The 57,671-nt window shown below is 51.8% G+C and carries 45 protein-coding genes, 2 tRNA genes and 1 rRNA gene (1 of these 48 running past the window's edge); 14 read left to right on the forward strand and 34 right to left on the reverse strand.

Annotated features, from left to right (window positions below):
• The 11 genes from BN54_RS05795 to BN54_RS05845 form a co-directional block, all read right to left on the reverse strand.
• A 16S ribosomal RNA gene (locus BN54_RS05795) occupies nt 1-293 on the reverse strand; the annotation flags it as partial.
• A 418-nt stretch (nt 294-711) separates the two neighbouring features.
• The gene (gene pyrE, locus BN54_RS05800) at nt 712-1,359 is read right to left on the reverse strand and encodes an orotate phosphoribosyltransferase (RefSeq protein ID WP_019206226.1); all 648 of its coding nucleotides are present in this window, start codon (nt 1,357-1,359) and stop codon (nt 712-714) included.
• 2 nt (nt 1,360-1,361) lie between these two features.
• Nucleotides 1,362-2,084: an orotidine-5'-phosphate decarboxylase gene (gene pyrF / locus BN54_RS05805; protein ID WP_019206227.1), complete on the reverse strand. Its 723-nt coding sequence runs from the start codon at nt 2,082-2,084 to the stop codon at nt 1,362-1,364.
• Between the two features lie 124 nt (nt 2,085-2,208).
• The gene (pyrR, locus tag BN54_RS05810; protein WP_081583829.1) at nt 2,209-2,745 is read right to left on the reverse strand and encodes a bifunctional pyr operon transcriptional regulator/uracil phosphoribosyltransferase PyrR; all 537 of its coding nucleotides are present in this window, start codon (nt 2,743-2,745) and stop codon (nt 2,209-2,211) included.
• A gap of 207 nt (nt 2,746-2,952) precedes the next feature.
• Nucleotides 2,953-4,248, reverse strand: a complete 1,296-nt coding sequence (locus BN54_RS05815; protein WP_019206229.1) for an adenylosuccinate synthase — start codon at nt 4,246-4,248, stop codon at nt 2,953-2,955.
• Nucleotides 4,249-4,479: 231 nt separating this feature from the next.
• Complete coding sequence (locus BN54_RS05820; RefSeq protein ID WP_056954940.1) at nt 4,480-5,172, reverse strand: hypothetical protein; 693 nt, start codon at nt 5,170-5,172, stop codon at nt 4,480-4,482.
• Between the two features lie 87 nt (nt 5,173-5,259).
• Nucleotides 5,260-9,072, reverse strand: coding sequence for a helicase-exonuclease AddAB subunit AddA (gene addA / locus BN54_RS05825; RefSeq protein WP_019206231.1), 3,813 nt, complete (start codon nt 9,070-9,072; stop codon nt 5,260-5,262).
• A gap of 7 nt (nt 9,073-9,079) precedes the next feature.
• Nucleotides 9,080-12,754, reverse strand: coding sequence for a PD-(D/E)XK nuclease family protein (locus tag BN54_RS05830; RefSeq protein WP_019206232.1), 3,675 nt, complete (start codon nt 12,752-12,754; stop codon nt 9,080-9,082).
• 321 nt (nt 12,755-13,075) lie between these two features.
• Nucleotides 13,076-14,542, reverse strand: a complete 1,467-nt coding sequence (gene cls / locus BN54_RS05835) for a cardiolipin synthase (RefSeq protein WP_019206233.1) — start codon at nt 14,540-14,542, stop codon at nt 13,076-13,078.
• A 399-nt stretch (nt 14,543-14,941) separates the two neighbouring features.
• The gene (locus tag BN54_RS05840) at nt 14,942-17,059 is read right to left on the reverse strand and encodes an ATP-dependent Clp protease ATP-binding subunit (RefSeq protein WP_019206235.1); all 2,118 of its coding nucleotides are present in this window, start codon (nt 17,057-17,059) and stop codon (nt 14,942-14,944) included.
• A 161-nt stretch (nt 17,060-17,220) separates the two neighbouring features.
• Nucleotides 17,221-17,454 carry a hypothetical protein gene (locus BN54_RS05845; RefSeq protein WP_019206236.1) on the reverse strand — a complete coding sequence of 78 codons (234 nt, stop codon included), beginning with the start codon at nt 17,452-17,454 and terminating at the stop codon, nt 17,221-17,223.
• A gap of 453 nt (nt 17,455-17,907) precedes the next feature.
• Here BN54_RS05845 and BN54_RS05850 point away from each other — a divergent pair, with 453 nt between their 5' ends.
• Nucleotides 17,908-19,092 carry an aminotransferase class I/II-fold pyridoxal phosphate-dependent enzyme gene (locus BN54_RS05850; protein ID WP_019206237.1) on the forward strand — a complete coding sequence of 395 codons (1,185 nt, stop codon included), beginning with the start codon at nt 17,908-17,910 and terminating at the stop codon, nt 19,090-19,092.
• 24 nt (nt 19,093-19,116) lie between these two features.
• The gene (locus BN54_RS05855; protein ID WP_019206238.1) at nt 19,117-20,115 is read left to right on the forward strand and encodes an NAD(P)-dependent oxidoreductase; all 999 of its coding nucleotides are present in this window, start codon (nt 19,117-19,119) and stop codon (nt 20,113-20,115) included.
• Between the two features lie 49 nt (nt 20,116-20,164).
• Here BN54_RS05855 and BN54_RS05860 read toward each other — a convergent pair whose 3' ends face one another.
• On the reverse strand, nt 20,165-21,136 hold the full coding sequence (locus tag BN54_RS05860; protein WP_019206239.1) for a LacI family DNA-binding transcriptional regulator: 972 nt from the start codon (nt 21,134-21,136) through the stop codon (nt 20,165-20,167).
• Between the two features lie 147 nt (nt 21,137-21,283).
• Between BN54_RS05860 and BN54_RS05865 the strand changes: the two genes are divergently transcribed.
• Both BN54_RS05865 and BN54_RS05870 read left to right on the forward strand, forming a co-directional pair.
• The gene (locus tag BN54_RS05865; RefSeq protein ID WP_019206240.1) at nt 21,284-22,972 is read left to right on the forward strand and encodes a glycoside hydrolase family 13 protein; all 1,689 of its coding nucleotides are present in this window, start codon (nt 21,284-21,286) and stop codon (nt 22,970-22,972) included.
• 14 nt (nt 22,973-22,986) lie between these two features.
• Nucleotides 22,987-24,324, forward strand: coding sequence for an SLC45 family MFS transporter (locus BN54_RS05870; protein ID WP_019206241.1), 1,338 nt, complete (start codon nt 22,987-22,989; stop codon nt 24,322-24,324).
• 238 nt (nt 24,325-24,562) lie between these two features.
• Here the strand turns inward: BN54_RS05870 and BN54_RS05875 are convergent, their stop codons facing one another.
• From BN54_RS05875 to yycF, 8 genes are all read right to left on the reverse strand, one after another.
• Entirely contained in the window at nt 24,563-25,735 is a 1,173-nt protein-coding gene (locus BN54_RS05875; protein ID WP_040470015.1) for an iron-containing alcohol dehydrogenase, read from the reverse strand.
• A 183-nt stretch (nt 25,736-25,918) separates the two neighbouring features.
• Complete coding sequence (rlmH, locus tag BN54_RS05880; protein ID WP_019206243.1) at nt 25,919-26,398, reverse strand: 23S rRNA (pseudouridine(1915)-N(3))-methyltransferase RlmH; 480 nt, start codon at nt 26,396-26,398, stop codon at nt 25,919-25,921.
• A 396-nt stretch (nt 26,399-26,794) separates the two neighbouring features.
• Nucleotides 26,795-27,982 carry a S1C family serine protease gene (locus tag BN54_RS05885; protein WP_019206244.1) on the reverse strand — a complete coding sequence of 396 codons (1,188 nt, stop codon included), beginning with the start codon at nt 27,980-27,982 and terminating at the stop codon, nt 26,795-26,797.
• Between the two features lie 96 nt (nt 27,983-28,078).
• Entirely contained in the window at nt 28,079-28,888 is an 810-nt protein-coding gene (locus tag BN54_RS05890) for an MBL fold metallo-hydrolase (protein ID WP_019206245.1), read from the reverse strand.
• A 32-nt stretch (nt 28,889-28,920) separates the two neighbouring features.
• Nucleotides 28,921-29,724, reverse strand: coding sequence for a two-component system regulatory protein YycI (locus tag BN54_RS05895; protein ID WP_019206246.1), 804 nt, complete (start codon nt 29,722-29,724; stop codon nt 28,921-28,923).
• Complete coding sequence (yycH, locus tag BN54_RS05900; protein WP_019206247.1) at nt 29,721-31,028, reverse strand: two-component system activity regulator YycH; 1,308 nt, start codon at nt 31,026-31,028, stop codon at nt 29,721-29,723. Before yycH ends, BN54_RS05895 begins: the two co-directional genes overlap by 4 nt.
• Nucleotides 31,006-32,880: a cell wall metabolism sensor histidine kinase WalK gene (gene walK, locus BN54_RS05905; RefSeq protein ID WP_019206248.1), complete on the reverse strand. Its 1,875-nt coding sequence runs from the start codon at nt 32,878-32,880 to the stop codon at nt 31,006-31,008. Before walK ends, yycH begins: the two co-directional genes overlap by 23 nt.
• Nucleotides 32,881-32,892: 12 nt before the next feature.
• On the reverse strand, nt 32,893-33,597 hold the full coding sequence (yycF, locus tag BN54_RS05910) for a response regulator YycF (protein WP_019206249.1): 705 nt from the start codon (nt 33,595-33,597) through the stop codon (nt 32,893-32,895).
• A gap of 199 nt (nt 33,598-33,796) precedes the next feature.
• On the opposite strand from yycF, the gene BN54_RS05915 reads away from it, so the two are divergent.
• The 3 genes from BN54_RS05915 (at nt 33,797) to BN54_RS05925 (ending at nt 34,638) form a co-directional block, all read left to right on the forward strand.
• A tRNA-Lys gene (locus BN54_RS05915) sits at nt 33,797-33,869 on the forward strand.
• Nucleotides 33,870-33,982: 113 nt separating this feature from the next.
• Nucleotides 33,983-34,498: an SA1002 family membrane protein gene (locus BN54_RS05920; RefSeq protein ID WP_019206250.1), complete on the forward strand. Its 516-nt coding sequence runs from the start codon at nt 33,983-33,985 to the stop codon at nt 34,496-34,498.
• A 67-nt stretch (nt 34,499-34,565) separates the two neighbouring features.
• Nucleotides 34,566-34,638, forward strand: a tRNA-Lys gene (locus tag BN54_RS05925).
• A gap of 153 nt (nt 34,639-34,791) precedes the next feature.
• Here BN54_RS05925 and BN54_RS05930 read toward each other — a convergent pair.
• The 14 genes from BN54_RS05930 to dnaA form a co-directional block, all read right to left on the reverse strand.
• Complete coding sequence (locus BN54_RS05930; RefSeq protein ID WP_019206251.1) at nt 34,792-35,112, reverse strand: hypothetical protein; 321 nt, start codon at nt 35,110-35,112, stop codon at nt 34,792-34,794.
• A gap of 12 nt (nt 35,113-35,124) precedes the next feature.
• Nucleotides 35,125-36,306, reverse strand: a complete 1,182-nt coding sequence (locus BN54_RS05935; RefSeq protein WP_019206252.1) for an MDR family MFS transporter — start codon at nt 36,304-36,306, stop codon at nt 35,125-35,127.
• A gap of 118 nt (nt 36,307-36,424) precedes the next feature.
• Nucleotides 36,425-37,825 (reverse strand): replicative DNA helicase, encoded by a 1,401-nt coding sequence (dnaB, locus tag BN54_RS05940; RefSeq protein WP_019206253.1) that lies wholly within the window; start codon nt 37,823-37,825, stop codon nt 36,425-36,427.
• Between the two features lie 24 nt (nt 37,826-37,849).
• Nucleotides 37,850-38,302, reverse strand: a complete 453-nt coding sequence (rplI, locus tag BN54_RS05945) for a 50S ribosomal protein L9 (RefSeq protein ID WP_019206254.1) — start codon at nt 38,300-38,302, stop codon at nt 37,850-37,852.
• 7 nt (nt 38,303-38,309) lie between these two features.
• The gene (locus BN54_RS05950; RefSeq protein ID WP_051014614.1) at nt 38,310-40,289 is read right to left on the reverse strand and encodes a DHH family phosphoesterase; all 1,980 of its coding nucleotides are present in this window, start codon (nt 40,287-40,289) and stop codon (nt 38,310-38,312) included.
• Nucleotides 40,290-40,443: 154 nt separating this feature from the next.
• Nucleotides 40,444-40,680 (reverse strand): 30S ribosomal protein S18, encoded by a 237-nt coding sequence (gene rpsR / locus BN54_RS05955; protein ID WP_003682305.1) that lies wholly within the window; start codon nt 40,678-40,680, stop codon nt 40,444-40,446.
• Between the two features lie 52 nt (nt 40,681-40,732).
• Nucleotides 40,733-41,383 (reverse strand): single-stranded DNA-binding protein, encoded by a 651-nt coding sequence (ssb, locus tag BN54_RS05960; RefSeq protein ID WP_019206256.1) that lies wholly within the window; start codon nt 41,381-41,383, stop codon nt 40,733-40,735.
• Nucleotides 41,384-41,423: 40 nt separating this feature from the next.
• On the reverse strand, nt 41,424-41,714 hold the full coding sequence (gene rpsF, locus BN54_RS05965; RefSeq protein WP_019206257.1) for a 30S ribosomal protein S6: 291 nt from the start codon (nt 41,712-41,714) through the stop codon (nt 41,424-41,426).
• Between the two features lie 314 nt (nt 41,715-42,028).
• Complete coding sequence (gene gyrA / locus BN54_RS05970; RefSeq protein ID WP_019206258.1) at nt 42,029-44,518, reverse strand: DNA gyrase subunit A; 2,490 nt, start codon at nt 44,516-44,518, stop codon at nt 42,029-42,031.
• 38 nt (nt 44,519-44,556) lie between these two features.
• Nucleotides 44,557-46,473 carry a DNA topoisomerase (ATP-hydrolyzing) subunit B gene (gene gyrB / locus BN54_RS05975; RefSeq protein ID WP_051014615.1) on the reverse strand — a complete coding sequence of 639 codons (1,917 nt, stop codon included), beginning with the start codon at nt 46,471-46,473 and terminating at the stop codon, nt 44,557-44,559.
• Nucleotides 46,474-46,528: 55 nt separating this feature from the next.
• On the reverse strand, nt 46,529-47,647 hold the full coding sequence (gene recF / locus BN54_RS05980) for a DNA replication/repair protein RecF (protein WP_040469997.1): 1,119 nt from the start codon (nt 47,645-47,647) through the stop codon (nt 46,529-46,531).
• A 2-nt stretch (nt 47,648-47,649) separates the two neighbouring features.
• On the reverse strand, nt 47,650-47,871 hold the full coding sequence (gene yaaA, locus BN54_RS05985) for a S4 domain-containing protein YaaA (protein WP_019206261.1): 222 nt from the start codon (nt 47,869-47,871) through the stop codon (nt 47,650-47,652).
• 232 nt (nt 47,872-48,103) lie between these two features.
• Nucleotides 48,104-49,243, reverse strand: coding sequence for a DNA polymerase III subunit beta (gene dnaN, locus BN54_RS05990; RefSeq protein WP_019206262.1), 1,140 nt, complete (start codon nt 49,241-49,243; stop codon nt 48,104-48,106).
• Nucleotides 49,244-49,415: 172 nt separating this feature from the next.
• Nucleotides 49,416-50,750: a chromosomal replication initiator protein DnaA gene (gene dnaA / locus BN54_RS05995; protein WP_019206263.1), complete on the reverse strand. Its 1,335-nt coding sequence runs from the start codon at nt 50,748-50,750 to the stop codon at nt 49,416-49,418.
• Nucleotides 50,751-51,256: 506 nt separating this feature from the next.
• Here dnaA and rpmH point away from each other — a divergent pair.
• From rpmH to asnB, 7 genes are all read left to right on the forward strand, one after another.
• On the forward strand, nt 51,257-51,391 hold the full coding sequence (rpmH, locus tag BN54_RS10050) for a 50S ribosomal protein L34 (RefSeq protein WP_006917488.1): 135 nt from the start codon (nt 51,257-51,259) through the stop codon (nt 51,389-51,391).
• 126 nt (nt 51,392-51,517) lie between these two features.
• Nucleotides 51,518-51,874 (forward strand): ribonuclease P protein component, encoded by a 357-nt coding sequence (gene rnpA, locus BN54_RS06000; protein ID WP_019206264.1) that lies wholly within the window; start codon nt 51,518-51,520, stop codon nt 51,872-51,874.
• A 32-nt stretch (nt 51,875-51,906) separates the two neighbouring features.
• Nucleotides 51,907-52,740: a YidC/Oxa1 family membrane protein insertase gene (locus tag BN54_RS06005; RefSeq protein ID WP_019206265.1), complete on the forward strand. Its 834-nt coding sequence runs from the start codon at nt 51,907-51,909 to the stop codon at nt 52,738-52,740.
• A gap of 1 nt (nt 52,741) precedes the next feature.
• Entirely contained in the window at nt 52,742-53,518 is a 777-nt protein-coding gene (gene jag / locus BN54_RS06010; RefSeq protein ID WP_019206266.1) for an RNA-binding cell elongation regulator Jag/EloR, read from the forward strand.
• Between the two features lie 161 nt (nt 53,519-53,679).
• Nucleotides 53,680-55,068: a tRNA uridine-5-carboxymethylaminomethyl(34) synthesis GTPase MnmE gene (gene mnmE / locus BN54_RS06015; protein WP_019206267.1), complete on the forward strand. Its 1,389-nt coding sequence runs from the start codon at nt 53,680-53,682 to the stop codon at nt 55,066-55,068.
• 7 nt (nt 55,069-55,075) lie between these two features.
• On the forward strand, nt 55,076-56,974 hold the full coding sequence (gene mnmG, locus BN54_RS06020; RefSeq protein ID WP_019206268.1) for a tRNA uridine-5-carboxymethylaminomethyl(34) synthesis enzyme MnmG: 1,899 nt from the start codon (nt 55,076-55,078) through the stop codon (nt 56,972-56,974).
• A 138-nt stretch (nt 56,975-57,112) separates the two neighbouring features.
• A protein-coding gene (gene asnB / locus BN54_RS06025; RefSeq protein WP_019206269.1) for an asparagine synthase (glutamine-hydrolyzing) crosses the window boundary here: on the forward strand, nt 57,113-57,671 show its start. It continues 1,355 nt past the right edge of the window; 559 of the gene's 1,914 nt are visible here — the first part of the coding sequence; it begins with the start codon at nt 57,113-57,115; the stop codon falls past the right edge of the window.

Consider the following 57,671-nt stretch of genomic DNA (forward strand, 5'->3'; position numbering starts at 1 on the left):
CCTCACCAACAAGCTAATGCGCCGCAGGCCCATCCCGAAGTGATAGCCGAAACCATCTTTTAAACTTTGACCAGGCGGTCAAAGTTGTTATGCGGTATTAGCACTTGTTTCCAAATGTTGTCCCCCGCTTCGGGGCAGGTTGCCTACGTGTTACTCACCCGTCCGCCACTCGTTGGGAAACCAACGTCAATCATGTGCAAGCACAATCAATCAGTTGGGCCAACGCGTTCGACTTGCATGTATTAGGCACACCGCCGGCGTTCATCCTGAGCCAGGATCAAACTCTCATATAAAACAAGAACTTGAGTAGCTCTCAAAAATAAATTAAGCGAATTGACTTCGCAAATGTTATTGCCTTAATCAATGATTAAGGACCCTACACATTTGATTCGTCGAAACTTTATTCAGTTTTCAAAGGTCTACCAGTTTGTTGTTTTAAATCAGCAACTTGATCATTATATCATAACTATCAAGTTGGTGTCAAGAACTTTTTTGAAGAAGTTCTTTCGCTGAAGCTCAGCGACAACTCTTATATATTACCAAGAACTCAAATCTTTGTCAACAACAATTTTGAAGTTCTTGTCGTCGCCACCGCAACGCCGAAGCTTTATCGCGGTGACAACGATATATAACTATACCCGTCTCCTTAGGATCCGTCAAGCCCTTTTTAGCAAAAAAATAAAAAGCCAGCCGCAACCAGCTTTTCTCCTACTAATCTTGCTGCTGCGACCAGCGTTCGGGCGCTTGACGCCACGCGTGCAAGCTTGCTTTTTGATCGTCAGAAACAATCCCCTGCTTGATGGCTTCATCAATGAGGGTCGTGTAATTGGTAACGGTGTAAAACGGGAGCTTGGCCGCCGCAAAGTTAGCCGTGAGCGCCGGCAATTCGTAACTAAAAATTGCTACGACCCCCAACACTTCACCGCCCGCCGCTTGCACTGCTTTGACCGCGTTCAAAACGCTCCCGCCGGTCGATAATAAATCATCGATGACAACAACTTTTTGCCCCGCCTTTAAGACCCCTTCGATTTGCCGGCCTTGCCCGTGATCCTTGGGCTTTGAACGAACATAAATCAAGGGCTTTTGCAGCCGTTCAGCCACTAAAGTTGCGTGCGGAATCCCCGCTGTCGCCGTCCCCGCAATGACATCCACGTTTTCAACCCCAAAGTGAGCCTTAATGTGATCAATCATCCCAATGTAAATATTGCGGCGAACCCACGGATACGAAATCGTCAGCCGGTTATCAGTATAGATCGGGGCCTTCAATCCACTAGCCCAAGTAAAGGGCGCTTCCGGTCGTAACGTAACGGCCCGAATGTCCAATAAGTTCTTCGCTACAATTTCCCGTTGTCCCAACATCTTTATCCCTCCATGAATTCCACTGCAATTTGTTGATAGGCGGCCCGCGGAACCGGCGCCTGCGTAATCGGCCGACCACAAACAATCGCGTTGGCCCCTAATTGATGCGCTTGGCTTGGGGTTACGACCCGCTTTTGATCCCCCTTTGCCGCTCCCACCGGTCGAATTCCCGGGGTGACACACAAGAAGTGCTCACCCGTAACTTCACGAATTGCCTGCACTTCTTGGGCCGAGCAAACTACCCCGGCTAACCCCACTTGTTCAGCCAATCGCGCATAGCGTTGAACAGTGGCCGCAACTGGCCCCGGGATGCCTTGTTCTTCATTCATAATTCGCTGATCAATCGACGTCAACTCCGTGATTGCCAGTAAGTATGGTTGCGGCAGGCCCGCTTCTTTGGCCCCCGTTTGCAGGCCCGTCAAGGCTGCTTGCAGCATTTCACTGCCGCCGGCGGCATGCACGGTCACAAAACTAACCCCCAACTTCCCTAAGGCATGCATTGCCCGGCCGACCGTGTTGGGAATATCGTATAATTTCAAATCCAAGAAGACGGCAAAGCCCCGGCGGCGGCCCTCCTTTACAATCGTCGGTCCCGCGGCATAGTACAATTCCATCCCCAATTTAACGATCGGGGCCGGGGTTAACCCCGCGAACTGATCAAATAAGGCCAAAGCCTCTGCTTGCGTAGCCACATCAATCGCCACCATTGGCGCAAATCGTTGCATCATATTCTCCTTTCCCCGCTCTGGGTAACAAAAAAGACAGTCTCGGATTTGAGACTGCCCCGCCGGTGGACTAAAAAAGCCCCCACCATTGCACCCTCACTGGAGTCCTTAAATAGTGGAAATTCTATTTATTATCAATTGAAATGTCTTCGTGACCATCGTATTCTTCGACTGCCACGTGAACCGTTTCAGCATTGGAAGTCGGGATATTCTTCCCCACAAAGTCCGGCCGAATCGGTAATTCCCGGTGGCCCCGGTCAACCAAGACCGCTAACGAAATCCGCTTTGGTCGGCCCAAATCCATCAAGGCATCCAAGGCCGCCCGCACCGTCCGGCCCGTGTAAAGCACGTCATCAACCAAAATCACGTGCTTATCAGTAATGTCGACGGCAATGTCGGCATTTTCCACCGTCGGTTCAATGTGGTGGTCGGGTTGGTGGCGATCATCCCGATACAGGGTAATGTCCAATGACCCCACGGGCACTTGGACCCCTTCCAATTGTTCCATCCGCTTAGCCAAGCGCTTGGCCAGGTAGATCCCCCGGGTCTTAATCCCAACAAAGACCAGGTCATCCACCCCTTTATTTTGCTCGATGATTTCATAGGTAATCCGCGTCAGCGCCCGCTTCATACTGGAGCCATCAACGATTTCGTGCGCCACCATCCAACACTCCTTCCGCATTTTTCCCGGTTCAAAAAACTGCCGCCCTTTGGGGGCAGCAGCTCATTTTTCCGCGTCCCCTTTTGACCTCACCGGGTCAATTAAAAGGCCTATTTCGATCCAGTTTACCCGTCTAATTAGGCGCTGTCAACTCCTCCGCCGGGAAAGAAAAAATCGCGCCGCCAAAACGCGCGCGATCTGCTTTCATTATTTTGCTGCTTGCCAGACATCACGGACAATAATCGTTTGATCCCGATCCGGTCCCACCGAAACCGTCGCTAGCTTAGCGTTAGTCAGCTCTTCAATCCGGCGTAAGAACGCTTGGGCATTAGCCGGCAAGTCACTTAACGACTTCGCCTGAGTAATATCTTCATCCCACCCTGGTAATTCTTCATACACCGGGGTGGCCGCTTCCAATTCTTTCAAGCTGGCCGGGTAGTAATCAATGGTTTGCCCATTGAGCTCGTAGGCCGTGGCAATCTTGATCGTCTTTTGGCCGGTTAAGACATCCAACAAGTTCAAGGACAGGTAGTTGATCCCGTCCACCCGGACGGCGTGGCGCATCGCCACACTGTCAAACCAACCAATCCGCCGGGGCCGCCCCGTAACCGTCCCATACTCATGACCGGTTTCCCGTAATTGGTCGCCGACTTCATCAAATAACTCCGTTGGGAAGGGGCCTTCCCCGACCCGGGTCGTGTAGGCCTTGCAAATCCCCACCACAGTGGTCAACTTATTGGGCCCGACGCCGGCCCCGGTCGCTGCGCCACCCGCCACGGGCGTGGAAGAAGTTACGTAAGGGTAAGTACCGGCATCAATATCGAGCATCGTCCCTTGCGCTCCTTCAAACAGGACACGTTCTCCCCGGTCCAAGGCTTCATTTACCAAAATTGCCGTATCGGTTACGTACGGTGCTAATTCTTGACCATAGGCATAGAACTCTTCAAACAAGGCCTCAAAATCCAAAGCGGGTTGCCCGTAAACCTTAGTAAAGAGGTCGTTTTTTTCGGCCAGGTTCAGCTTTAATTTCTCCGTAAAGGTGTCCTTTTCCAATAAATCACACATCCGAATGCCGACCCGGGCCACCTTATCAACGTAAGCGGGGCCGATTCCGTTCTTGGTCGTCCCGACTTTGTGATCCCCCTTAGCGGCTTCTTGGTATTCATCCAGCAAAACGTGGTACGGCATCACCACGTGGGCCCGGTTGGAGATCCGCAGATTAGCGGTACTGATTCCTTCGGCATTCAGGTAATGAATTTCTTCTAACAGGGACTTGGGATTTACCACGACCCCGTTGCCAATAATCGCCAGGGTCTTTTCCCCAAAAATCCCCGACGGCATCAGGCGCAGCCCGTACTTTTTACCATGAAAGACAATCGAGTGCCCCGCATTGTTACCGCCTTGCGAACGCACAACCATCGTGGCGGTTTGGCAAAGGTAATCGGTAATCTTCCCCTTGCCTTCGTCTCCCCATTGACTCCCTACCACTACTACTGATGCCATATTTTTCCACCTCATTAGCTTAAATTATAAGCACACACTTACTTAATTATACTAACGAAACGGACCGGGTTTTGCAAGAGTTTTTCCGAACTTTATTTCACTACTTAACCTTGAACATTCAGATTAAATCCTTGGTAAGGCGACAAAGATTAATCATTTGGCTATGGTAAGATCCACAAACGAACAACAAAAAACTGCTTTCCGCCGAAACAAGCGAAAAGCAGTCGCTGATTATTCCGTACTGATACCTGGGGCCCCCGTCCCCCCAGCACTGCCACCTGAATAACTTGGTGCTTGAGTTGGGGCTGGCGCTGGATTGGTCGGTGCTTGATAACCGTTACCGCTCCCAGTATTGCGTACCGGATTGGCATTAGATGGCTGGGTCCCCGTCGCAGCATTGCTCGTGTTCGTATGGCTGTTGGAGCTGGCCGCACTGGACGAAGCGCTGGTTGGGGTACTGGAACTGGCCACACTGGTACTAGGTTCATCGGCACTGGACGACGAACTGGCTGCTCGATGGTCCTGCAGTTTACCTAACACCCGGTCAATCGTGGCCAAATCCCTCTGGTATTGCTTGGCCAGTTCCTTTTTGGTGTACGAAACGTCACTTAAGTCCTGTCCATCGGCATCCTGGAGGGTTACTTTAACCTGGCTGCCCTTGATTTCACACACAAAGGACTGGACATCATTCTTTAAGGTATAGCGATTTCCCTTGTGCTTTAAGGTTAACTGATCAACATTTTTCTTCAAATCGTGGGCCGAAATATCACCGGTCTTCATGTAGGCCATCAGCGCCCACTCACCCTTCGTGTACTGATCAACCACGGCGCTGCTCGTTGCAGAGCCTGCCTTGGTTGCATTGCTTTGTTTGCCACAGCCCACCAAGCCCAAACTTACTAAGGCCACGGCCGACAGCACTACCACTTTTTTTACGTTCTTGCCCCCTCGGATTTTTCATCGCGATCCCGTTACCGATCGCCTATCCAATATTTTTTAACCATCTTTAGCATACTACACTTCCACTAATTCACCAATCCTTACTAAGTAGAGATACTGGTGTAAGACTGGCTGGCCGGTCATCTGGTGCAAAGCGGCCGCGTATAAGTTCAACTGCCCGCGGTAGCGTTCAATCACAGGAGTTGGGTCATCCGCGTTGATTTCGTCGGTCTTATAATCAAACAATTCAATCCCCGCCGGGGTAGTCAAGTAACCGTCGATGATCCCGTGAATCAGCAATTCCCCATCATCAGCTTGTAAATTGGTAAAGAGGTCGCTGCCGTTCAACAACATTGAAAAGGGCTGCTCGCGCCGCACTTGCCGGGGATGCGCCAAAATTTGTTGCCCCAGAGGGGTTTGATAAAAGGCGACGATCCCCGCGACATCAATCGCGGCGCCCAGCTGCGGACTGTCAATCAAGCCGTTGGCCACTAATTCATCGATCTTGGACGTGACCTGCTCAGACGTTACCACCCCTGTGGTCAAAGCCAATTGCGCCAAGACCAGGTGCGTCGCCGTCCCAATCGCGGCTGCCGTTGGTTTTTGCGGCCCCTGCGCCAGGAAACTCGGTTGGCCAAAATCGCCTTGCAGATAGCGGCCTTCCTCTTGCACGGTTTGCTGGTTAAAGCTCAAATGCCCCATCCGGGCTTCATCCGGATCCTGACTAGCAAAAACTTCCCGCAATGCCGAAACCGATTGGTAGGCCGTCGTTTTGGTTGCCGCTAAGTGTGGGTATTGCATTTGTAAGGTTTGGGCCAAAAATTGTTGTTGGGCCCGGGTCAGCGGCGTTTCCGCCGGCGTCGTCACCGCTTGACCCCGGTGATCCTTTAACGCCGCCAACGCTGCTTCCAGCTGGTTGGCCGTATAAACCTGGGCCACACACCGTAACTGCGCAGGCACCGATACGGTTTGCGGCCAGGTCGCCTCGCTGGCAAAGGTAGCCGGCGTTAATAACCCCGTCCGGACCAACGTCATGCCCAGCCAATCCAAAAAGGACTTCGCCTGCAAACGCACGGCAGCTGGCAAGACTTGGGTAGTTGCGGTCGCCGCCGCTTGCCACTTGGCGACCAGTTGGGCCGGCTCATGATCCGTTCCGGCCGTAATAATCAAGCGTTGTTCCGCCCGGGTCAACGCCACGTACAACAGCCGCATTTCTTCGGCCCGTTCTTGGTACAACAACGACCGCAAGACCACGGCGCGCTGGGGTAAGTCATAACGATAGCGCGTCAACGGATCATCGGGCACCGGTACGCTGAAGCGCATCCCCACCCCAACGTGCGGATTTACAACCAGGGGCGCCGTTTGGGTCATGGTATTAAAGTGGTGAGCGCTATTGACTAAAAAGACGACCGGGAATTGCAGCCCCTTACTGCCGTGAATCGTCATCACGTTGACCGCATTGCCCACAACTTCGCCGGGCGCTTGGGCCAGGTCATCATCGCGCCGTTGCATGCGTTCAATGAAATGAATAAACCGGTATAGCCCCCGCATACCGCCTTGCTCATACTCATTGGCCCGTTGGTACAGGGCATGCAGGTTGGCTTGCCGCTGACTGCCCCCGGGCATAGCGGCAACATAGTCCAAGTAATCGGTCGTCTGGTAAATTTGCCAGATCAAAGCCACTAAGGATTGCCGTTCTGCGACCTGCTGGAAGGTGGTCAATTGCTTTTGAAACCGTTGGACTTTCCCCGCAAACTGATCAAAATTGCCCGGGGTTGGCCCTTGATCACTCGGCTGCGAAAGCTCCCAAGCCGCCCATTGCGCCGCCAGTTTTGCCCGCGAATCGGGCTTGGCCAAGGCCGTCTGGGTGGCCACCAAGGCCGAATAGTAATCGGCATCCACGGCTTGCAAGCGAATCAAGGCCAGTTCCCGTTCCGTCAAGCCGACGAGTGGCGAACGCAAAACCGCCACCAGGGGAATATCCTGGGCTGGATTGTCAATCACTTTCAGCAGGGCCAACATCGTCTGCACTTCCGTCGCCTTAAAGTAGTTCTTTACGTCATGGACCACCACCGGAATTTCCAAGCGGGCAAACTGCTCCACCAGTTGGTTATTCAACTGCTTGGTCCGCGCCAAGATGGCAATGTCGCGGGGTTCGATTGGGCGCATTTGGCCGGTGGTCTGATCAAAGATTGTTTCGTGACGGTCCAGCATTTGTCGAATCCGCAGCCCAATCAGCCAGACTTCCCCGGCCGCCGGATCATTCACCTGCCGTTCGACATAGTGCTCGACGGCCGGATCGGGGGTCTCCGTCGCACTGGCATCGTACAAGAGCAGCTCCGGCGCGGGGCGCGGATCATCCGCCGCTTCGTAGCGCGTCGCCGCGTATTTGAGCTGAGCGGCTTGATCATAGGCTAACTCGCCGAGCGTTTCATCCATCAATTGGGTAAAGATCACGTTGACAAAATCGGTCACACTGTTCATGGACCGGAAATTTTCTGCCAAGTCAATCGCCTCATTGCCGGCTGCTGCCCCTGCATAGCGCCGGTAACGCGCTAAAAAGAGGGTCGGATCCGCTTGGCGGAAGCGATAGATTGACTGCTTAACATCCCCCACCATAAACAAGTGATTTTGGGCCGGATCATGAAGCTGTTTGACCAACTCGTCTTGCAAAGCATTGGTGTCTTGATATTCATCCACCATGATTTCCCGAAATTGGTGGCGCAACTGGGCTTGGGCTTGGCGTCCGGCCGAGGTTTCCGTCGTTAAAATCTGGTAAGTAAAGTGCTCCAGGTCACTAAAATCCACCAAATGTTGTACCGCCTTCAATCCTTGGTAGCGTTGCCGAAATTCTTTGGTCACCGCAATTAATTGCGCCAGTAACCCCCGGGCTTGCCCCACCCGTTGCAGCAAAACCGCTTCATCAACATTAAAGTACTGCTCACCCAACTTGGTGAATTGGTCTTTTAAAGCGTCCCGCTGCGCTTTTAAGGTCGCGGCGGCTTCTTTATCCGCCGCTTCTTTCAGCCCCGCTGTACTCCACCGGTCAAACTTAGCCTGACTAAAGGCGTGGACCAACTGATCCCAACCTGCCGTCGGCAACGCCGCTTGGAGGTCTTTGACCCGGGTTAAATCCGCCTGCAAGATCGTTTGAATTTTCCCAAACGGTCCGGCCGGCGGCACCGCATCCACCAGGGTGGTTAATTTCTGCGCCAAATCCGCCAAGGCCGCCGCCACCAGCGGTTGCAACTGGGTTTGATAAAAGGGACTGGTCGTCATTGCGGCCTCGCAACGGTAATTTTCCAGCAGTTGATCCAGCCAGGCTTGGGGGTGGGCTTGGGCATTGGCCACCGTGTCCAATTGCCAAACCACTTCTGCCAAACCCTCGCCAACGTTACTGGCAGTCGTTTGAAAAGCCGCCTTTAAGGCCGCAAACTGCTGGTCAGCTTGGCCTAGCCACTCTTCTTCCAACGCCTGCCAGACTTGCTCTTGCAACAGATTTTGCTCGGCCGCATCCGTTAGCAAGCGGTACTTGGGGTCCAGCCCGATGACGTAGTAATACTGCTTAATAATCTGCTCACAAAAGGCGTGAATCGTACTGATATTGGCCAGCGGCAAGCGCGTCAATTGTGCTTTGAGGTGCTGGTTGACGCTGTCGTTTAGCAACCGCTGGCGAATCCGGTCCCGCATATTTTTGGCGGCTTCCTTGGTAAAGGTTACCAAGAGAAACTGGTCAATGTTTAAAGTGGGGTCCGTCTTCAACAGTTCGATCACCCGGTCCACCAGCACCGCCGTCTTCCCGGAGCCCGCTGAAGCTGACACCAAAATATCGACGTCTTGATCACTGATTGCCCGTGCTTGTTGGGGCGTTGGCGTAAAATTTGCCATGGCAAAACTATCCTTCCTTATTTTCTGTTGGCTCATCCAAGGCTTGTAATTGTTGCTTTACAGCCGCTTCGCTCAGCGTAATGTCACGGAACTTATCCTGGTCTAAGACATTATCAAAGGCAAAAATGGGCAAAAAGTCACTGTTGGTCAACCCATTGCTGGCCGTCGTCGCTTCCACCAAGCGGTATGGGGCCAAGGTATTGACCCCCGTTAAAATTGCCGTGGCTGCTTTGGTAATCAAGGCCGTATTTTGGTCCAAGAGCCACTTTAATTGGGCCGGCGTTACCAGGGCGCTCCCCTGATTGGCGCGGTAGGTCTGCTTACTTTTGGTATAGCTGACCTTCAAAAGTTGCCCCCGCCCAGTTTGCCCCAGCTCCGTATCCACGGCCGTTAACAGGTCCGGATCATTTAAAATCAGCCCATTGTAACGGTGATTTTGGAGTGTATTGGCCACGGCGGAACGGCGCTTTAAGTCGGAGGCCCGTAAGACTTCATTGCCCAAGTGCAGGTAAAAGGCCCCCGCGAGCTTCGTCGTCGGCGCACTGTTCTGCAGGGCCGCTAAATAAGTTAATAACTGTAAATCCAACCCACTGAGCGCCCGCACCAAATCAAACTGCCGTTGACCAGATTTGTAATCAAGCACCATCTGGTAAGTCTGTTGGGCAGTTTGAATTTGGTCGATCCGGTCAATCCGGCCCCGGACTTGAACTTGGTGGACTTGATCCGCTAAACGGTGAACCAGGGGCGGCAAGGCTGCCGTCGTGGTGCCAAAGGTCTGCTCCGTATGCAGTGGTGTCGCCGTACTCAATTGGGCTTGGTTGACCAAGAGACGGGTCATTGCGGCCGCCACCTGCTTTAAGTGGTTTAATTGGTAGGCAAACCGGCGTTGTTCATCACTTAATTCCACTAAGAGCGGTTGTTGGCTTTCGGCCCACGCTAGGGCCAAAGCGGTTTGCTTTGCCAAAGCAGTCTCATCAAGGGTGGCTAAGTGCGGTTGATTGGCCGCGATAAAGTGCTCCATCACGTTATGGTAGAAGGTCCCCGAGTCAGCGGGACTGATTTCAAATTCTTCGCGCTTTTTCAAGCGTAGTCCGTACTTCAAGAAGTATTCATACGGATTTTGGTAAAAGGTTTGGAGTTGGGAAACTGACGTATACAGGGTGCTATGCGCTTGCTCCGGCGGAATGGCCGGTAACGGCGCGCCGGCTTGTTGGGCGGCCGCCCGGGCGGCCACCAATTCCGGCGCTAGGTGACCATACAGTTGCTCCGCCAAAGCCGGCGTTAGTGGCTGGGGCTCATTTTGGTAGTGGTACGCTGGCAACAATGGCGGGCGATCCGGCTGCAGTTGGTTTAACAACCGGACAACTAACCGCCAACTGCTGCTCAACGGCTGCGCATTATCCTGCTTTAAACGCCGGACCCGAATAAAGTTCGAGCGGGTCGCGGCGGGCGCCGACACAAAGGGCGCCACCGCCGCAAAGTCAGCTTGCGGCACCGGGGTCGCCGGTAAGGCGGTAATCGGCTGGTTGAAATGCGCGGCCAAGCCGGTCAAGTACGGCGAAAGCCCCACCTGCTCTTCTTCGCCCCCTTGCAGTGGAGCGGATAAGTATAATTCGGCTTGCGGAGTCATCATCGCCAAGTAATTAACAAAGGGCTCGTTGGCAATCTTTTCTAAGCCCGCCACGGGGAGGTATTGATCCGCACGCAAGCCTTGGGCCAACCGTTGCCGCTCAGCGGGGGTCAGCAAGCCTGATTCCAATTGAACGGTGGGCATCACATCATCAGTCGCCCCAATGATGAAGACCACTTGCCGGCGTTCCGTCTGGGTAATCCCGCTTTCTGACACCAAGACCTGATCAATCGTCGACGGAATTTGTGAATACGTTGCCGTTTGGAAGCCCACTAACAACAAATCCCGAAAATCCGTCAGGTTGAACGGCGTTTGATCGCCTAAGGCCAGGACGTATTCGTCGAGCAGTTGGCAAAACAGTTGCCAGACCTGTTGGGGTTCTTGGCCAAGGGCCAGCTCACCTGCCTCAACGGCGGCTTGTTCCCAGGCAGCCAGTTGTTTTTCGACCCCCTGGTGGTGTAAAAATTCAAACAGCAATTGCGCGGCTTGGCGCCCGGTCTTGGCTTGCCGCCACTGGGCTAAAAAGGGCGCCAATTCGGTTTTGACATAGTGCTTCACCCGGTTGAGCTGCGCTCGCTTTTGCAATTCTGCTTGTCCCAACGCCGTTTGCTCCATCGCTGGGGTTATTTCCAAATGGGGGGTGTATTCAAAGGGTTTGGTGCTTAACCAACTGGCCCCTGACTTGCCGTACTTGAGGGCCCAATTCTCCGTCAAATACAGATCAGCCTTGAATTGCTCGGCCGTTAAGGGCTGTCCAGCCACTTCCACCGCCGGCAGCAAAAGCCCCGTCTTAAGCACTTGCATTAAATCCGTTAATTGAAAATGCCCCCACAGGACCTGGAACAGGCCGAGGACCAACGTGACCAAGGGGTGCGTCTTCATCGGCCGATCATTATCGTTAAAGACTGGAATTTCATGGGCCGCAAAGACGGGCTGCAGCATCGTTTCATAACCATCCAAGCGCCGGGTCAAGACCAAAAAATCTCGGTACCGGTAGTGCTGGTGAGTCACCAACTGACGAATCTTGGCTGCCACCGCATTCAATTCTGCCAACCGGGTCGGGGCCGTCATAAAGTGAACCGCCGGAGGTAAAGTTGGCGCCGGAGCAGGCGTCGTAAACTGACTGGTAGCCGCCAGCCACCGTTCAACCTCTTGTAAGGCCGGGGCCACCCGCGGTCGGCTGGCAAATTCGTCGGGTAAAAAGGTAATCGCACCGTGCTGTTCGGCAAAGCGTGCCAAGCGGTGATACATCAGGCCGGGTTGATAAAAGAGCTGGTTGGGATCCGGCACCTGGCTCCCCCGATAGGGCCGGTCCAAGACCAAACTTACCGTCGTCGTTGCCCCGTTTTCAATCATCGCTTCCACCACTTGTTCTTCCTTGGCCGAAAACTGGGCGTTGTAGCGGTCCAGGTAAAAATGAGTCGTGCTAAAATCACCTTGCCGCAAGGCTTGGATCAATAAATCATAGATGTCTGGCGTCGCTAACTGGTCGCCCAATGCAGCCATAAACCGTTGGTAAACCGTAAACAGCACGGCCAATTTATCATCAAAGGCGGCATCCGTTTGACCATGGGCTTGGGCCCACGCCGCACTGCGCTGTTTAATCTGATCGTAATCTTCCGGCGCAATATTTGCGTTACGCAGTTCCATCACTTGCTTGGTCAAGTCTTGAATAAAGCCGGGCTGATGTGCTTCCTTGGCAAACAGGCGCAACTGGGCCGGGGTCAGTTGTTTGACAATCGCCGCGACGACCATCGTCAAGCCCGTTGGCGAAATGCGGGGCGCATTAAAGGCCGGGACGTCGCGCAATAAAAACCATGCCAGCCGCGAAAATGACAACACTTGGACTTGCGTTTGGGCATAGATGGGACTGGCTTGCCGGGCCTTTAATTGGCTTAAGACGTCGATTTCGGTGGAAAACTTAATGTGGTTCGGAACCAAATAAAAAAAGCGATCCGTGGGGTGAGCGGCCAGTTGAGCCGCCAAGTGATCAAGCAAGGCCGCTTGGTGATCAACGGCCGCCGACCCTAAAATAAATTGCAAACTTGGCATGGGTAATCCTTTCGAGTTGACACGCAACGAGGTCTTCCTTGCTATTTTAACACGCTTCAGTCTCCCGCCCACTTGTGAAGTTTGACCCAATCTTTTCGCATGGTAAATATTTTTCGTTGACAAACCTTGCATTTTATAAGCCAGCGTGGTTAAATAACATTGTTACTTAGTGAACATAATCTGAGTATGCACGAAGCTGAGGTTTCCTCAAATCTCTCTATGTCTGGTTGTTAATACCGTTTACTCTGCCCCAGCTTCGTTTGTCTGGTGACGAAAAAGCGCCGCTCCTGAATGGAAGCGACGCTTTTTTGTGTCCGCAATTTATAAGATCGGCGAAAGCAACCGGGAGAAGGTTTGCTTAAACCGCAGCCACCCGGGTTGGGCCGCAAACCGTTCTGGTGTCATGACCCGACTATGCCGAATATCACGGATATACAGCCGCTCTAAGCGTTCCGTCAGGTTCGGATCATACATAAAGCAATTGATTTCGAAGTTGAGTTTAAAACTGCGAAAGTCCATATTCGCCGAGCCCACCGAGGCCATCTTACCATCCACCACCATCGTTTTGGCATGTAAGAAGCCATTTTGGTAAAAGTAAATGGTAACCCCCTCTTCTGCCAGGCTACGGGCGTAATACTGGGTCGCCCGGTACACAAAGGCATGGTCCGGCTTATTGGGCACCATAATCCGCACATCAACCCCCGAGTGCGCAGCCACCCGCAGGGCATCCAAGACACTGTCATCGGGAATTAAGTAGGGCGTTTGAATCCAGATATGATCCTGGGCCGCATTGATCAAGCGTAAATACCCCAGTTTAATTTCTTCCAGCGGCGAATCCGGTCCACTGGAGACAATTTGCAAAGCCGTCGTCCCGCTGCCGACTTTGATTTTGGGAAAGTACGGGCGGTAATGATCGACCCGCTGTTGAGCTTCTTTGGTCGAAGCATTCCAGTCCCGAATAAACCGCTGTTGCAAGCCATAGACCCCGCTCCCCACGATCCGCAGGTGGGTATCCCGCCAGTGACCAAATTTAGCCAACCGGCCCAAGTACTGATCGCCAACGTTAAAGCCGCCGACGTAACCGACCTTGCCATCCAGCACCACAATTTTACGGTGATCCCGGTAGTTCAGCCGAAAATCAAAGAGGTTGCTGCGGGTTAACAGGAAGGGCGCCGCATGCCCGCCATTGGCCCGTAAGCCATCATAAAAACTCGGTTTAACTCCCATTGACCCCCATGAATCATAGAGCACCCGGACTTCCACCCCCGCGGCCGCTTTTTGTTCCAGCACCGTCCGTAATTGATTTCCAATCCGGTCGTTGTAAATGGTATAAAACTCAATGTGGATACTGTGCTTAGCCGCCGCGATGTCTTTTAACAGTTGGCCAAAGAAATGGTGCCCCTCGCTAAACAGATCCACGTGATTATGCCGGGTCAAAAAAGCATCGTCAATGCTTTGAAACAGCATAATGGTCCGCTTGTAGGTGCGCAAGGTCGGTTGCTTGGGCGGCGGCGAGAGTAAGAACTGGGCCTTTTGCTTGTCCAGAGCCGCCGAAAGTTCTAATTGGGTTTCCGTTTGGATCCGTTCCAAGCGCCGTTGGGGGAGCTTGCGACCCAAAAAGGAATAGAAGATAAAGCCAACGACCGGCATTAAGGTCAAGACCAACAACCAAGCCCAGGTTGCCGCAATATCCCGTCGTTCACGAAAAACCGTGATCAACGCTGCAATTTCGTTGAACACGACAATCAGTACTAACACTAATTTCACAATATGCCAAGTGATCAGCATAATCCCGCCACGGCCTCCCATTGATTAAGTTACTACCAGTGTAATCCAAAATGCTCGCTTTACCAACCAACTTCCGCTAGTATTTTAATTAAAGAAAGGAATGATGAAATCTTGGCACCAGTTGAAGCCGTGGGGCAAATTCGCCTTTTTCATATGTTGTTTAACGAAAATCCGCAGCTCACCATTTGCGTTGTGATCCTGTTGCTGGCAATTATTTGGCACCTTAACTATAAACGGCGTCAGTAATGTTTCACATGAAACATTAGCGCGGGTCAATAAAGGTTTAGAACTGAAAAAGTACTCGCAACCACGTTGAAAACGTGATTACGAGCACTTTTTGGTTCCGATGTTTTAAGTTCTCGCTAACCAGCTAATTGCTTGCCAATCGCTGGGGAGCGCCTAATCAGCTGCGGCTGCCTCAGCGTTGGCAGCCGCCCGAATTACTAAGCGGCCGTCCTGCATTTCTGCTACCAAATGCTTGTCATCCAAGTGATCCAAGTAGTAATCCGTTACTTGATCCCGGAGTTGTTGTTCAATCACCCGCCGTAATGGCCGGGCCCCCATCGTTTCATCGTAGCCTTGGTCAATCAAGTAGTCTTTGGCTTCATCGGTTACCTTCACATCCATGCCCTTCTTGGCCAACGTCGTGTTGACCCCGGCAATCATCAAGTCCACGATTTGCTTTAAATCGTCCTTCGTCAACGCCTTGAATTCCACAATCGCGTTAAACCGGTTCAAAAATTCCGGCCGGAAGTACGGCGTCAGCTTCTTGATCAAGCTGGTGTGGTCGGCCGTTGGTTGGGCATCGTTGGAGTAACCGGCGTTGGACGTGGCAATAATAATCGTGTTCTTAAAGTTGACCACGTTGCCTTGCCCATCAGTTAAGCGTCCGTCATCAAGCACTTGCAACAGGAGGGTAATCACTTGCGGATCCGCCTTTTCGATTTCATCTAACAAGACAATCGAGTACGGGTTCCGCCGCACTTTTTCCGTTAAGGTGTTGCCGTTGTCATCGTAGCCAACGTAGCCCGCCGTGGTCCCAATCAACTTTGAGACCGCGGTCCGGTCAGCGTACTCTGACATATCCAGCCGGATAATGTCATCCTTGTTGCCAAAGAGATCCAACGCTAACTGCTTGGCCAATTCAGTCTTCCCTACCCCGGTTGGGCCCACAAAGAGGAAGCTGCCGATTGGCCGGTCCCCTTCGTCAAAGCCAGCCCGGTTCCGCCGGATCGCCCGGGCCACGGCCTCGACGGCTTGGTCTTGCCCGATCACTTTTCCTTCCAACCGCTTGCTCAACCCCTTGAGCCGTTCGATGTCAGACGTGCCTAACTTGGCAACCGGAATCCCCGTCAACCGTTCAACGGCTTGGGCCACATCATCTGGCGTGGCCGTGACTTGGTCGGCCGAGGAATGATCTGCCAATTGTTGCTTTAAGCTGGCAATCTTTTCTTTGGCCGTTTGGGCGGCCTTGAAGTCTTCTGCCTTGACGGCCTTGGCTTGGGCTGCTTCAGTCGCTTTAATTTCGCTTTCCAGCGACTTAGCATCGGTAGCGGGGTGTTGCGCCGCTAAGTGAGCGGCGGTCATGTCAATCAGATCAATCGCCTTGTCTGGCAACGCCCGTTGTGGAATATATTGAACGGAGTAGTCAACCGCCGCGTGCAAGACTTCATCTGGCAACAAAACGTTGTGGTGTTGTTCATACAGCTTGCGCAAACCTTGCAAGATCTTAAAGGTCGCAGCCTTGCTTGGCGCATTGACAACCACTTCGTTGAACCGCCGGGCCAAGGCCGCATCTTTCAGGATGGTGTTCCGGAATTCATCTTGCGTCGTCGCCCCAATTACCGTAATCTCACCCCGGGATAAAGCCGGCTTTAAGATATCGCTCATCCCCTTGGAACCGCTGGCGTCCCCAGCGTTCCCAGCCCCGATAATTTGGTGGATTTCATCAAAGAAGAGGATTACATTCCCGGCCTGCTTAACCTCTTGGACCAACTTTTGCAAGTTTTCTTCAAAGCTACCCCGGTATTGGGTACCGGCTTCCAGACTGGCAATGTCAATACTGATGATTTGCTTATTCTTAATCGCCGCCGGTACATCCCCGTGGACAATCGCTTGAGCTAAACCTTCCACGACCGCGGTCTTCCCAACCCCAGCGTCACCAACCAGGACCGGATTATTCTTGGTCCGCCGACTTAAAATTTCGGCGGTCTCTTGAATTTCTTTGTTCCGCCCAATGACTGGATCCAACTTGCCGGCCTTGGCTTCAGCCGTCAGATTGCGCCCTAACTTGGCCAGCATGCCTTGCGCCGCTGGTTGCGCTGCCTTAGCCGTCGGGGCTGACTTGGCGCCTGGTAACTGACCAGTTTGCCGAAACTGTGTATATTCGGCAGGCGTGACTTCCCGGCCGTTAATCAAGTAACGCCGGTTTTCGGTATTTAAGCCCCCGAGGTTGCCCATCAATTGATTAAAAATATCATCCATGCTGTTAAATGGATCTACTGGAATTTGTGCCATCTTCAAGTCCCCTTTCCTAGTTGGTTGGCGCCCACCTTGGACGCTGAGATTATTTTTGAATTAAGTCGTTTGGGGCGTACTACCCCCTTGGTGTGTACCGTCAGAACGAAGAAGAGGCCTGAAAGAAACACGCCTTTCCGACCTCACCTTGCTACACGGTTCTACTCATCATCGTCCCGTAGATAATTTTCTTCCAACTCTCGCAAGACTTCCCACATTGCTTGGTGCTGGGCCTGGGATAAGGCATCCAAGTCCCGCAGATTCAACGAGGTCGCCATGCTTTGCTGTTTGTTGAACGATTTGTGTAAAGTGGTGTAGCCATAGCCGGAACTTTTCGCCACTTGGTAGATCGTCAAATGATTGGCGTCCAAGTACGCTTTGATATCGATCCGCATCTTGGTCACTTCCTTTACGATTCTTAGTATACCACATTTGTGATCTAACACAAGTGTGAACTAACAATTTTCTGACTTTTTTTGACCAAATTGTTAAATCAACGTTTCAACCCCCATTTCCCCAAAATTAGGGGGGGCACCTTTCCCCACTTAGCTTGACTTATCTGAGAAAACGATTAAAATGATGAGCAATTGATTAACCTGAGGTGAAGCAAATGATTTCTCAATGTTCCTCACAAGTTAATAGCGCTTTTTATGCTTACTGGTTTGCCTTTATTTAGGCCTAGAAACCAGTAGCTTTTGCGATGGCTTCTAGGACGCAATCCAAACATCCGGGAAGCCCACCAACCATGGTTAATTACCAACCCTCAAACAGTCTCCCGGGTGTTGCAGCGACAACAGCCGGGATTTTTTATTTGCTGAAACCCTTTGTCATTGAAGGAGGAGTTTTTTATGCCAACCATGAAAGCCAGTCTGGCAACCCAATTTAACGCTCACGTTGCCAAGGTGCAACCCGCCAATATCTTGCTCTTTGATCAAGAAGTCAGTACCGTCCCCGACATTGTCAAATTAACGGTCGGGGAACCCGACTTTGCGGTCCCGACCGTCGCTAAGCAAGCGGCGATTGACGCCATTAATGCCGACGACTCCCACTACGCTCCCGGGGCCGGATCGCTCGCTTTGCGCCAAGCGATCAGCCACTTTTTAGCCGACCGCTACGCACTGACTTACCAAGCCGAAGGCGAAATTGCCGTAACGATCGGGGCCACCGAAGCCATCTATGCCTCCTTAGCGGCCCTGTTGAATCCCGGCGATGAAGTTTTGATTCCGACGCCGACCTTTCCTTTGTACGAAACCATGACCGAAATGCTGGGTGGCCACGCTGTGACGATCCCGACGACCGCCCCGGACTTTGTCTTGACGCCTGACCAGCTGAAAGCCGCCATCAACGCACACCCCCAGGCCAAGGCCCTGATTTTAAATTACCCCTCCAACCCGACCGGGGTAACCTTTACCCCCGCCCAACTCCAAGCTTTGGCGGCAGTCCTCCAAGAAACCAATTTGGTCGTCATTTCGGATGAAATTTATTCCGAATTGGTTTACGAGGGGACCCACACTTCCTTGGCCAAGTACCTGCCGGGCCAAACGGTGATTTTAAACGGGGCTTCCAAGGCGGGCGCGATGACCGGCTACCGGATCGGCTTTATCGCTGGCCCTGCCGGCATTATGCAGCGGATCGGGGTGGTCCACGCCGTCATGATCACGGCCCCTTCGGACCCTGCCATGGCCGCCGCCGTCCCGATTTTCGGCAGTGAAGCCGGCCACCAAGCAACGCTAAAGATGAAGGCCGCCTACCAAGCCCGCCGGGATTACCTGGCCCACGCCCTTAGTGAACTGGGCTTTACGGTCGCTACTCCGCGGGGAGCCTTCTACCTCTTCGCCAAACTCCCCGCCGACCAAGGAAGTGATGATGTCACTTTTGCGACCCGCTTAGCCAAGGAAGGGCAAGTGGCCACGATTCCGGGCAGCTTCTTTGGGGCTGGGGGCGAAGGCTACCTGCGGCTTTCCTACGCCACCAGCATGGCGGCCCTCAAAACTGCGGTGGCCCGGATCGCCAAGTTTTTGCAAACTGCCTAGCCAAAAAGGAAAAGAGGTTTTTGCATGACCAAAATTTTGATGACCAGCGTGCGACCGGATGAGCAAGCCGCGATCGATGCTTACGCCGCCGCCCACCAAATCGAAATTATCACTTCTCCCCACGTGATCCAAGCTTCCCTTGACCTCGTCCCCGGGGTTGATGGCGTGGTAATCCAACAGCGCGGGGCAGTCCCCGCCGAGGTCTATCCCTTCTTAAAACAACATGGCCTGCGCCAAATCACCACCCGGACGGCCGGCGTGGATACCATTGACCTCCCCTTAGCGCGCGCCAATGGTTTAGTCGTGACCAACGTTCCTGCATATTCGCCCCGCAGTGTGGCGGAATTTGCCTTAATGCAGATCTTCCGCTTGTTGCGCCACACTCCCACCCTTGACCACCGCGTGGCCGCGGGTGATTTTCGCTGGGCGGGACTGCAAGCCAAGGAAATTCACACGGCCACGATCGGCATTATTGGGGTCGGTCGTATCGGCGGAACCTTAGCCCAACTGTTACATGCCTTAGGGGCAAAAGTGCTGGGCTTTGACCTCAAGTCCCGACCGGAATTAGCAGAAATCGTGGAATACACCACCAAACGGGAGCTCTTGGCCCGCGCGGACGTCGTTTCCTTGCACGTGGACTTGAATCCGACCTCAGTAGGCTTAATCGGGGCGCCTGAACTGGCCTTAATGCAACCAAATGCCAGCTTGGTCAACGCCAGCCGGGGACCCGTCGTTGACACAGCCGCCTTAATCGCAGCGCTCAAGGATCATACGATCGCCGCCGCGGCGCTTGACACGGTCGAAAGGGAAGCCCCCGTCTTTAACCAGGACCACCACGCTGACTTGGCGACCTTGCCCACCCCAATTCAAACCCTGTTGGCCCTGCCCAATGTCATCATGACCCCGCACATTGCTTTTTTCACCAATCAAGCTGTCCAAAATATGGTCGAGATTGCCCTCGACGATGTTTTAGCGATCTTGGCTGGCAAACCTAGCGCCCACGAAATTACGGCGCTACCCTAAACAAGGCAAAAACGGCCTGGAACCTGCAAAGTTCCGGGCCATTTTTTCATTAACGCCAGCCGACCGAATGCCGTTCTTTAATTTGATAGGCCACCTGATCCGGGAGGGGGGTCTTCATCACCAAGGCTTCAATCGCCAATTGTCCCATCTGGGCAAAGGGCTGCTCCACCGTCGTCAGCCCTGGATAAACCAAGTCCGCGACGTAAGAATTGTCAAACCCCAGTACCGCCAGTTGCTCAGGCACTGCCAACCCCTGCGATTGCGCATAAAAGACAATCCCGGCGGCCGCATCATCACTGGCCGCAAAAATTGCCTCCGGCGGCAAGGCCGCCTGCCAGAGCTGTTTAGCGGCCTGGTAACCAGCTTGAAAAGAATAATCCCCCGGAATAATCAGCGGCGCCAGGCCCGTCTTCTGCAAAGCCCGCTGGTAACCATGACACCGGGCCTGCCCCGTTTGGGGATCCGTCGGGTCAATCGCGGCCAGGGCAATTCGCCGGTACCCCCGGTTCAGCAGGTATTTGGTGCCCGTATAGGCGGCTTTTTCATCATCAATCGCCACCGTTGGATAACCATCAACTTTCACCCCGAGCGACACCAGGGGCAGCCCCAATTGTTTCAACAGGGCCAAATTGGGCGCATCAAACTGTACCGAGATCGAAAGAATCCCACTGACCTTTTGGCCGGCCATCAAATCCAGGCATGCTTTTAGCCGCGCCGCGTCATTTAAGCCGCAGTGAGCCAACAGGATGCGAATGCCGTGCTGATAAGCCCAATCTTCGATCCCATCGATGATCGGGGCCGCAAAACTGGTGGTGGCATTGGTAATCAACACCCCGATCACGTTCGAAGTTTGGGCGACCAGATTCGACGCCGCCTCATTTTTTTGGTAGTGCAGTTCCGCCGCAATTTGCAACACTTTTTGGCGGGTTTTGTCACTGTAGCCGCCACTTTGATTTAATACCCGCGAGACGGTCGACGGTGTCACGCCCGCTTGTTTCGCAATATCTTTGATGGTCACCATCTTCAAATTCCCCTTTATTTGGTAGTTGACTTTCCCGACGATTTATTTATAATATTTTTGAAAGCGGTTGCTGAAACCGCTGTTATTTTTCGTCGCTTTACTCAAACGTTTGCGTAACCCCTGATTTTACCAAAGGACTGATTTGAAATGACTTATTCCCCGAAATATTGGTGGCAAAATGCAGTGGTATATCAAGTTTACCCCCGCAGCTTCCAAGATAGCAATCATGATGGCATCGGTGACCTCAAGGGGGTAACCAGTCGCCTTGATTACATCCAAAAACTCGGCGTCGATATCATCTGGCTCAACCCGATCTATCGCTCCCCCAATGTCGATAACGGCTACGACATCAGTGACTACCGGGCCATTGATCCCACCTTCGGCTCCTTGGCCGACTTTAAAGAACTTTTAGCGGCCGCCCACCAACGGGGCCTGAAAATTATGATGGACCTGGTCGTTAACCATTCTTCCGACGAACACGAATGGTTTCAACAAAGTCGCCAGGGCAAAACCAACCCCTACCGGGACTACTATATCTGGCGCGATCCCGTCGATGGTCACGCCCCGACCAATTGGGGATCGTACTTCTCCGGGTCGGCTTGGCAATACGACGAGGCTTCCGGCCAATACTATTTGCACTTATTCGCCACCAAGCAACCCGACTTAAACTGGGAAAACCCGGCCCTGCGGCATTCCGTTTACGACATCATGAATTGGTGGGCCAACCTCGGCGTCGATGGCTTCCGCATGGACGTCATCAACCTGATTTCCAAGCCCGCGACCTACCAAGATGGCCAAAAAGAACGTGGCGAAGCCTTTGCCAACGTTGAACCCATTGTTGCCAACGGGCACCGGATCCATGAGTTCTTGCAAGAAATGAACCAAGCCGTGATGCAAAAGCACGACTTGGTAACCGTTGGCGAAACCCCGGGGGCCAGCACCACCGACGCAAAGCAGTATGCCAACCTGACCGAAACCGAATTAAACATGGTGTTTGAATTTGAACACGTCAGTTTAGACGGCAACCCCAACCCCGCTTTGGGCAAGTGGAATGATCAAAAGGTTAGCTTGCCCGCTTTGCGCGCCAACCTGGTCAAATGGCAAACCGAACTGGCTGGCCAAGCGTGGAACTCGCTTTACTGGAACAACCACGACCAACCCCGGGTGGTTTCGCGCTTTGGCGATGATTCCCCCGCTTACCGGGTCGTTTCCGCCAAAATGTTGGCCACGATCCTGCACTGTCTGCAAGGAACCCCTTATATTTACGCCGGTGAAGAATTAGGGATGACCAACGCCCCCTTCGCTTCGTTAGCTGCTTATCAAGACTTAGAGAGCCAAAACGCTTACCGGCAATTGGTTGAAGAAGAACACCTGGTAGATGGGCCGACGATGCTCAAATACCTCGCCGCCCATTCTCGGGACAACGCCCGGACCCCGATGCAATGGGACGCCAGCTTAAACGCCGGCTTCTCTGACCACGACCCGTGGCTGGCGGTTAATCCCAACTACGTCACGATTAACGCCAAAGCGGCCTTAGCTGACCCAGATTCAGTCTTTTATCACTACCAAAAGTTGATCCAACTGCGCCACGACCTCCCCGTCATCACCGAGGGGAAATTTGCCCTGGTCGCGGGTAACGAGAACGATGCGCAAGTCTTTGCCTACACCCGGACGGATGAAACGACCACCCTGTTGGTCGTCGCCAATTTTACGGCTACCACCCTCACCCGGTCATTTGCTCAACCTACCGCCGGAACGCTCTTGTTGAGCAACTACACTGATGATCAAGGAACGACCTTGCGCCCATATGAAGCAAAGGTCTACCAATTGAATTAAAGGAGTTATTGACAATGGAAAAACAACAATCAACCGCGGGCTTGCCAACCTTGCCCGTCAGCACCCTGTTTGCCATGACCTTCGGCTTTTTCGGGGTCAACATGGCCTTCTCCTTACAGAGCTCCCAAATGGGTCGGATCTTTCAAACGATTGGGGCCGACCCAACTAAGCTCGGTTTCTTCTTTATTTTGCCCCCGTTAATGGGGATGCTGGTCCAACCCCTGGTCGGGAAGTATTCCGACTTAACCTGGACGCGCTTTGGCCGGCGGATGCCTTACCTTTTGGTGGGGGCCCCGATTGCCGCTTTAGTCTTGGTCTTACTGCCTAACGCCGGTTCCTTTGGCTTTGGGTACGCCTCGTTAGCGGCCCTTTGGTTTGGGGCCATCGCCGTCCTTTTTATGGACCTTTCCTCAAACGTTTGCATGCAACCCTTCAAGATGATCATCGGGGACATGGTCAACGAAGAGCAAAAAGACTTTGCCTGGTCCTGGCAACAAATTTTCTCTAACATGGGTGGGATTTTAGCCACCTTAATGCCCTTTATCATGACCGGGCTCGGCGTTGCCAACACGGCCAAAAAGGGGGCTTTGCCCAACTCTGTGATTTGGACTTTCTACCTGGGGGCAGCCGTCTTATTATTAACCAGCCTCTTTACGGTCGCGAAGGTCCGGGAATACAACCCCCAAGACTACGCTCGCTATCACGGGGTTGACGTAGCGGCCAACCAAGAAAAGTTAAGCTTCATGGCCTTATTGAAGTCAGCCCCGCAAGCCTTCTGGCAAATTTCACTGGTGCAAATGTTCTGTTGGTTCGCCTTCCAATACTTATGGACTTACGGGACCGGAGCCATCGCCCAAAACGTTTGGCACGTCACTGATCCATCCACTGCCAGCTACCAAGCAGCCGGAAACTGGTTTGGGGTCTTATCAGCGGTCCAAGCCATTGCGGCCGTCTTGTGGGGAATGGTCTTGGCCAAGACGAAGCCGAACCAACGGAAGTTCATGTACCGGACTGGTTTGATCTTAGGGGGGCTGGGCTTTGTCTCCGTCTTCTTTATTCACACGAAACTTCTGTTGATCTTATCATTCTGCTTAATCGGAATCGGCTGGATTTCAATGAACTCAATTCCGTTTGCCCTTTTGACGACTGCTTTGGCCGGCAAGCATGAAGGGGCCTACCTGGGCTTGTTTAACTGCAGCATTTGCCTGCCGCAAATCATTGCGTCGGTAGCCAGCTTTGCCATCTTCCCATTGATTGGCAAGTCAATGCCCGGGATGTTGCTGCTCGCGGGGATTGTCTTAGCTTGTGGCGCCTTATTTGTCGGCCGCATTAAGGAACAACCAACCGCCTAAGCTCACGCGACTATTGTTGGAGCGATGACAAAACAGAGGCTGGGAGAAAACTGTGTTTTCTCCCAGCCTCTGTTTGATTTTTCGAATATTACACAGATCACGTGGGAAATAACCGCAAGCCTGGTGGATAAGTACGAACGAAGAACGACGCGTACCGCGTCAACCTTCGTCCTAGCTTATCCATACGGCTTGCCGAGAAGGTTATTTCCCACTCCCTTTTTGTCGGATTGAAACGGGGTTAGTAAATCCCGTCGTAAGCCTTTTGGTATAAGGCCACCACTTCTTCTTTGGTCCCCTTGCGTGGGTTGGAGAAGGCATTTCCGTCCTTTAAGGCATTTTCGGCCATTAATTCAAAGTCTGCTGGTTTTGCCCCAATTTCTTTAATCGAAGCCGGAATCCCTACGGCCTTGCACATTTCCCGCATTCCTTCGATCGCCAGGTGGGCCGCTTCAAAGGTCGTTTTGCCGGTCGTGTCATAACCCATGATTTGCGCTAATTCAGCAAAGCGATCTGGGCAGGCAATCAAGTTGTACTCTTCGACCGTCGTCAACAGCAAGGCACAGCAAATGCCGTGTGGCGCATCATACTGGCCGCCCAGTTGGTGGGCCATCGCGTGAACGTAACCCAGGTTGGCGTTGTTAAAGGCCATCCCAGCCAACATTTCGGCTTCCACCATCTTGGTCCGGGCGGCCACGTTTTGTCCATTGGCCACCGCCTTAGGCAGAGCATCTTGAATCAATTGAATGGCTTCCTTACACTGACTGTCCGTAATTGGGTTGTGATCAACCGAAACATATGGTTCGATCGCTTGCACGAAGGCGTCCATCCCCGTGGCTGCGGTAATGGCTTGGGGAATCCCCAACATCAACATCGGATCGTTAAAGGAAACCAACGGAATGTTCCGCCAGGAAACTACCACAAACTTCAGGTGGGTTTCTTCATTGCTGATCACGGCGTGACGGGTTAATTCGGAGCCGGTCCCGGCGGTCGTATTAACGGCCATCAGTGGTGGCAGGGGCTTGCTTAAGGTTTCAATCCCGGCCAACTTGGTAATGTCATCGCCGTTGGTCAGAATAATCCCGATCCCCTTCCCACAGTCATGGGAGGAGCCCCCACCAACTGTGATGATCGAATCACAATCTTGGGCTAAGTACAGTTCCTTACCGGCCTTGATGTTGCGAATCTTCGGGTTTGGTTCCACTCCATCAAAGACCACGTAGTCAACCCCAGCTGCTTCCAAGGAAGCCAAGGTTTGCGCCACCGGCCCATTGGCCAACTTGGTCAAGCCCTTTTCGGTAACCACCAAAACCTTGGTCATGTTTAACATCTTGGCCCGCTCCCCGATCTTGGCGATGACCCCTGGCCCAAAGAAATTAACACTTGGCATTAAGAAATCAAATTGACGTTCCATTTTTTCACCCTCCAATTTTTCGGAAACGTTTTCATCGATCATTTTGTGCTTTTGATCACGAAAAAGCAAGGGAATATCTTTACGCATTTTAAAAAACGGCCCCCATTCCTTGGCGCCGTTGCGTTCACGAAATTGAACTAATTTGTGATAATTGTCTTTTTTGCTAATTTTTTACGTTTCCCCTTATTTATGGTAAGGCAAGCCATTGATAATCGTAAAGGCCCGGTAAACCTGCTCACTTAAGACGACCCGCATCAGTTGGTGGGGCAGGGTGAAGCGCCCAAACGAAATTTGCTGGTTGGCCCGTTGCAGCACCGCTGGGCTCAACCCCAAGGACCCCCCAATCACAAAGGTAATGTCGCTGTTGCCATAGGTGGCTAATTGATTCAGTTCTGCCGCAAAATCTTCTGACGTCCGTTCCTTACCCTTAATGGCCAAGGCATAGACGTACTCTTTCTCCTTGATTTTAGCCAGGATCCGGGCCCCCTCTTTTTCCATCACCGCCGCCATTTGTGCGGGACTTAAATTTTCGGGTGCTTTTTCATCTGGGACTTCGACCACCTCAAATTTGCAATACCGGCCCAGCCGCTTCGCGTATTCGGCGATCGCCGCCCGATAAAACTTTTCTTTGATTTTGCCAACCCCGATAATCTTAATGTTCATAACTTCCTCCTTTTCAACAGGTTATCCACAACTTATCCCCAAATTAGGGCCGATAGTTCCGAATCATTTTCCTTGAAACCTTTTTCATTCATCTGTTCCACGCAGAGTTATCCACAGTTGTCCACACCAACAACCGTTCGCCCCTGCTGCTCTTAACCCGCGTCATGACTAGGTTTCGAGTTCTTTAGTTCCTTTTTTATCCACTTATCCACGAATTTTCCGCCACGTTGTGGATAACTTTTTTCACCGTACTAAGCCAGTTTTAGCGCCATTCACAGCTTGTGGATAAGTCTGGGGATAAGTTCTCCACACCCCAGGGCTTTTGCCGCGCGCCCCTGGCGCAAAAAAACGCATGGCCGATCTGTTGGGATCCCTTCCATGCGCCCTATGTTCCGGTTAATTCGTTAATTTCGCCGTTGTGGTCCGTAATTGACCATCCCGATAGTAACTGATCTTGACGGTGTCGCCAACCTTAGCCTTGTACAGTTGGGTCTTTAAGGCCCCAACGTTGGCCACCTTGTGGTCATTAATCGCGACGACCACATCGTATTGTTGGAGCCCGGCGGCCGCGGCCGTCCCGCCATTTTCCGTTTCCATTACCACGACCCCGGTCGTTACCTTGGTTGGCAATTTCAGGACTGATTGACGTTGGGTCGGTTCCACCCGGCTTAAATTCAGGGCACTGACCCCCAGTGACGGCCGCTCAATCTTCCCGTTTTTCACCAGCTGGTTGATGATGGTCACTACTTCATTGCTTGGAATTGAAAAGCCGATCCCTTCCACACTGGTCCCGGAGCCATCCGACGACAACTTCATCGAGTTGATCCCGATCACCTGCCCAGCCATGTTCACCAATGGCCCCCCGGAATTGCCGGAGTTAATGGCCGCATCGGTTTGGATAACGTTGGTCGTGACCGCGTTGCTGGAGGCTTTCACGGCCCGGTTCGTGGCTGAAATGATCCCCTTGGTAACCGTGTTGGCATACTTGGTCCCCATCGGTGAACCGACCGCTAAAACATCCTGACCGTCCTGCAGCTGACTGGAATTACCGAAGCTGGCTACGGTTGTCACGTTGGCCGCATTAATCTTTAAAACCGCTAAATCCGTCGTGGCGTCCTTGCCGACCAAGCTGGCACTGACCTTCTTACCGTTGCTTAACATCACCTTAATTTGCTTGGCCCCGGCGACGACGTGGTTGTTGGTCACCACATAAGCGGCTTGCCCGCTCTTTTTATAGATGACCCCGGATCCTTCGCTGGCTTCCGTTAAGCTGTCTTGCTTGGTTGCACTGCTCTGATTAAACAAGTCGAGGGTCTGACCGCCCCCGGCTGATTCATACGTAATAATCGAAGCCACCGCGTCTTTGACCTTAGCGTAGGCCTTCGTAGCTTGCGTGCTGGCCGGGGCCGCATTCTCTTTGACCTTGGCGCTGCCGCTCTGGTTTGACCCGGTTGGTACTTGGGTACTGGTATTTTCCCGCCAGGCTTGCCAACCATGCGCAATGCCAAGGGTCGCCCCACCGCCGATAAGCCCCGCGGCCAGGCCCACCCCAGCTACTTTCAGCCAAAATTGATCCAATTTCATTAGCGTTCCTCCCACTATGTTAGTTGCTAACCCTAAAATCTTAGCCCTATTTTAACAAGTTTGCGTCCCCGCCCCTACTCAGCGGCTGAAATCTTATCAAAGGCTTAACAGTGCCGTCGGTTCGTCTTGGTCCGTATCTTGGAGGGTGAAATCGTGATCCACCCCGTAATCTTGGGCGCTTAACATCGAGGCAACCGTCAAATGAGCCAAGGACTTTGTGTTATTTTCGTGACTGCGGTGCCCCAAAAAAACCGTCTTGGTCCGCGCACCGATGACATCCATCAAGGCATTAGCCCCGTCTTCGTTTGACAGGTGGCCTTCCGTCCCTAAAATCCGTTGCTTTAACGGCCAGGAATAACGTTGCCCCGCTAACAGCATCTCGGGATCATGGTTGCATTCCATTAAGTAGGCATCCGCATTCCGCACCGTGCCGGCAATTTTATCCGACACATAGCCCGTATCGGTCAGAATACACAGGGTCTGCTGATCATGGTGCAACTGGTAAAACTGCGGCTGGGCCGCATCATGTGACACCGCAAAGCTTTCTACCTGTAGATCACCAAAATCTTTGACCGCCCCGGGGGCCAAGAGATACTTTTGCTCCGGAGCAATTTTGCCCAGTTTCGGGGCCATTGCCTGCCACGTCCCCTGGTTGGCATACACCGCCAAACCATAGCGGCGTGCCAAGACCCCGACGCCATGAATGTGGTCACTATGCTCGTGCGTCACGAAGATGGCTTCCACGTCCGCAAGGGACCGGTTAAGCTTGGCCATCCGCGCCTCTAATTGCTTGCCACTCAAGCCGGCATCAATTAAGATCCGGTGCTTGGGCGTTTCAATGTACGTCGCATTGCCCCGGCTGCCACTGGCTAAAATACTGTATCGAAGTGAATCCCGTCCTTGCACTTCCCTGTCGTCCTTTCTTCATTGCTGTTATTTTACGGCACCTTAATCAGGTTTTCCCGAAAGGCGTTGACCCGCAACAGGTGCCCCGCACCTGACGTTTGATTTTTGACTTCTGCGACCCAAGCGGGGACGTAAATCAGTTGGTCATCACTGCGCTGCAGCTTGGTATATCCGAGCTTAACCCAACGGACCTTGCTGTTATTGGCGAGTTGATTATTCTTATACAACCAGTTCACGGCTTCGAGCTGCGAAATGGTTGGTTGCCGTGACCGTAACAACTTGCTGTTACTTAGCCGTCCCTGGGTATAGCCAGTAATCGCCCCACTGGCATTGCGAAAAATGCGCAACTCCCCCGCGCTGTCCAAAAGCGGCCGGCCTTGCAGTTCCTGACTGTATACCAGGGTTTTACTGGTCGACAAGTCGGGTTGATAGAGATAGTGATTCCCGGCCACCAGCCGTTTTTGATGGGTTAGTTCGGGGGCGACCTTCGCTGGGGCGGTCGTCTTTGAATTCAGGACCACCGGTTTGTCATAGGTCACCGTCACCAGGTTTTCATTCTCTTGAATCGTAGCATTCTTTAAGGGCGCCAAATTCTGCGTTTGCTTGACCAAGTTTTGGTCCGGCGTCACCAACACGTAATAACCACTTTGGCGCTGATCGCTCAGCAAGGGCAATTTAATGTCATCAGCGCGCATCTGCCGGCGCAAGGCCACCTGCTGATTTTGGTGGGAATTAGTGACCATGGGTTGACTGCCCCAGGCATAAGAAGCCAACAAGAAGAGATCCAAAATCACAAAGGCCACAATAAAGATGGTCTGAATCCGTTTAAAGTTCATGCTGGCTGGCCCCCTTCATGCATTAACGTTTGGTAGGGCACCCATTCCCCCTTGTACTTGACTAAGTAAGTCGGCCGGACGGTGACTTCCTTGGCGGTTGGGTCGCTATGCCACCAATACCCTAGCCGTAAACCTTGGACATCCTTTAGTTTGCCCACCGCTTGCAGGCCATTGAAGACCACCGCGGTCGCTGGTAAGGTCAGGGCGGGTTGCTTGGTCGGCAACGGCGTCGTTAAACTATAGCAAGAAAACCGCAACGATTCGACCCCGGTCTCACTTTCCCGTAACCGGACGGTTCCATAATTGTCTTCATTGTATACCGGAAAACCTTCGACCGTAGTCCGGTAGGTGATCTGCTGCTTGGCATGATCAAAGGTGTCAAATTGCAGTTGATCCTGGATAATCCCCGTCTGCTGCAAACGCCGGAAAAAATGGGCATATACCGTTTGTAAGCTGTAACGGGTCGGTTGACTCAGGTAATTTTCAAACGTCAACGTTCCTTGCGCTTGGTCGTACACCAAGCGCTTATCACTCCCGTTGTGATAGATCCGTTGGTTGCCTTCCACCCGTTGGGCCAGCCGCTTACCCTTGGCCGAATTTAACAGCGTTTGGGCCAGACTGTCCACGTTTTGCTGCTCAATTGCCGCCCGGTAGGTGGGCAAAGTAATCGCGTGGGGGTAGGTTAACACCAATTGATTGTTCAGCCACCGGTATTCGACTGGTAGCCGTCGGCCCCCCAGGAGTGAGGCTTTTAGCTTCGTTAAGCGTTGCGCGTTGACTTGATAACGATACACAACCGTCCCTTGGTCGCGCAACAAATAGATCCGCGCTTGGCCCGTCAAGGGAATCACGATGCGATTCACCAAGGTTAAATCCTTGGCTGACAACTTCTGGTTAAAGGTCGTATTAAACGTCGCGATCGCCACGGCGCTAGGATAAGACAAGACCAAGGCATTGCTTTGCCGGAGATATTCCCGGTAAGCCGTCGGATTGTCCGCACTGACCTGCTTTCCCTTTTGCAAGGTCCATTTCCGAAGGCTCTCGCGCGCCGTCAACACCACATTTTGGGGTTGATTAAACAAGAGGTGCTGTTCGCGGTCCGGGCCCGTCTTCACCACCGTAGTCGGCACGTATAGGTTTTCTTGCGCCATGGTTGCGACTGAAGTCACCCGGGGCGCGGTGGCTTCATTCGGGTGTTCATAGCGGTAGGGCATGACCCACACTAGACCAGATAAAATGACGCTGATCACAAGGACGACTGACAAAAGGCCGATCCGCCAATTAGCCCGTAATTTCTTGCTCATCGCTCCAGTCATCCCCTTCATATGGTACGTACGGCAGGGAAATGTAGAAGGTCGAACCCCGCCCTTCAATGCTATCGACCCAAATTTGGCCGCCTAAGAGATTCACCACTTCTTTTGAAATCGCTAGGCCCAGCCCGGTCCCCCCTTGCTTGCGGGAACGCGCCTTGTCCACCCGGAAGAAGCGATCAAAAATGTGGCCCAAATCCTTGCGCGGAATCCCCAGGCCCTGATCGGCAATGCTTAAAATCACGTGGTTGTGCGTTTCAAGCAAACGGGCCGTAATAATGCCGCCGTCCGGCGAGTACTTAATCGCATTGTTCATAATGTTATCAATTACCTGGGTGAATTTGTCAGTATCAATTTCCACCCATAAGTCCCGCTTGGTAAAATGGCGTTCAATCGAATACTTCTTCTTGGTGGGATCATCCGCTTCTTTTTGGATAATCATGTCAAACCGGTCCAGAATATAGCTAAACAATTCATTGATGTTAACATACTCCAAATTGAGCTTCACGGTCCCGGAGTCCATCCGCGACAAACTTAACAGGTCGTTGATCATCCGGATCATGCGCTCCGTCTCATCTTCGACCACCTTGAGAAATTGGGGGGCGACCTCCGGATTTTGCCAGGCCCCATCCGCCAACGCTTCCACGTAGGACTTCACACTGGTCAGCGGCGTTCTTAATTCATGAGAGACGTTGGAAACAAATTCTTTTTGTTCGCGTTCTTCTTTTTGTTGGCTGGTTACATCATGCAAGACACACACCAACCCGGAGACAAAGCCGGATTCTCGTTGAATTGGCGAGAAAAAGACACTCAAAATCGGCGCGGTTTGGTCCGCTTGGTTATCCAAGATCAAGTGATCCAACTCATTGTCCACCAACTGTCGCACCGTGTATTTGCGCCGCAAGCCCAACACGTCCAGAATCGAAGTGTTGAGAATTTCGTCTTCACTTTCGATCCCCAACAATTGGAGGGCCATACTGTTAACGGTCACCAAGTTGCCCCGGCGATCGGTCGCCAAGACCCCATCTGACATGTGGGATAAAACGCTGTTCAACCGCCGCCGTTCCGCGGCCGAAGATTCTTGGCTTTCTTCAATCCGCACTGACAGGTTGTTCACCGCCCCGGCCAGCTGCCCCAACTCATCATTGCCCGCGACTTCCAGCCGCCCGGAATAATCCCCCCGGGCAATCTGCAGGGTCTTTTTGCGCATCTCTTCAATTGGCCGGGTAATTTCACGGGCAATTAAGATCGCGAGACCCAACCCAAAGATGATCGTCAACAGGGCCGAAGCAAAGTAGATCAACGAAATATTGTTGATACTGGTATAGACCCCCTCGAGGTTCGCTTTTAAATACGCAACCCCCACAACTTCATTGGCGTTATTAGGGTTGACGAGCGGAACGACGTTCACAAAGTAGCGATCATGGGTATTGTTGTCATACAAGTGCTCCGTATGAGCGCGGTTGGTAGCCAGGGTCGCCTTGATCGTTTTATCCGTCGTTCGCTGGCCCACGCTGCCTTGGGTATTGGCCAGACTGGTCCCCCGAATTACGCCCTTCCCGTCGATCACCCGGATCTCCGTAATCGTATTGTTATTGATCGAAGCTAAGATCGCCTTGATTTGCTTATTGGCTTGGGACTCATTGGGCTTGGTCAGCTGGCTGGCCAAGGAATTGTTGACGTAGGTCGGCAGTTCGACTTGTTGTTTGAACGTCGTCATATTCTGGCGTTCCAACTGCCGGACGAAGACGGCGCCGACCACCTCTAAAGTCAACATCAGCATTAAGGCAAAGACCAAGGCGATTTTAAATTGAATCGACTGATAGAATTTAATCTTCGAATTCACGGTGTCAGATCCTTACTCTTGGTTCGGGTTGGCTAAGTAGTAACCTACCCCCCGCCGGGTGACCAGCCATTCGGGGTGACTCGGGTTGTCTTCAATTTTTTCCCGCAACCGCCGGACCGTCACATCAACCGTCCGGACGTCGCCGAAGTAATCATACCCCCACACCGTTTGTAAGAGGTGTTCACGGTTGATTACTTGGCCTAAGTGGCGTGCTAAGTAGTGTAACAGTTCAAACTCCCGGTGGGTCAGGTTGATGTTTTCGCCCCGCTTGGTCACCGTGTAAGCATCCGGGTGGATCGTCAAGTCGCCGACCTTAATGTCTGCCTTCCGGTTGTCCGCCGCCGTCGTCACTGCCTCTTGGCGCCGTAAGTTAGCCTTGACCCGCGCCACTAATTCCCGGTTTGAGAAGGGCTTGGTGACGTAATCATCGGCCCCCAGTTCCAAGCCTAAGACCTTATCTAATTCCGAATCCTTGGCCGTAACCATAATGATCGGGGTACTGTGCTTGACCCGGACCCGCTTGGCCACCTCTAACCCGTCAATTTTAGGCAACATCAAATCCAAAATGATCAGATCAGGATCATCCGCTTCAACCCGGGCCAAGGCTTCTTCGCCGTCGTAGGCGATCAGCACTTCATAGCCTTCCTTCTCTAAATTAAATTTGATGATATCAGAAATTGGTTTTTCGTCATCGACGACCAATACTTTCTTTGCCATATTTTTCACCTATCCTCAGGATTTTTCTTTTACTGAATTTATTTGATAACTTTGGAAACTGCCGTAATTATACCACACTGCCACGCCGCCCGTTGCCAGCCCGCTTAACGCCGGCTGCGCAAAAAAATTTAAGCTTTTTCCGAAAAAAGCTTGCCTTCCCCCGGGGTTCTTGTTATTATTATAAACGTCGTCAAGACATGGGCAGTTAGCTCAGCTGGCAGAGCAACGGACTCTTAATCCGTGGGTCCAGGGTTCGATCCCCTGACTGCCCATCAGAGGTTTACACAGTCGCGAGATTTCTCGCGGCTGTTTTTTTTTGTTTAAAATTGACCCGCCCTGGGATCGTGCGTAAACTAAAAGCAGCAAGCAATTTGCGAGGATTGTCATGACAATTACGTGGCTGTTGTTGGTGATTATGGTGGCCGTTGGCATCATTGCCGAACGGCGCAAAAAGGAACGCTTTGCCTTCTTCAAAGCCTTGTTGCTCTTAGCCTTTTTGGTCGTTTTGAGCACGCTGTTCTTCATAATTGCCATTATTTTGCTCTACTTCTTTAGCACGGCGGTCCTAAAAATGGCGATGGGGTCGTTATTTGTCTTGTACGGGTTGATTATTATCCTCGCCGGCATCTTTTTATTCGTGGTCCTCAAAGGCGTCGCCCGGTGGCAGCCCTTGTCCAATACCGTGCTAACCCTGATTGAATACTATATTCAATGGAGTCTGATCTATGCGACGATCTATCAGATCATCTTTGACAACTTATTAAAAACCCTCCAGATTGTCAAAAACGTCTCCACCCTCACCACGATTAGTTCCAACGTGGTCTTGGTCGCGGTCCTGTCATCGTTCATCGCTTCGTGGCTGGGGATTATCCTTTACAAATTTACCAAGGAAAAAATTTGATTTTTTTGCCCGAAGGGGTTGTCTTTCCCCCGCATTCTTGGTAAGATAATATCTGTTGTTAAGACATGGGCAGTTAGCTCAGCTGGCAGAGCAACGGACTCTTAATCCGTGGGTCCAGGGTTCGATCCCCTGACTGCCCATTTTCACCATCGCTTTGGCGGTGGTTTTTTCCCGTTGTCGGGCGGCTGGAAAAGGCTTTAAAACTTAAAAGGGTGCTAGAAACTACGTCAGAAACGTGGCTTCTAGCACCCTTTTGTTATGTTATTGTCGTCCTCGAACTACCAGCCACACAACTAGTTGGCTTGCGGGCGTAAATCCGTCGGTTGGGGCACCTGCTGACCAGCTTTCAAGGCACTATTGACGCCTTCACGGCCGGCATTGACAACGAACTCGTCGACGGCCCCACAATGCAAGCACGCGACTACAATTTGATAGCGTTGCGAATGATCAGCGTTGGTCGCCATCCAATTGCGCTCCGCGATTACCAGCGGTTTTTGCTGACATTTCGCACATGCGAGGTCCAATTGACGCTCCTCACGAAAGGGATCGCCCACTTGGCCAACCAGCCCCCAGCGGTCTTCGCCATGAACGTCATCGTAATTATTGTAAAACATTGCCCTTCCCCCCTAAAAGTGTTGCACGGCCCCCTTCTTTTCTTGGGTAACAATGCCGACAACTGCCGTAATCGCCAAGGCCACGGCTAGACACAGGATAAACAACAACCGGTACCCCAAGGCTTCAATTACCAAACCGCCGGCTAAGGGCCCCAACGCCTTCCCCACGGCAATCATCGCATTTAATAAGCCCTGGTACTTGCCTTTGGCCTCCAGGGGGGTCAATTGGTTGACCAAGGCTGGAATCATCGGAAAGGCCGTTGTTTCCCCGAGGGTTAGGACCACCATCCCCAAAACAAACCAAACGTAGTTGTTGGCGACCAATAAAATTGCAAAGGATAAAGCAATCGTGGCTAACCCAAAGTAAACATAATGATAATCATTCTTGATCCACTTATTGAGCCAGTTGATCACGAGCTGGAAGGTGATCACCAATAGACCGTTGATCGTCCATAACAAGCTGTATAAGGTCAAAGAAACTCCCTTGCTGGTAATGTAGACCGACATATTACTCGACCACTGGGCATACACCAACCAGGTCAGCATCAACCCTAAGCACAAAGTCCAAATTACCTGGGCGTTGACCCGGGGTAAAGCCACCGCTGGACGGTCGGCTGACGCATGCTGACTTGGTGTAACCGGCAAGCGGTAGTAACGGATCACGACTAAAATAAAAATGGCGTACAGGCTGGCCGTAATGATAAACAGCGGCCCGACTTGATTCTGTGCCAGTTCATAGATGGGCCCGGCAATCGTTGTCCCAAAGACCATTCCCAGATTATTGAAAAAATAAATCATATTAAAGATAAACCGCCCGTCATGGCCCCGCAAGCGGGTCCCAAAGGAGTTCAACAAGGTTAACAGCCAGCCGTTGAAAAAGCCAATGATCGTCAACAACAAGGGATAGGCCGGCCACTGGTTCCAAGCCACCATCGCCAGCATCGTCAAAATGGCTCCCAATAGCCCGGCTACCATCAACCGTTGGGGTCGCACCCGGTCAAAAAACATGCCGGCCAAGACACTGCCTAAGACATTGGCCCCGGAGAAAAACATCAGGACCAACCCCGCCACCGTTAGCGATTGATGTAACTGGTCGTGGATATATACCGTGGTCAACGGCCAAACAAAACTGTTGCCAAAGCTGGTCAAAAACGCCCCCAACAACAGCCACTGTAATTTCAATTCTCTTTGCATCTCCCCATGCCACCTTTCATTAATTTAATTAATCAGCACCTTTCGTTTCACCCACAAAGAAAGAGCTGTGATCAAGTTCGCACTTGATCGCAGCTTTACATCGTTTTTCATTTAATTCTTAGCCTTCATGCTCATAGTCAATCGAGGCAAATTTGTTATAGGTCTTATTAAATAGTAACCGGACCGTCCCCCGGGGACCACTCCGGTTTTTTTCGATGATGACTTCAACCTCACTCAAGCTCGGCAGCTCTTCATTGGCTTGGGCTGGGGCCCCATTGCCGGGCCCGGCATCTTGTTCTTGGCCCTGTTCGCGGGTGTAGTAATCATCCCGGTATAAGAAACTAACGATGTCGGCGTCTTGTTCAATTGACCCGGATTCCCGAATGTCAGAAAGGACGGGCCGCTTATCTTGGCGTTGCTCGACCCCCCGCGATAGTTGGGACAAGGCAATCACCGGACAAGCCAGTTCCTTGGCAAGCTTCTTGAGTTGCCGCGAAATCTCTGAGACTTCTTGTTGGCGGCTTTCCGCATTGCCGCCTTCAATCAGTTGCAAATAATCAATCACAATCAGCCCCAAATGCCCGGTTTTCTTAGCAAGCCGCCGGCACTTGGCCCGGATCTCCGCTACCCGAATCCCGGGGGTATCGTCAATATAGATATCAGCTTTGGAAAGGGACTCTGTGGCAACCCACAGGCTTTGCCATTCGTCACTGCTAAGGTTCCCAGTCCGGACGTGGTTGGCATTGATACTGCCCTCGGCACACAACATCCGGTTAACCAGGGACTCCGCCCCCATTTCCAGGCTAAAAATGGCGACCGTAGTATCATTTTTCACCGCCACGTTTTGGGCAATATTCAGGGCAAAGGCGGTCTTCCCCATCGCCGGCCGGGCCGCTAAGATCACTAATTCGTCGGGGTGCAGCCCCGTTGTCATCTTATCCAGCTGCGGATAGCCCATCGCCAAGCCGGTTACCGCCGTCGACTGCTTGGACAGCTCATCGATGTGGGACGTAGCATCGTAAAGCAAATCCCTCATCAGCTTCATTTCCGACTGGTTATTGCTTTCCGCTACGCTTAAGATTGAGCGTTCGGCCTCATCCAATAAATTGGTCAGGTCTTCGCTGTCCTCATAGCCTTTCCCCGCAATCGTCGTTGCCGTATCAATTAACCGCCGGGCGACGGCCTTATCCTTGACCAGCTTAGCATACGAGGCCACATCCGCCGCCGTCGGGGGAGCAGCTGCTAATTTGGCCAGGTACTCAATCCCCCCAATGTTGGCCGTTTGCTTTTCTTTATCCAGCTCATTTTTCATCGAAACAATGTCGATGGGGACATCCTGGTCATTGAGCTTGAGCATCGCCGCAAAAATAATCTGGTGGGCGCGGGTATAAAAATCCTCCGGCTGGACATACTCCATCGCCGTGACAATCGCATCCTTAGCCAAAAATACGGCCCCTAAAACCGCCTGTTCCGCTTCTAAGTTCCGCGGTGGGGTCCGGTTGATTGGTGTATTTTCCATCAAATTTACCCCCGCTGTTGGTCGCTACTTTTCCGCCACGTGAACGCGCATCTTGGCTTCCACTTCATGGTGTAATTTTACCGTGACCGTGACGTAACCCAACGCCTTAATGGGGGCCGCTAATTCAAGTTTGCGCTTGTTTAGCTTGATTTGGTATTGGTCAGCCAACGCCGTGGCGATTTGCTTCGTCGAAATCGAACCAAACATCCGCCCGTCGCTACCGGCCTTCCCCTTCAATTCAACTACGGTGTCATCAGCTTCCAAAACGGCCTTGATCCGCTTGGCTTCGGCCAATTCTTCGGCTTCGTGCTTTTCTTTGGAACGTTCTTGGCCCGCTAACTCACTGAGGGCTTTTTTCGTGGCTTGCTTAGCCAGCCCCCGGGGAATTAAAAAGTTTTGCGCGTAACCATCAGGGACATTCTTGACTTCCCCACGCTTACCACGGCCTTTTACATCTTGAACAAAGATTACTTGCATTCGTAAATCACTCCTTTGGTACACTATCCGGCTGTGCCGGTTGAATAATTGACTTTAGCTGAGCGGCCACTTGCGTTACGCTGACGTCCGTCAATTGAACGGCCGCGTTGTTTAAGTGACCGCCACCCCCCATTTTTTCCATGATTAATTGGACATTAAACTCACCTTGTGACCGAGCAGAGACCCCGACGACTTCATTACTTCGCCGGGCAATGACAAACGAGGCCACAATGCCTTCCACGCCTAAGAGCATATCTGCTGCTTGCGCGACCGTGACCGGATCGTAGTTGCGATCATCTTCACCGACACACAAGGCTATTTTATCATCAACATAGCTGACATTTGAAATTAAGTGATTGCGCTCCATAAAATCCGTCCGATTTTCTTTCATGAAGGCTTCAATCAATTCACTATCCGCTCCGGCCGAGCGCAAGTACGAAGCCGCATCAAAGGTCCGCGTCCCGGCGTTGCGCGTAAAGGACTTGGTATCAATTTGAATCCCCGTCAGCATAACAGTAGCTTCCAACTTATTGAGGGCCTTGCTTTCCCGGGGCTGGTATTCAAACATCTCCGCAATCAATTCACAGGTTGACGAAGCATAGGGTTCGATGTAAACCAGGAGCGGATTTTCCGGAAATTCTTCCCCCCGCCGGTGGTGATCAATGATGACCGTCCGGTTCTTCAAGCGTTGATAAAGTTGCGGCGCCATGGACATTGAGACCTTGGAATGATCAACTAAGACCAGCAAACTCTGCGGCGTCGCCAATTCTAGCGCCTGCGCCGGTGTAATCATATGCTCAGCAATGCTTTGGTAATCTTGGACTTGCGTCAGCAACCGGGCAATATCCGTGTGGACCCGTTCTTGATCAAACACCACGTAACACTTCTGGCTGTTCATCTCACTGATCCGCCGAATCCCTAAGCAAGCCCCCATCGAATCCATATCGGGCTTCGCGTGGCCCACGACAAAGACTTGGTCCGCGCCAACCATCAGTTCCTGCAGGGCCTGCGCAATCATCCGGGCCCGGACCCGGGTCCGCTTTTCCATTGGGTTGGTCTTGCCCCCGTAGAAACGCGCCGGTTGGTCCTGCGCCTTGACGACGACTTGATCGCCCCCCCGGCCGAGGGCCAAATCCAAGTTGCGTTGTGCCATATCAGCCAACTTAATCAAATCGGCTTGGCCATCCGCAATCCCCACACTTAACGTCACGGGGGAATTCAATTTGGAAGTATTTTCCCGAATGACATCTAAAACTTGGAATTTTTCGGCTTCCAGCTGCGCTAAGGCGTGTTGGTGCCCCAACAATAAGTAGTTATCGTCATCAATCACCTTTAGCAGCAATTCATGCGCGCTCGCCCACTTGCTGAGCTCCGACGTGACGTAATTATGCAAATTCGAAACATCCGGGTCACTCATTCCTTGGGTCAATTCAATATAATTATCCAGGTAGATATTCCCGATAAAAAGCCGTTCGTTTAAGTAGCGCTGGTTAATTTGTTCATAGTCCGTTACGTCCAATAAGTACAGGGTATGATAACGCGCTTGATAACGAAACTCAAATTGCCGCTTTTGCCAAGTCACCACCACCGGGGCTTCTTCATTGGCATGGGCGGTCACTAATTGGGCCAAGGTTTCATCAACCTCTGCCAACGGTTGGCCCACTACTAAGCGCATCAAAAAATACTTTGCCATGTACGGATTGATCCACTTAATGATGCCATGTTCATCCAACATCACCAAGCCAATTGGCATTTCCAGCAGCGCTTCTTGTTGGCCCCGTTGGATCTGATAGGCCAAGTCATTAATGTAGCTCTCCGTGTCGGCTACTAAATTTTGCAACTGGTATATGCTGACCAAAAAAGCCGCGACCGAAAGGACCAAGGCCCCCAGCCCCCACCGCCAGTCAACAATAAAGGCCGAGCTCACCCCCAACAAGACGACAAAGGTCACCGCCGCAAACGTCCAAGCGACCCGCCGGTGTTGCATGAACTGGGATAATTTTAAGTATTTTGTCCACCGCAAGCTTTCACCTCCCTAATTGCCATTATTATGTCTATCTTAACTTAAACCCAACGGTCATGAAAGCACAAAAAAATCGCTTCGCACATCTACGAAGCGATTTTTGACTGAGCCACCCAGCTTAGTCTTCGGCAACGAATGGCAAAAGCCCCATGATCCGGGCCCGCTTGATCGCAATCGTTAACCGACGTTGGTTCTTAGCGCTCGTCCCCGTTACCCGACGTGGTAAAATCTTACCCCGTTCAGAGATGAAACGACGCAATAAGTCAGTATCTTTGTAGTCGATGTATTCGATGTGGTTTGCGGCGATGAAGTCGACCTTACGACGACGACGGCCACCACGACGTTGTTGAGCCATGAAATTACCTCCTTAATAAACTTCCTGTTTTAACCAGCAAGTGTGATGTAGATTAAAATGGAACATCGTCAATTGACGGATGGTCCCCCTGGTCATCCGCGCTGGATGCCGGTTGATTTTGATTGGCGCTCATCGCGCTTTGATCGTTGATGTTAACGTTGGCCTGGCTGCTGTCCGCAGATTCGCTGGCAAACGGCAAGGAGTTAAGATCAACATTATTATCGCTTTCAAACACCCGGTTTTCATTGCCAAAGGCATTGTTAGCGGGCTGTTGAGGAGCGGCGCCGCCAAAGTTGGCGTTGCTAAAAGCATTATTATTAAAGGCTTGGTTGTTGTTAAACCCAGCATTTTGGTTAAAGTTACCTTGGTTATTCGGGTTGGCACTGCGCGGCTCTAAGAGCGCAAAGTTATCAACCGTCACTTCCGTAACGTAAACCCGTTGTCCTTGGTTGTTTTCGTAATTACGCGTTGACAGCCGCCCATCAATACCGACCATCGCCCCTTTGTGGGTAAAGTTGGCAAAGTTTTCAGCGGACTTGCGCCAAATTACACAGTTGATAAAGTCAGCATCCCGGTTCCCTTGTTGGTTCCGGAATTGCCGGTCAACTGCCACCGTAAAAGAACAAACTGCCGTGCCGCTTCCAGTGTACCGCAACTCTGGATCCCGAGTAAGTCGTCCAGTCAATACTACACGATTTAACATGGGCTATCGCACTCCTCTCAATAAACAAACGTTAAGCTGATTAACGCTTAACGATCATGTGACGCAGAATGTCGTCGCTGAACTTAGCCAGCCGGCTGAATTCGTTCAAAGCTTCATCAGAATCCGCTTCGACGTTTACCACGTGGTAAGTACCTTCCGTGTACTTAGCAATTGGGTAAGCAAAACGCCGCGTGTCCCAATCCTTTGAGTCAACGACCGTTGCACCATTGTCCGCTAAAATCTTGTCGAAGCGAGCAACCAATTCTGCCTTAGCTGATTCTTCGAGATCAGGACGAATGATGTAAGTAATTTCATATTTGCGTGTTTCCATGAATGTTACACCTCCTTATGGACTCTGGTCCCTTCCCACCTAAAATTTCGAAGGGACAAGGAGAGTAGACGATTTACGTATACTCACAAGCAAACATGTTAGCACAATTTTCAACAAATCACAAGTTCTAAATTCTTGGTCTGATCCGACCAGGTTAATTTTGACCCTCGTGATCCAGGGTTGCGGTCCCTACTTTATATATACGCGTTTTTGACCTAAATGCACTTTTTTTCTAGGAAAAATTTTGCGCCGGGACCAAAAAACGCCGCTCACCCCAGCGTGTGAACGGCGTTTCGGCCTTAAGAACCATTTAACTAGTCTAAGGTTGGCAATGGGGCCTCTTCGGCAGCGGTTGCCATTTCATCTGTTTCTTTAGCCACGGTCGCCATCGTGGCCACCTTGGAATCAGCGGCCATCTTAATCAGCCGGACGCCCATCGCGCTGCGGCCGGTCGTTGAAACCGTCTCAGCCCCAAAGCGAATAATGACCCCCTTATCGGTCACCAGCATGATGTCTTCATCGCCGTCAACCGTGGTTAAGCCCACCAAAGGTCCGTTCTTCGCTGTGACATTAACCGTCTTGATCCCCATGGTTCCCCGGCCCTTAATTGGGTATTCGGCGGCTGGGGTTTGCTTGCCATAACCATTTTCACTTAAGACCAGGACCTGACTGTCAGCGTTTAGTGGCGCTGCCCCGATCAGGTAGTCCCCCGGCCGCAAGCGCGCGCCCCGGACCCCGGCCGCGGTCCGGCCCATCGCCCGGACGGCCATCGCTGGGAAACTGACTGCATATCCCAGGTGGGTCCCCAGGATCATGTTTTGATCGTGATCAATAATGTCCACGGCAATCAATTCATCGTGGTCGTGCAGATTGATCGCTTTCAGGCCGTTACTGCGAATGTTGGCAAATTCGCTAACCGCCGTGCGCTTGACTACCCCCAGCTTGGTGGCAAAGAACAAGTCTTGGTCGTGGTGATCTTGACTGCGTTGAACGTTGATTACGGCACTGATCTTTTCGTGGCTGTCAATCCCCAGCAGGTTGATCACTGGAATCCCTTGAGCCGACCGACCATATTCGGGTACCTCATACCCCTTCATCGCAAAGACCTTCCCGGTATTGGTGAAGAAGAGCAGTTCATCGTGCGTCGAGCTGGTAATGAGGTGCTCAATAAAGTCGTCACTGTGCACGCCCATCCCCTTAATGCCCCGGCCACCCCGGTGTTGGGACTTGAACTCATCGACCGGCAAGCGTTTGATGTAACCGTTATGGGTCAGGGTCACGACGATCTCTTCTTCTTCGATGAGATCTTCATCCTCTAAGTTGGTAATGTCGCCCACTTGCAACTCTGTCCGCCGGGCATCGCCAAAGCGCTTTTGCAATTCCAGCAGTTCTTCATAAATAATCGCTTGGATGCGTTCCGTGTGCGCCAAAATGTCCTTAAAGTCGGCAATTGCGGCCACCAGCTTTTCGTATTCGGCTTCGATCTTTTCCCGTTCTAAGCCGGTTAACCGTACCAAGCGCATATCCAAGATCGCTTGGGCCTGGCGATCCGACAGCCCGTAGCCCTTCATCAATTCTTCCTTGGCCAATTCACTCGTCGCTGACTGGCGGATAATCTTGATAATGGCATCAATGTGATCTAAGGCGACGCGCAACCCTTCCACAATGTGGAGGCGACTTTGCGCCTTTTTCAAATCAAATTCAGTCCGCCGCCGCACCACTTCTTCTTGGTGGGCCAGGTAGTGTTGCAGAATTTGCTTTAAGCTCAAGACCTTCGGCGCCCCGTTGACAATCGCCAACATGTTGAAGTTGAAGGTGGTTTGCATCAAAGTCAACTTGTAGAGGTTATTTAAAATGACTTCCGCACTGGCGTCCCGACGAACGTCAATGACGATCCGCATCCCTTCGCGGTCCGTTTCATCATTGACATCGGTGATGCCATCAATTTCCTTTTCCCGGGCCAAGTTGGCAATCCGTTCAATTAACTTCGCCTTGTTGACCATGTAAGGAATTTCGTGCACGACGATTTTTTGCCGCCCATTCTTGGCAGTTTCAATTTCAACCTTGGCCCGCACGACAATTGAGCCTTGGCCCGTTTCGTAAGCCTTCCGAATGCCGGCCTTGCCCATGACAACCCCACCCGTTGGGAAGTCTGGGCCCGGCAGAACCTTCATCAACTCTTCGGTCGTCGCGGCCGGATTATCCATCAAAACGTGCAAAGCGGCAATGACTTCCCCTAGGTTGTGGGTGGGAATATTCGTTGCCATCCCCACCGCGATCCCTGCGGCCCCGTTAACCAACAGGTTGGGGAAACGCGATGGCAATACCTGGGGTTCTTTTTCCGTTCCATCGTAATTATCTTGGAAATCGACCGTATTCTTGTTGATATCACGCAACATTTCCACGGCAATTTTGCTCATCTTGGCTTCGGTATACCGCATGGCGGCCGCGCCGTCCCCGTCGACCGAACCAAAGTTACCGTGACCATCGACCAGCATGTAACGATAGGAGAAATCCTGGGCCATTCGAACTAACCCTTCGTAAATCGACGAGTCCCCGTGCGGGTGAAACTTCCCCATGACATCCCCGACAATCCGGGCCGATTTCTTGTACGGCTTATCGGGAGTGACCCCTAATTCATTCATCCCGTACAAAATCCGGCGTTGAACTGGCTTAAGCCCGTCGCGCACATCTGGCAGTGCCCGGGAAACGATGACGCTCATCGCATAATCCAAAAACGAATTCCGCATTTGACTGGTCAAATTGACCTCCGTAATGCGACTTGGCAATTCTTCTTGTGCCACAGTTTTTCCTCCTTGCTATTGTCCCCTTTGCTGGTTGCCTACAGGTCCAAATTCTTAACGAACGTCGCGTTTTCTTCGATAAATTCGCGCCGCGGACCGACCTTCGTCCCCATCAACATCTGGAAAATCGCGTCTGCTTCCTTGGCATCATCCAACTTAACGCGTAATAACCGGCGCCGCTCTGGATCCATGGTGGTTTCCCAAAGCTGTTCGGCGTCCATTTCCCCGAGCCCCTTGTAACGTTGAATGACCGGTTTAGGACTTGGTTGCAGTGAATTAACCACTTGTTCCAATTCTTCGTCAGAATCAATGTACTTCACAAATTTGCCTTGGCGAACTTGATACAGCGGTGGTTGCGCAATGTAGACGTACCCCTTTTCGATCATCGGCCGCATGAAGCGGTAGAACAAGGTTAATAACAGGGTGCGAATGTGGGCCCCGTCGACATCGGCATCCGTCATAATAATCAACTTGTGGTAATTAGCTTTTTCAACGTCAAAATCATCGCCAAAGCCCGTCCCCAAGGCCGTAAAGAGGGAGCGAATTTCATCGTTGGCTAACACCCGGTTCAGGCTCGCCTTTTCAACGTTCAAAATCTTCCCCCGGATTGGCAGGATCGCTTGGGTCAAGCGGGAGCGCCCTTGCTTGGCACTCCCCCCGGCGGAATCCCCTTCGACGATAAATAATTCCGAAATGCTGGGATCCTTACTGGTATTATCAGCTAATTTCCCCGGCAGGTTGGAAATTTCCAGCCCGCTCTTTTTCCGGGTCACTTCCCGGGCCCGCTTGGCGGCCACCCGGGCCTTGGACGCCAATAACCCCTTATCAACGATCTTGTGGGCCACTTCCGGATTTTCCATCATAAACCGGGTCAATGTTTCACTAAAGATCCGGTCCGTGGCCGTCCGTGCGTCGGAATTGCTGAGCTTGGTCTTGGTTTGGCCTTCAAATTGCGGATTGGGGTGTTTGATGGAAACGACCGCCGTCAGCCCTTCGCGGACGTCATCCCCGGATAAGGTCGCATTGTTGCCCTTGAGCTGCCCAGACTTTTTCCCATAATCATTGATCACCCGGGTCAAAGCCGTCTTAAAGCCCGTCTCGTGGCTACCCCCTTCATAGGTGTGAATATTATTGGTAAACGTCAAGAGGTTGCTGCGGTAGTCATCCGTGTATTGCAAGGAGACTTCCACGGTAATCCCGTTATGCGTCCCTTCAACGTAAATCGGCGGATCAAACAAGGCATCGTGCCCTTCATCCAAGTATTCAACGTAGTGACGAATCCCCCCTTCATAGTGGAAAGATTCCTTGGTTGGCACTTCGGGCCGGCGGTCTTCGATCGTGATCTTTAAGCCCTTGTTCAAAAAGGCCAGTTCCCGAATCCGGTCGGTCAAAGTTTTAATATTGTAAACCGTCGTTTCGGTAAAGACATCCGGATCGGGCTTGAAGTGGACCACGGTCCCGTGTTCGGTCGTTGGCAAACCGTCCGCCACTTCTTGCATCGCTTGGGCGACGTGCCCCCGGTTAAACTGCATCGTGTAACGCTTGCCTTGCCGCGTCACCGTTACGTCCAATTCCGTTGACAGGGCGTTCACAACCGACGCCCCCACCCCGTGGAGCCCCCCAGAAACTTTGTAACCACCGTTGCCAAACTTCCCGCCGGCGTGCAGCACGGTAAAGACGGTTTCAAGGGCGGGCTTCCCAGTTTCTTTTTGGATATCAACTGGAATCCCCCGACCGTTATCCGTCACCGTAATACTATTATCAGATTCAACCACAACATTGATTTCATCACAAAAACCCGCCAGGGCTTCATCAATCCCATTATCGACAATTTCCCACACTAAGTGGTGCAACCCTTGGACCGTGGTGGAACCAATGTACATCCCCGGGCGTTTCCGCACCGCTTCGAGGCCCTTTAAAACCTGAATTTGACTGGCATCGTACTTACTGGCCATCGCCGCTTTTTGTTCTGCTAATTCCTCGTTACTCACGCTCGTTCCTCCTTAAAGCTCACCCTTCACGTTGTAGATGGCCAGCTTGGATCGTGTAGATCGTCGGGGTTTTGATTAATTGTCGTGCTACCCCGCTCAAACTGGTCGTTGTCAAAAAGGTCTGGACCTTGTCTTGAATGGCCGTCAATAAATGGGTCTGACGATCATTATCAAGTTCGGACAAGACATCATCCAACAAGAGCAAGGGATATTCCCCGGTTTGCTCTTGCATTAAGTCGATTTCCGCCAATTTGACCGCCAAGGCGGTTGTCCGTTGTTGACCTTGGGAACCAAATTGCTGCACATTATTGCCATTCACTAAAAAGTGGAGATCATCCCGCTGGGGGCCAGCCAACGTCGTCCCCGCGGCGATCTCCTTATCTACCTTTTCCCGTAAGCGGGCTTGCAATTGCTCTTTTAGATCCGCCACGGTACTTTCTTCATTGATCGTCAATTGACTCACGTATTGCAATTGCAGTTGCTCTTTTTGCTGGGAAATTTCCTCATGCATCGGCTGGGCCCATTTTTCCAATTGTTTCACCAACTGGTACCGAATAGCCGCTACTTCACTGCCAAACGTTGCTAATTGATCCGACAAAACTTCTAACAACAATCGGTCACTGGCCTGGCGTTGGCGTAATTGTTTCAGATACTGATTACGTTGGTAAAGCGCATCATTAAAGTGACTTAGATTATAAAGATACCGGCTGCTCATTTGCCCAAACTCAACGTTCATAAACTGGCGCCGAATGACGGGAGCGCCTTTCACTAACGCCAAGTCTTCTGGGGCAAACAAAACCACGTTTAAATTGCCAATGTACGCCGACAACCGACTTTGGGGCAAGTGGTTAACTTTGACGCGTTTGCCCCCTTGCCCCACTTGGATCTCCAAGGGTAACTTGCCCGTGGCTTTAACTACCACCCCTTTGACTTGCGCAACTTTAGCCTGCCAATTGACCAACTCTTTGTCCTTATTGGTCCGGTGACTGCGGGTTAAGGCCAATAAGTGGATGGCCTCTAACAAATTCGTCTTGCCCTGGGCATTTTCACCAATCAAGACGTTAATCCCCGGATTAAATTGCACCGCTAACTGCTCATAGTTGCGAAAGTCCTGTAGTGACAACTCCTCTAGTCGCATAGCTAGTCCGTAATGGTAATGGTCATGACCCCAACAATCGTCACTTCATCACCGGGGTACAACTTCTTGCCCCGCCGATCCTCAGCTTGCGCATTGACCGTCACGGCCTGTTCCTTTAAAAACCACTTGGCTGCGCCCCCCGTCGGGATAATGCCTTCTTCTTTCAATAATTGCCCGAGGGTAATAAAGGGCTGCTCAAGTTTAAACGTTGCTTGCTTTTCCAATCATCTCACCTACTTTGTATAGCTCTTCTATTATAGCTTTTTCACCCCGCAAACACAAATTTAAAGCGGTTTTAAGCCAATTTCAGCCCCTTTTAAGCTTGCGAACCATTTTTGGGTTTTTTACCCCAAAAACGCGCAAACTGCCGTTTACAAGATCTGACTTGCCCAACGCCGAAACAAAAAAGCAGCAGCCCACAACGGGGCCACTACTTTGAGCTGGAAAATTAAGTTGTTAGAACGTCCGCACCGGGGTAATCAATTGCACAAAGTTGGCCTGGTCATCAACTGGCACCAAAGTAAACGGCCGCAACGGTGACGTAAAGGCCAATTTTACCTTTACTCCCCCAAAGGACTTGAGGGCATCGCCCATGTAATCCGGGTTAAAGGAAATTGCCAATTCTTGCCCCGTGATGGCATCGAATTGTAATTCTTCTTCGACGTTCCCCACGTCAGCGGAATCCCCACTGATTTTTACCAATTCTTGGGTCGGATCGATCGTCAGCTTTACCACGTTATTGCGCCCTTGATGCGACAACAAGGAAGCCCGCGAAATCGCGGCTAATAAAACATTGGCATCAATCGTCAGGTCGGTTTCAGAAGTCTCCGGAATCAAGCGGCTGGTATCAGGGTACTTCCCCTCTAACAGCCGGGAATAAAAGAGGGTGTGACCAAACTTAAAGAGCACTTGGTTTTCCGCAATCAGCAGGTCGATGGGGTCTTTTTGGTCTGGAATCATCCGGGCCAATTCCGTCATCGAAACCCCCGGAATCACCACATCCGCTGCGGCCGCCACCGGCGCTGGCAGGGTTACTTTGCGTTGGGCCAAGCGGTGACTGTCCGTGGCAATGGCGGTTAATTGATCTTGGGTTAAGAGAACGTGGATTCCCGTTAAAATTGGTCTACTTTCTTGCTTAGAAACGGCAATCCGGGTTTGATCAATGACTTCGCGCAATAAGTCGGGGGCTAATTGGACGGTTTTATCGCTTTCTAATTCCGGCAGTTTCGGGTAGTTGTTAGCATCTTGTCCGTTGATCTTAAATTCCGCCGGACCAGACGTAATCGTCGTTAAAAAGCCCGTTTTAACCTCTAAGGTTACGGTTTCCGCCGGCAACTTCTTCACAATTTCATTAAACAAGCGTGCTTGCAACACAATGGCACCCGGTTCTTCAACTACTAAGCCGAGTTGCCCTTCGCTGGCCGCTAACGTTGATTGAATGGTGATATCGGAGTTGCTGCCTGTCAAAACCAATTGGTCATCCGTGGCCACCAACTTTACCCCGGTTAAAATGGGAATCGTGGTTTTGGCTGAAATCGCCCGCAACACATTGGCTAATTCGTTGGTAAACCCAGTTCGATTAATCGTAAATTTCATGTTTGACTCCTCGCTATAAATTAATATAAATGTATATAATTAAAAATAGTAGTGGTAGTAGGACCTGTGGAGACTGTGGAAAACTGAAGTAAAGCATTTGGACAACGGAGTTTTCCCCTTGTGGACAAATTGGGGAAAACTGTGGAAAACGTAAAAGTTATCCCCAAAGCGACTACGGGGTCAGGGTAACTTTCAACTGATCGATGTCATGCTGTAATTGTTGGTCAGTTTGCAGCAGTTTCTCGATTTTATCAATCGCATGCAGCACCGTCGTGTGATCTTTGCCGCCAAATTCCTTGCCGATTTTGGGCAGGGAATTATCAGTTAATTCCCGGGCCAGATACATGGCGATTTGGCGGGGGATGACGATATTTTTGACCCGTTTTTTGCCAGTAATGTCGGCTTGGGTAATGCCGTAGAAATTGGCGACCTTGCGTTGAATCAGGTCAATGGTTAACGCAGTGGTCGGGGCATCCCCAATGCCTTGTAAGGCTTCCGCAGCAATGGCGGTCGTAATGGGGGTCTTATGCAGGTCAGCATAGACGCGGACGCGCATCAAAGCCCCTTCCAATTCCCGGACGTTGGTATTGATTTTGGTAGCAATGTAATTTAAGACCTCACTGGGCACGCCTTGAATATTTTCTTCTTCAGCTTTCCGGTTCAAGATCGCAATCCGGGTTTCTAACCCGGGGGAAGTGATTTCAACCGTCAGCCCCCACACAAAGCGCGAAACCAAGCGCTCCGTCAGGTTCGGGATTTCCTTGGGGTTTTGGTCAGCCGTCAACACGATCTGCTTGTTGTTATCGTGCAAGACATTAAAGGTATTGAAAAATTCCAGCTGGGTTTCGTTTTTAGAAGCTAAAAACTGGACGTCATCCACGAGCAGCGCGTCTAAATCGCGGTATTCGCGCCGAAATTCTTCTTGGGTCCGGTTCTTGATCGAGTTGATATAGTCATTCATGAAGTTTTCACTCGTGACGTATTTAATCTTGGCGTTTGGGTTATGGACCAACATGTTATTGGCAATCGCTTGCATCAAGTGGGTCTTGCCCAGGCCAACGCCCCCATAGATCAGCAGGGGATTGTATAAGCCCCCGGGTTGTTCCGAAGCAGCGTAAGCAGAAGCGTAGGCAAACTGGTTGCTGCGGCCTTCGACAAACGTTTCAAAAGTATACTCCGGATTGAGGGGGGTTTGGGTTTGGAAAGTTGGGACGGGCTGTGAAGCGGGCGTTGCCGGATTGCCAATTAAGTTCTTCGTTAACAGGTAGCGGGGTTCAATTTCTTGCCCCGTTTGTTCTAGTAAGATTTGCTTTAATTGGGCATTTAATCGCTGTTTCCACCAGTCTAAATGGTAATCCGTAGGCACGACGACCGTTAATTGGTGGTTGGACAGAGAATATGCTTTTGCCGGAGCAACGACGTTTTCGTAAGTCGGACCGGTGATGGTCTGCTTAAACGCGTTTTGGACCGCTTCCCAGAGTGAATCAAGAGAAGAGAGCTCAGTCAAAATAATTCCTCCTAAAGTTGTGGATAATCATAAAGCCAAACGATATTTTATCATTACTTTTTCGAGTTTTCCACAGGGGTGCGGAAAAAAGGATCCCCAAAAGACACAACGCTGTGTGGAAATTGTCCCCAGGGGTGGGGAAATTGCGGATAACGGGGCCGCAATGGCGACTTATCCACAATTAAATGGGGATATCAACAGCCCCGAAAGCCGACCTGCCAAGGCATTAGAAACTTCTCCACACCCCTGTGGAAAACTAAAATCACAGGGGTGGGCAAAAGTGGCCGACCGGGGAAAAACGTGTGGAAAACTGCTTATCCAGGGTGGATAAAAAACAACGCTGTGGATTATTTCTGGTTAACTGTGGAAAACTAAAAAATTTTTTCGGTGAAATGAAGCTTTCTTCTGGCCGAAAAGTATGCTATACTTCAACAGTATGTTTAAAGAGTTTGTCTTTTTGGACTTTAAAAAAGAAATTTAAATTAGCTACGAGGAGGTGCAAACCGATGAAGCGTACATTCCAACCAAAGAAGCGTCACCGCGCTCGTGTTCACGGCTTCCGCGCTCGGATGAGCACTAGCAACGGTCGCAAGGTATTAGCTCGCCGCCGTCAAAAGGGCCGCAAGGTATTATCTGCATAACCAGTGGCCACTATTAAGTTAGTGGCTTTTTTTAAACGAAAGTAGGGGGCAGGGCGTCCGCTAAGGCTAGCTTCAAGAGCTGTCGTGCGCCCGGCCCCTTTTTTGATACAAACAGGAGCGCAAACTATGCGAAAATCATACCGCGTTAAAAAGGAAAGTGAATTTCAACGCGTTTTTGAAACGCACCAATCAGTGGCCAACCGGAAATTCATCATCTATCAAATGGCCAAGCCGGGCCAACCCCATTTTCGGGTTGGCATCTCGGTGGGCAAAAAGGTCGGCAATGCCGTAAACCGGAACTGGGTCAAGCGGCGGATTCGCCAAACCTTACTTGAGGTCAAACCGCAGTTAAAAGCGGAAGTAGACTTTCTGGTGATTGCCCGGCCAGCGGCGCGTGGCTTAGAGATGGCTGAAATCAAGCGTAATTTGGTGCATGCCTTAAAGATGGCGGATTTGTTAGTTGAAGAACCCACGGCAGACTAGCATTACTGGTCGAAATAAAGGAGGAAGCTGGTTTGAAAAAACAAGGAAAAAAGGCCCTGAGCCTGACGGGAATCGGACTGTTGGCTGTTTTGCTGGCGGCGTGTTCCAACCAACCTGTCACCAGTCATAGTACGGGGATTTGGGACCACTACATTGTCTACAATGGTTCGCAATTCATCCTATGGCTCGCCAAGCACTTTGGCGGTTACGGCATGGGGATTATTATCTTTACTATTCTAGTGCGGATTTTGATCCTGCCGTTGATGCACTACCAAACGAAATCGATGCTTAAAATGCAAGAATTGCAGCCCCAATTAAAGGCCCTGCAGCAAAAGTACCCTGGGAAAGACCGGGTCTCCTTGCAAAAGATGCAAACGGAGCAACAAAAGCTCTATAAAGAAGCTGGGGTGAACCCGTTTGCTTCAATGCTGCCATTATTAGTACAATTGCCGATTATGTGGGCGTTGTACCAAGCAATTTGGCGCTCGCCGGAATTAAAGACGGGGTCCTTTTTGTGGCTTCAACTCGGTCACACGGACCCGTACTTCGTGATGCCACTGTTAGCGGCGTTGTTTACCTTTATTTCTTCCTGGCTGTCGATGGCCTCCCTGCCAGAAAAGAACAGTATGTCTACGACGATGACCTACGTGATGCCAATCATGATTTTCGTCATGGCGCTGAACTTCTCGGCGGCCATTACCCTGTACTGGGTAGTCACGAACGCTTTCCAAGTGGTGCAAACGATGCTCTTGCAAAATCCGTTTAAAATCAAGCGGGAGCGGCAAGCCCGGCAACGGCAAGAACGGCAACGTAAAAACCGCCTGGCGCACGCCAAAAAGAATGCTTACCGGGGCAAGAAGCGGTAAGATGGCAACATTTGAGGGAAAAACGCTTGGCGCAGCTAAACAAGCTGCCGCCCAGGCCTTGGGCTGCTCGGTCGCGGAGCTGACGGTAACGATTAAGCAAATGCCAACCAAGGGCTTTTTTGGCTGGGGGGCCCGGTTAGCTGTGATTGAAGCCCAGCGGCGGCCTAAGCCAGTTTTGGCCCCAACGCCGGCCCAAGTGGCAGCGCAGCCTACTCAGTCAGCTATGCCGCAGGCGAAACAAGCCGCACCCGCCACGCGGCCCGGGGCAACCGCAGCGTTGTCATCGGCGGAGTTGGCCGCGCGGCAAGCAGCCAATTTAGCTAAAATGACGGCTGCCAACTTGGCGTTGCAGACTTATTTGGTGGATGTTTGCCACCAGTTAGCGCTTGAAGTGCAACCACAAGTCCAAACGCAGACCGGGCATGAGTTGAGCATTGATTTAGTGACCCCCACCCCGGGGAAGTTAATTGGTTATCATGGGCGGCGGTTGAATGCCCTGGAAGTGTTGGCGACGACCTTTTTGGTCTATCAAGGGGTCAAGGATCCCCAGGTAACCTTGGACGTGGCCGACTACCGGGCCCGGCGGCAAGTGGCCTTGGCCAAATTGGCGCAGCGCAGCGTCACGGAAGTGATTGCGACGCAACAAGCGGTCTTTTTGGCCCCAATGCCCGCCCGCGAGCGGAAGTTTTTGCATCAGTATTTGGAAACTGAACCGCAAGTCAAGACGTATTCGCACGGGCGCGAGCCGTACCGCAGCTTAGTGATTGCGCCTAAATAACGCCTTTTGGTTGACAAGCCCAGGGGAGCTGACTAAAATAACGGTGTTAAAAATGAATAGTCAAATTACGTTAGAGTAGTGAAAGTGCTTTGACCATGTGTGCTAGGGGACTAGCCGATCGTGGACGGGCACTTTTTTTGTAAGCAGGAAGGATGACGATTGTGGCAAATTCAGAATTTGATACGATTGCGGCCATCTCGACCCCAGTGGGTGAGGGGGGGATTTCAATCATTCGCATCAGCGGCTCGGCGGCGCTGGCTGTTGCCAACCAGTTGATTAAGGGGCCGGATTTAACCCAAGTAGCCAGCCACACGATTAACTACGGGCACTTAATTGATCCGACCACCGCTGAAGAAGTTGATGAAGTGATGGTTTCGGTCATGTTGGCGCCGCGGACCTATACCAAAGAAGACGTCGTGGAAATCAACTGTCACGGGGGCTTGTTGGCGACCAACCGGACCTTGCAATTGGTTTTAAGTCATGGGGCGCGCTTGGCCGAACCAGGCGAATTTACGAAACGGGCCTTTTTAAACGGGCGCTTGGACCTTTCGCAAGCCGAGGCGGTCATGGACTTGATTCGGGCCAAGACGGATCAATCCATGCAAGTGGCCTTAAATCAGTTGGATGGGGATTTATCGCGTTTGATTAAGCGGCTGCGGCAGGATATTTTAGACGTCCTAGCGCAAGTCGAAGTCAATATTGACTACCCCGAATACGATGCGGTTGAAGAAATGACCAGCCAGATGTTAAAAGAAAAAGCCCAGGGCGTCAAGCAACACTTAGTAGCCTTGTTGAAGTCAGCCAAGCAAGGAAAGGTGCTGCGTGACGGGTTGGCCACGGCCATCATTGGGCGGCCCAATGTCGGAAAATCGAGCTTGTTAAATACTTTATTACATGAGGACAAAGCGATTGTGACCAACGTTGCGGGGACCACCCGGGACGTCATTGAAGAGTATGTCAACGTCAATGGGGTTCCCCTGCGGTTAATTGACACGGCCGGGATTCGCCAAACGGACGACCAGGTCGAAAAAATTGGGGTCGCGCGCAGCAAGCAGGCGTTAGACGCGGCGGATCTGGTCTTATTGTTATTGGACAGCTCCCGGGAATTGACGGGTGAAGACCGGGCTTTGATTGAAGCCACGGCGGCCAAACCCCGGATTGTGATCCTCAACAAGACGGACTTGCCGAGTCAAATTGATACCGGCCAAGTTCAAGCGATGATTGGTGATACGCCGTTGTTAAAAACTTCCATTACCGACCACACCGGGGTCGATCAATTGGGAGCCTTAATTGCGCACCTCTTCTTTGAGCAAGGCATTGAAAGTCACCAAGGCGAAGTGATGGTGACTAACGCCCGCCATATCGGGCTCCTGGCCCAAGCCAACGAAGCCTTGGATGAAGTATTGCGGGGGTTAGCGGCCGGGATGCCGGTTGATTTAGTGCAAATCGACATGACCCGCTGCTGGGACTTGCTGGGGGAAATCACCGGGGACAGCTACCAAGATGAATTATTGGATCAACTTTTCAGTCAGTTCTGTTTAGGAAAGTAGGAAAACGATGGAAGTATCAAGTGCAAAACAATACGAAGCTGGATCATATGATGTGATCGTGGTTGGGGCCGGGCACGCCGGCAGTGAAGCAGCGCTAGCCGCGGCCCGGATGGGTAATCGGACCCTCTTGGTTACCATCAGCCTGGAAATGGTGGCCTTTATGCCATGTAACCCTTCGTTAGGGGGGCCGGCAAAAGGGATCGTAGTACGCGAAATTGATGCCTTAGGGGGTCAAATGGGGAAGAATATTGACCAGACCTATGTGCAAATGCGGATGCTCAACACCGGGAAGGGGCCGGCGGTTCGCGCCTTGCGGGCCCAAGCAGATAAGCATGCTTACCACCGGCAGATGAAGCTGACGATTGAACAAGAACCGAATTTAACCCTCCGCCAAGCCACCGTGGACGATTTGATTGTTGAAGACGGGGTTTGCTGCGGGGTAATTACCAACACCGGGGCCCGCTACCGGGCGAAGGCGGTCGTGTTAACGGTCGGCACCGCCGCCCGGGGGAAGATTATTATCGGGGAATTGCAATATGAATCCGGACCGAATAATTCGAAAGCTGCTGTGAAGCTGTCAGAGGCCTTGGAACGGCTGGGCTTTGAATTAGAACGCTTTAAGACCGGGACGCCGCCGCGGGTCAACGGGAACACGATTGATTATGCGGCAACAGAAGAACAACCCGGCGATGAAACGCCGCACCACTTTAGCTTTGATACCCCAGACAGTGCCTACCTGCCAGTTAAAGATCAATTATCCTGTTGGTTGACCTATACCAATCCCGCAGTTCACGACCTGATTCGGGCCAACTTAGACCGGGCCCCGATGTTTTCTGGCTTGATCGAAGGGGTCGGACCCCGGTACTGTCCATCGATTGAAGACAAGGTCGTTCGCTTTGCGGATAAGGATCGCCACCAATTGTTCTTAGAACCCGAGGGTCGCGATACGGATGAATACTATGTGGATGGGTTATCAACTTCCTTTCCGGAAGAAATTCAACAACAACTGCTCCACCAGATTAAGGGCCTGGAGCACGTTGAAATGATGCGGCCCGGTTACGCGATTGAATATGACGTTGTGGCCCCGCACCAGTTGCATCCCACCTTGGAAACCAAGTTGATCAAAAACCTCTATACGGCGGGCCAAACCAACGGGACGTCTGGTTACGAAGAAGCGGCTGGCCAAGGCCTGATTGCGGGGATTAACGCGGGCCGGCGGGCCTTGGGCTTAGCCCCGTTTGTCTTAAAGCGTTCGGATGCCTACATTGGGGTCATGATTGACGATTTGGTCACGAAGGGGACCAAGGAGCCATACCGGTTGTTAACCAGTCGGGCCGAATACCGCTTGATCTTGCGGCATGACAACGCGGACTTGCGGCTGATGGCGATGGGGCACGCCTTGGGCCTGGTTTCAGATGAACGGTTAGCGGCGATGGAAGCCAAGAAAGCGACGGTCGCGGCGGAAATTAAGCGGCTGGCAACCGTGCGGCTCAAGCCAGGTTCAGCGGCCGATGAGTTTATCCAAGCCCATGGGGACCACGCGTTGAAGGATTCCCTGACGGCGGCGGCCCTTTTGAAGCGGCCGTACGTTTCATACGACCAGCTCTTGGAGTTTATCCCGGCCCCAGCGACGCCGTTGGATCGCCAAGCTAAGGAACAAGTGGAAATTCAACTGAAGTACGAAGGCTACATTAAAAAAGAAGAGGTCAAGGTCAACCGGCTGAAGCGCATGGAAGCCAAGAAGATTCCGGCCAACATTGATTACGATCAGATTGACGGTCTGGCAACGGAAGGACGGCAAAAATTGGCGAAGATTCGGCCTGAAACCTTGGCCCAAGCCTCCCGGATTTCGGGGGTCAACCCGGCGGATCTGGCGATTTTAAGTGTTTACATCCAACACCACTAAAGATAAATTAGCGGCCGGGAAGAACGGGCCGTGGTATGATGATTAAATGAACTGAAACGATTGAATCTCGTGGGGAAACCCGTTATGATTGCCTTTTAGGGTCAAAACCATAATTAGAGTGAATGGGAGTTGAAACAAATGTGTGGAATCGTTACCTTTGTGGACAATGAAGCGCCACAAGTCAAGGATAGCTTGATCCAAACGATGATGGACCGAATTATCCACCGGGGACCCGATGATGCCGGCCACTTTGTTGACCAGGGGGTGGCAATGGGCTTTCGGCGGTTGAGCTTTATTGATGTAAAGAGCGGGGCCCAACCAATCTTTAATGAAGATGACTCCAAAGCGATTACCTTTAACGGTGAAATTTATAACTTTAAGCCGCTCCGGGAAGAGCTGATTGAATTAGGGCACCATTTTACGACCCATGCAGATACGGAAGTTATTTTGCATGGTTACGAAGAATGGGGCGCTGAGGTTACTAAGCGGTTGCGGGGGATGTTTGCTTTCTTGATTTGGGACCGGGAAAAGCAAGAATTGTTTGGGGCCCGGGACCACTTTGGGATTAAGCCCTTGTATTACGGGAAGATGAATGGGACCTTCTTTGCGGGGTCAGAAATCAAAGCATTCTTAGACCACCCGAACTTCAATAAGGAGTTAAATAAGGCCGCGTTAAAGCCGTTTATGACCTTCCAGT

The organism is Limosilactobacillus ingluviei str. Autruche 4, assembly GCF_000312405.1.
Lineage (GTDB): Bacteria > Bacillota > Bacilli > Lactobacillales > Lactobacillaceae > Limosilactobacillus > Limosilactobacillus ingluviei.

Excerpts from the sequence above, each read along its gene's own strand:
- pyrF (WP_019206227.1), bottom strand. The coding sequence starts at position 2,084 with ATGCAACGATTTGCGCCAATGGTGGCGATTGATGTGGCTACGCAAGCA.
- BN54_RS05865 (WP_019206240.1), top strand. The coding sequence starts at position 21,284 with ATGACTTATTCCCCGAAATATTGGTGGCAAAATGCAGTGGTATATCAA.
- rpsR (WP_003682305.1), bottom strand. The coding sequence starts at position 40,680 with ATGGCTCAACAACGTCGTGGTGGCCGTCGTCGTCGTAAGGTCGACTTC.
- recF (WP_040469997.1), bottom strand. The coding sequence starts at position 47,647 with ATGCGACTAGAGGAGTTGTCACTACAGGACTTTCGCAACTATGAGCAG.
- rplI (WP_019206254.1), bottom strand. The coding sequence starts at position 38,302 with ATGCAAGTAATCTTTGTTCAAGATGTAAAAGGCCGTGGTAAGCGTGGG.
- cls (WP_019206233.1), bottom strand. The coding sequence starts at position 14,542 with ATGCTGATCACTTGGCATATTGTGAAATTAGTGTTAGTACTGATTGTC.
- BN54_RS05840 (WP_019206235.1), bottom strand. The coding sequence starts at position 17,059 with ATGGCACAAATTCCAGTAGATCCATTTAACAGCATGGATGATATTTTT.
- BN54_RS05850 (WP_019206237.1), top strand. The coding sequence starts at position 17,908 with ATGCCAACCATGAAAGCCAGTCTGGCAACCCAATTTAACGCTCACGTT.
- BN54_RS05875 (WP_040470015.1), bottom strand. The coding sequence starts at position 25,735 with ATGGAACGTCAATTTGATTTCTTAATGCCAAGTGTTAATTTCTTTGGG.
- ssb (WP_019206256.1), bottom strand. The coding sequence starts at position 41,383 with ATGTTAAATCGTGTAGTATTGACTGGACGACTTACTCGGGATCCAGAG.
- BN54_RS05855 (WP_019206238.1), top strand. The coding sequence starts at position 19,117 with ATGACCAAAATTTTGATGACCAGCGTGCGACCGGATGAGCAAGCCGCG.
- BN54_RS05830 (WP_019206232.1), bottom strand. The coding sequence starts at position 12,754 with ATGCCAAGTTTGCAATTTATTTTAGGGTCGGCGGCCGTTGATCACCAA.
- addA (WP_019206231.1), bottom strand. The coding sequence starts at position 9,072 with ATGGCAAATTTTACGCCAACGCCCCAACAAGCACGGGCAATCAGTGAT.
- BN54_RS05860 (WP_019206239.1), bottom strand. The coding sequence starts at position 21,136 with ATGGTGACCATCAAAGATATTGCGAAACAAGCGGGCGTGACACCGTCG.
- gyrB (WP_051014615.1), bottom strand. The coding sequence starts at position 46,473 with ATGGCCAGTAAGTACGATGCCAGTCAAATTCAGGTTTTAAAGGGCCTC.
- BN54_RS05935 (WP_019206252.1), bottom strand. The coding sequence starts at position 36,306 with ATGCAAAGAGAATTGAAATTACAGTGGCTGTTGTTGGGGGCGTTTTTG.
- rpsF (WP_019206257.1), bottom strand. The coding sequence starts at position 41,714 with ATGGAAACACGCAAATATGAAATTACTTACATCATTCGTCCTGATCTC.
- rlmH (WP_019206243.1), bottom strand. The coding sequence starts at position 26,398 with ATGAACATTAAGATTATCGGGGTTGGCAAAATCAAAGAAAAGTTTTAT.
- pyrE (WP_019206226.1), bottom strand. The coding sequence starts at position 1,359 with ATGTTGGGACAACGGGAAATTGTAGCGAAGAACTTATTGGACATTCGG.
- BN54_RS05870 (WP_019206241.1), top strand. The coding sequence starts at position 22,987 with ATGGAAAAACAACAATCAACCGCGGGCTTGCCAACCTTGCCCGTCAGC.
- rnpA (WP_019206264.1), top strand. The coding sequence starts at position 51,518 with ATGCGAAAATCATACCGCGTTAAAAAGGAAAGTGAATTTCAACGCGTT.
- mnmG (WP_019206268.1), top strand. The coding sequence starts at position 55,076 with ATGGAAGTATCAAGTGCAAAACAATACGAAGCTGGATCATATGATGTG.
- BN54_RS05845 (WP_019206236.1), bottom strand. The coding sequence starts at position 17,454 with ATGCGGATCGATATCAAAGCGTACTTGGACGCCAATCATTTGACGATC.
- jag (WP_019206266.1), top strand. The coding sequence starts at position 52,742 with ATGGCAACATTTGAGGGAAAAACGCTTGGCGCAGCTAAACAAGCTGCC.
- BN54_RS05885 (WP_019206244.1), bottom strand. The coding sequence starts at position 27,982 with ATGAAATTGGATCAATTTTGGCTGAAAGTAGCTGGGGTGGGCCTGGCC.
- yycF (WP_019206249.1), bottom strand. The coding sequence starts at position 33,597 with ATGGCAAAGAAAGTATTGGTCGTCGATGACGAAAAACCAATTTCTGAT.
- BN54_RS05950 (WP_051014614.1), bottom strand. The coding sequence starts at position 40,289 with ATGCAACACCGGCGGGTCGCTTGGACGTTTGCGGCGGTGACCTTTGTC.
- BN54_RS05920 (WP_019206250.1), top strand. The coding sequence starts at position 33,983 with ATGACAATTACGTGGCTGTTGTTGGTGATTATGGTGGCCGTTGGCATC.
- BN54_RS05815 (WP_019206229.1), bottom strand. The coding sequence starts at position 4,248 with ATGGCATCAGTAGTAGTGGTAGGGAGTCAATGGGGAGACGAAGGCAAG.
- dnaN (WP_019206262.1), bottom strand. The coding sequence starts at position 49,243 with ATGAAATTTACGATTAATCGAACTGGGTTTACCAACGAATTAGCCAAT.
- rpmH (WP_006917488.1), top strand. The coding sequence starts at position 51,257 with ATGAAGCGTACATTCCAACCAAAGAAGCGTCACCGCGCTCGTGTTCAC.
- BN54_RS05930 (WP_019206251.1), bottom strand. The coding sequence starts at position 35,112 with ATGTTTTACAATAATTACGATGACGTTCATGGCGAAGACCGCTGGGGG.
- BN54_RS05895 (WP_019206246.1), bottom strand. The coding sequence starts at position 29,724 with ATGAACTTTAAACGGATTCAGACCATCTTTATTGTGGCCTTTGTGATT.
- dnaB (WP_019206253.1), bottom strand. The coding sequence starts at position 37,825 with ATGGAAAATACACCAATCAACCGGACCCCACCGCGGAACTTAGAAGCG.
- yycH (WP_019206247.1), bottom strand. The coding sequence starts at position 31,028 with ATGAGCAAGAAATTACGGGCTAATTGGCGGATCGGCCTTTTGTCAGTC.